The 57,282-nt window shown below is 39.3% G+C and carries 58 protein-coding genes and 1 tRNA gene; 2 read left to right on the plus strand and 57 right to left on the minus strand.

Annotation, left to right across the window (positions count from 1 at the left end; genetic code table 11):
* Positions 1-375 precede the first annotated feature (375 nt).
* From lysS to spoIIE, 16 genes are all read right to left on the minus strand, one after another.
* Positions 376-1,875 carry a lysine--tRNA ligase gene (gene lysS, locus AKG34_RS25525; protein ID WP_289710036.1) on the minus strand — a complete coding sequence of 500 codons (1,500 nt, stop codon included), beginning with the start codon at positions 1,873-1,875 and terminating at the stop codon, positions 376-378.
* 188 nt (positions 1,876-2,063) lie between these two features.
* Positions 2,064-3,062 (minus strand): tRNA dihydrouridine synthase DusB, encoded by a 999-nt coding sequence (gene dusB, locus AKG34_RS25530; protein ID WP_053348971.1) that lies wholly within the window; start codon positions 3,060-3,062, stop codon positions 2,064-2,066.
* Between the two features lie 24 nt (positions 3,063-3,086).
* Complete coding sequence (locus AKG34_RS25535) at positions 3,087-3,299, minus strand: helix-turn-helix domain-containing protein (protein WP_053348972.1); 213 nt, start codon at positions 3,297-3,299, stop codon at positions 3,087-3,089.
* Positions 3,251-3,778 carry a 2-amino-4-hydroxy-6-hydroxymethyldihydropteridine diphosphokinase gene (gene folK / locus AKG34_RS25540; RefSeq protein ID WP_053348973.1) on the minus strand — a complete coding sequence of 176 codons (528 nt, stop codon included), beginning with the start codon at positions 3,776-3,778 and terminating at the stop codon, positions 3,251-3,253. The genes AKG34_RS25535 and folK overlap by 49 nt, the downstream gene beginning before the upstream one ends.
* 2 nt (positions 3,779-3,780) lie before the next feature.
* Entirely contained in the window at positions 3,781-4,140 is a 360-nt protein-coding gene (gene folB / locus AKG34_RS25545; protein ID WP_053348974.1) for a dihydroneopterin aldolase, read from the minus strand.
* Positions 4,133-4,978, minus strand: coding sequence for a dihydropteroate synthase (folP, locus tag AKG34_RS25550; protein ID WP_053348975.1), 846 nt, complete (start codon positions 4,976-4,978; stop codon positions 4,133-4,135). The genes folB and folP overlap by 8 nt, the downstream gene beginning before the upstream one ends.
* Positions 4,979-5,139: 161 nt before the next feature.
* On the minus strand, positions 5,140-6,066 hold the full coding sequence (cysK, locus tag AKG34_RS25555) for a cysteine synthase A (protein WP_053348976.1): 927 nt from the start codon (positions 6,064-6,066) through the stop codon (positions 5,140-5,142).
* 129 nt (positions 6,067-6,195) lie between these two features.
* Positions 6,196-7,092 carry a peptidyl-prolyl cis-trans isomerase gene (locus tag AKG34_RS25560; protein ID WP_053348977.1) on the minus strand — a complete coding sequence of 299 codons (897 nt, stop codon included), beginning with the start codon at positions 7,090-7,092 and terminating at the stop codon, positions 6,196-6,198.
* Positions 7,093-7,111: 19 nt separating this feature from the next.
* On the minus strand, positions 7,112-7,993 hold the full coding sequence (gene hslO / locus AKG34_RS25565) for an Hsp33 family molecular chaperone HslO (RefSeq protein ID WP_053349018.1): 882 nt from the start codon (positions 7,991-7,993) through the stop codon (positions 7,112-7,114).
* A gap of 33 nt (positions 7,994-8,026) precedes the next feature.
* Complete coding sequence (locus AKG34_RS25570) at positions 8,027-8,806, minus strand: type III pantothenate kinase (RefSeq protein ID WP_053348978.1); 780 nt, start codon at positions 8,804-8,806, stop codon at positions 8,027-8,029.
* Between the two features lie 182 nt (positions 8,807-8,988).
* Positions 8,989-11,049: an ATP-dependent zinc metalloprotease FtsH gene (ftsH, locus tag AKG34_RS25575; protein ID WP_083450978.1), complete on the minus strand. Its 2,061-nt coding sequence runs from the start codon at positions 11,047-11,049 to the stop codon at positions 8,989-8,991.
* A 117-nt stretch (positions 11,050-11,166) separates the two neighbouring features.
* Positions 11,167-11,706 carry a hypoxanthine phosphoribosyltransferase gene (hpt, locus tag AKG34_RS25580; protein WP_053349019.1) on the minus strand — a complete coding sequence of 180 codons (540 nt, stop codon included), beginning with the start codon at positions 11,704-11,706 and terminating at the stop codon, positions 11,167-11,169.
* Between the two features lie 32 nt (positions 11,707-11,738).
* Entirely contained in the window at positions 11,739-13,133 is a 1,395-nt protein-coding gene (gene tilS, locus AKG34_RS25585) for a tRNA lysidine(34) synthetase TilS (RefSeq protein WP_053348979.1), read from the minus strand.
* Positions 13,134-13,226: 93 nt separating this feature from the next.
* Positions 13,227-14,210: a serine/threonine protein kinase PrkT gene (locus AKG34_RS25590; RefSeq protein ID WP_376108462.1), complete on the minus strand. Its 984-nt coding sequence runs from the start codon at positions 14,208-14,210 to the stop codon at positions 13,227-13,229.
* The gene (locus AKG34_RS25595) at positions 14,176-14,913 is read right to left on the minus strand and encodes a VWA domain-containing protein (RefSeq protein WP_053348980.1); all 738 of its coding nucleotides are present in this window, start codon (positions 14,911-14,913) and stop codon (positions 14,176-14,178) included. The genes AKG34_RS25590 and AKG34_RS25595 overlap by 35 nt, the downstream gene beginning before the upstream one ends.
* A 208-nt stretch (positions 14,914-15,121) precedes the next feature.
* Positions 15,122-17,596, minus strand: a complete 2,475-nt coding sequence (gene spoIIE, locus AKG34_RS25600; protein WP_053348981.1) for a stage II sporulation protein E — start codon at positions 17,594-17,596, stop codon at positions 15,122-15,124.
* 327 nt (positions 17,597-17,923) lie between these two features.
* Here spoIIE and AKG34_RS25605 point away from each other — a divergent pair.
* Positions 17,924-17,997, plus strand: a tRNA-Met gene (locus AKG34_RS25605).
* A 248-nt stretch (positions 17,998-18,245) separates the two neighbouring features.
* Here AKG34_RS25605 and AKG34_RS25610 read toward each other — a convergent pair.
* From AKG34_RS25610 to metG, 30 genes are all read right to left on the minus strand, one after another.
* Positions 18,246-18,704, minus strand: coding sequence for a S1 domain-containing RNA-binding protein (locus AKG34_RS25610; RefSeq protein WP_053348982.1), 459 nt, complete (start codon positions 18,702-18,704; stop codon positions 18,246-18,248).
* 79 nt (positions 18,705-18,783) lie between these two features.
* On the minus strand, positions 18,784-19,146 hold the full coding sequence (locus AKG34_RS25615; protein ID WP_309446321.1) for an FtsB family cell division protein: 363 nt from the start codon (positions 19,144-19,146) through the stop codon (positions 18,784-18,786).
* A gap of 37 nt (positions 19,147-19,183) precedes the next feature.
* Positions 19,184-19,816 carry a spore cortex biosynthesis protein YabQ gene (gene yabQ, locus AKG34_RS25620; protein WP_053348984.1) on the minus strand — a complete coding sequence of 211 codons (633 nt, stop codon included), beginning with the start codon at positions 19,814-19,816 and terminating at the stop codon, positions 19,184-19,186.
* On the minus strand, positions 19,813-20,121 hold the full coding sequence (gene yabP / locus AKG34_RS25625) for a sporulation protein YabP (RefSeq protein ID WP_053348985.1): 309 nt from the start codon (positions 20,119-20,121) through the stop codon (positions 19,813-19,815). The genes yabQ and yabP overlap by 4 nt, the downstream gene beginning before the upstream one ends.
* Positions 20,122-20,197: 76 nt before the next feature.
* A complete protein-coding gene (locus AKG34_RS25630) occupies positions 20,198-20,461 on the minus strand; it encodes an RNA-binding S4 domain-containing protein (RefSeq protein WP_034316386.1) in 264 nt (87 codons plus the stop codon).
* A 23-nt stretch (positions 20,462-20,484) separates the two neighbouring features.
* Positions 20,485-21,957 (minus strand): bifunctional methyltransferase/pyrophosphohydrolase YabN, encoded by a 1,473-nt coding sequence (gene yabN, locus AKG34_RS25635; protein WP_053348986.1) that lies wholly within the window; start codon positions 21,955-21,957, stop codon positions 20,485-20,487.
* Positions 21,958-21,961: 4 nt separating this feature from the next.
* Positions 21,962-23,572, minus strand: coding sequence for a putative polysaccharide biosynthesis protein (locus tag AKG34_RS25640; protein WP_053348987.1), 1,611 nt, complete (start codon positions 23,570-23,572; stop codon positions 21,962-21,964).
* A gap of 221 nt (positions 23,573-23,793) precedes the next feature.
* Complete coding sequence (gene spoVT, locus AKG34_RS25645) at positions 23,794-24,330, minus strand: stage V sporulation protein T (RefSeq protein WP_053348988.1); 537 nt, start codon at positions 24,328-24,330, stop codon at positions 23,794-23,796.
* A gap of 190 nt (positions 24,331-24,520) precedes the next feature.
* The gene (mfd, locus tag AKG34_RS25650) at positions 24,521-28,057 is read right to left on the minus strand and encodes a transcription-repair coupling factor (protein ID WP_053348989.1); all 3,537 of its coding nucleotides are present in this window, start codon (positions 28,055-28,057) and stop codon (positions 24,521-24,523) included.
* Between the two features lie 170 nt (positions 28,058-28,227).
* Positions 28,228-28,458: an anti-sigma-F factor Fin gene (locus AKG34_RS25655; protein WP_053348990.1), complete on the minus strand. Its 231-nt coding sequence runs from the start codon at positions 28,456-28,458 to the stop codon at positions 28,228-28,230.
* Between the two features lie 98 nt (positions 28,459-28,556).
* A complete protein-coding gene (pth, locus tag AKG34_RS25660; protein WP_053348991.1) occupies positions 28,557-29,117 on the minus strand; it encodes an aminoacyl-tRNA hydrolase in 561 nt (186 codons plus the stop codon).
* Positions 29,118-29,377: 260 nt separating this feature from the next.
* Complete coding sequence (locus AKG34_RS25665) at positions 29,378-30,016, minus strand: 50S ribosomal protein L25/general stress protein Ctc (protein ID WP_053348992.1); 639 nt, start codon at positions 30,014-30,016, stop codon at positions 29,378-29,380.
* A gap of 201 nt (positions 30,017-30,217) precedes the next feature.
* On the minus strand, positions 30,218-30,970 hold the full coding sequence (locus tag AKG34_RS25670; protein WP_053348993.1) for an ATP-binding cassette domain-containing protein: 753 nt from the start codon (positions 30,968-30,970) through the stop codon (positions 30,218-30,220).
* Between the two features lie 13 nt (positions 30,971-30,983).
* The gene (gene ssuC / locus AKG34_RS25675; RefSeq protein WP_053348994.1) at positions 30,984-31,760 is read right to left on the minus strand and encodes an aliphatic sulfonate ABC transporter permease SsuC; all 777 of its coding nucleotides are present in this window, start codon (positions 31,758-31,760) and stop codon (positions 30,984-30,986) included.
* Complete coding sequence (ssuD, locus tag AKG34_RS25680) at positions 31,732-32,901, minus strand: FMNH2-dependent alkanesulfonate monooxygenase (protein ID WP_053348995.1); 1,170 nt, start codon at positions 32,899-32,901, stop codon at positions 31,732-31,734. Before ssuD ends, ssuC begins: the two co-directional genes overlap by 29 nt.
* 13 nt (positions 32,902-32,914) lie before the next feature.
* A complete protein-coding gene (locus tag AKG34_RS25685; RefSeq protein WP_053348996.1) occupies positions 32,915-33,895 on the minus strand; it encodes a sulfonate ABC transporter substrate-binding protein in 981 nt (326 codons plus the stop codon).
* 338 nt (positions 33,896-34,233) lie between these two features.
* Entirely contained in the window at positions 34,234-35,187 is a 954-nt protein-coding gene (locus AKG34_RS25690) for a ribose-phosphate diphosphokinase (protein WP_053348997.1), read from the minus strand.
* A gap of 15 nt (positions 35,188-35,202) precedes the next feature.
* A complete protein-coding gene (gene glmU / locus AKG34_RS25695; RefSeq protein ID WP_053348998.1) occupies positions 35,203-36,576 on the minus strand; it encodes a bifunctional UDP-N-acetylglucosamine diphosphorylase/glucosamine-1-phosphate N-acetyltransferase GlmU in 1,374 nt (457 codons plus the stop codon).
* Between the two features lie 686 nt (positions 36,577-37,262).
* Complete coding sequence (spoVG, locus tag AKG34_RS25700; protein WP_034316332.1) at positions 37,263-37,559, minus strand: septation regulator SpoVG; 297 nt, start codon at positions 37,557-37,559, stop codon at positions 37,263-37,265.
* 198 nt (positions 37,560-37,757) lie between these two features.
* On the minus strand, positions 37,758-38,132 hold the full coding sequence (locus AKG34_RS25705; protein WP_053348999.1) for a RidA family protein: 375 nt from the start codon (positions 38,130-38,132) through the stop codon (positions 37,758-37,760).
* Between the two features lie 12 nt (positions 38,133-38,144).
* The gene (gene purR, locus AKG34_RS25710) at positions 38,145-38,969 is read right to left on the minus strand and encodes a pur operon repressor (protein WP_053349000.1); all 825 of its coding nucleotides are present in this window, start codon (positions 38,967-38,969) and stop codon (positions 38,145-38,147) included.
* Between the two features lie 61 nt (positions 38,970-39,030).
* Positions 39,031-39,900: a 4-(cytidine 5'-diphospho)-2-C-methyl-D-erythritol kinase gene (ispE, locus tag AKG34_RS25715; protein ID WP_053349001.1), complete on the minus strand. Its 870-nt coding sequence runs from the start codon at positions 39,898-39,900 to the stop codon at positions 39,031-39,033.
* 324 nt (positions 39,901-40,224) lie between these two features.
* Complete coding sequence (locus AKG34_RS25720) at positions 40,225-40,401, minus strand: small, acid-soluble spore protein, alpha/beta type (RefSeq protein ID WP_053349002.1); 177 nt, start codon at positions 40,399-40,401, stop codon at positions 40,225-40,227.
* 151 nt (positions 40,402-40,552) lie between these two features.
* Positions 40,553-40,804 carry a biofilm formation stimulator Veg gene (veg, locus tag AKG34_RS25725; RefSeq protein WP_034316343.1) on the minus strand — a complete coding sequence of 84 codons (252 nt, stop codon included), beginning with the start codon at positions 40,802-40,804 and terminating at the stop codon, positions 40,553-40,555.
* A gap of 312 nt (positions 40,805-41,116) precedes the next feature.
* Positions 41,117-41,995: a sporulation peptidase YabG gene (gene yabG / locus AKG34_RS25730; protein ID WP_053349003.1), complete on the minus strand. Its 879-nt coding sequence runs from the start codon at positions 41,993-41,995 to the stop codon at positions 41,117-41,119.
* A gap of 210 nt (positions 41,996-42,205) precedes the next feature.
* Positions 42,206-43,084 carry a 16S rRNA (adenine(1518)-N(6)/adenine(1519)-N(6))-dimethyltransferase RsmA gene (gene rsmA / locus AKG34_RS25735; protein ID WP_053349004.1) on the minus strand — a complete coding sequence of 293 codons (879 nt, stop codon included), beginning with the start codon at positions 43,082-43,084 and terminating at the stop codon, positions 42,206-42,208.
* Positions 43,077-43,640: a ribonuclease M5 gene (gene rnmV, locus AKG34_RS25740; RefSeq protein WP_053349021.1), complete on the minus strand. Its 564-nt coding sequence runs from the start codon at positions 43,638-43,640 to the stop codon at positions 43,077-43,079. Before rnmV ends, rsmA begins: the two co-directional genes overlap by 8 nt.
* Positions 43,641-43,922: 282 nt before the next feature.
* On the minus strand, positions 43,923-45,077 hold the full coding sequence (locus AKG34_RS25745) for a resuscitation-promoting factor (protein ID WP_236695056.1): 1,155 nt from the start codon (positions 45,075-45,077) through the stop codon (positions 43,923-43,925).
* A 275-nt stretch (positions 45,078-45,352) separates the two neighbouring features.
* On the minus strand, positions 45,353-46,120 hold the full coding sequence (locus AKG34_RS25750; RefSeq protein WP_053349006.1) for a TatD family hydrolase: 768 nt from the start codon (positions 46,118-46,120) through the stop codon (positions 45,353-45,355).
* A 207-nt stretch (positions 46,121-46,327) separates the two neighbouring features.
* On the minus strand, positions 46,328-48,289 hold the full coding sequence (gene metG, locus AKG34_RS25755; protein ID WP_053349007.1) for a methionine--tRNA ligase: 1,962 nt from the start codon (positions 48,287-48,289) through the stop codon (positions 46,328-46,330).
* Positions 48,290-48,933: 644 nt separating this feature from the next.
* Here metG and AKG34_RS25760 point away from each other — a divergent pair.
* A complete protein-coding gene (locus AKG34_RS25760; protein WP_053349008.1) occupies positions 48,934-49,218 on the plus strand; it encodes a transition state genes transcriptional regulator AbrB in 285 nt (94 codons plus the stop codon).
* 61 nt (positions 49,219-49,279) lie between these two features.
* Here AKG34_RS25760 and rsmI read toward each other — a convergent pair whose 3' ends face one another.
* The 11 genes from rsmI to AKG34_RS25815 form a co-directional block, all read right to left on the minus strand.
* A complete protein-coding gene (gene rsmI / locus AKG34_RS25765) occupies positions 49,280-50,161 on the minus strand; it encodes a 16S rRNA (cytidine(1402)-2'-O)-methyltransferase (RefSeq protein WP_053349009.1) in 882 nt (293 codons plus the stop codon).
* Between the two features lie 3 nt (positions 50,162-50,164).
* Entirely contained in the window at positions 50,165-50,425 is a 261-nt protein-coding gene (locus tag AKG34_RS25770; RefSeq protein ID WP_053349010.1) for a GIY-YIG nuclease family protein, read from the minus strand.
* Positions 50,412-51,155, minus strand: a complete 744-nt coding sequence (locus AKG34_RS25775) for a tRNA1(Val) (adenine(37)-N6)-methyltransferase (protein WP_053349011.1) — start codon at positions 51,153-51,155, stop codon at positions 50,412-50,414. The genes AKG34_RS25770 and AKG34_RS25775 overlap by 14 nt, the downstream gene beginning before the upstream one ends.
* A 178-nt stretch (positions 51,156-51,333) precedes the next feature.
* Complete coding sequence (gene yabA, locus AKG34_RS25780) at positions 51,334-51,672, minus strand: DNA replication initiation control protein YabA (RefSeq protein WP_207196469.1); 339 nt, start codon at positions 51,670-51,672, stop codon at positions 51,334-51,336.
* Positions 51,673-51,722: 50 nt separating this feature from the next.
* The gene (locus tag AKG34_RS25785; protein ID WP_053349013.1) at positions 51,723-52,553 is read right to left on the minus strand and encodes a PSP1 domain-containing protein; all 831 of its coding nucleotides are present in this window, start codon (positions 52,551-52,553) and stop codon (positions 51,723-51,725) included.
* 1 nt (position 52,554) lies between these two features.
* Positions 52,555-53,553 (minus strand): DNA polymerase III subunit delta', encoded by a 999-nt coding sequence (gene holB / locus AKG34_RS25790; protein WP_053349022.1) that lies wholly within the window; start codon positions 53,551-53,553, stop codon positions 52,555-52,557.
* A gap of 14 nt (positions 53,554-53,567) precedes the next feature.
* On the minus strand, positions 53,568-54,008 hold the full coding sequence (locus tag AKG34_RS25795; RefSeq protein ID WP_053349014.1) for a YaaR family protein: 441 nt from the start codon (positions 54,006-54,008) through the stop codon (positions 53,568-53,570).
* A 24-nt stretch (positions 54,009-54,032) separates the two neighbouring features.
* On the minus strand, positions 54,033-54,362 hold the full coding sequence (locus AKG34_RS25800) for a cyclic di-AMP receptor DarA (protein WP_053349015.1): 330 nt from the start codon (positions 54,360-54,362) through the stop codon (positions 54,033-54,035).
* A gap of 110 nt (positions 54,363-54,472) precedes the next feature.
* Positions 54,473-55,114 (minus strand): dTMP kinase, encoded by a 642-nt coding sequence (gene tmk, locus AKG34_RS25805; RefSeq protein ID WP_053349016.1) that lies wholly within the window; start codon positions 55,112-55,114, stop codon positions 54,473-54,475.
* Between the two features lie 39 nt (positions 55,115-55,153).
* Positions 55,154-56,608, minus strand: a complete 1,455-nt coding sequence (locus AKG34_RS25810) for an aminotransferase class I/II-fold pyridoxal phosphate-dependent enzyme (protein WP_053349017.1) — start codon at positions 56,606-56,608, stop codon at positions 55,154-55,156.
* 236 nt (positions 56,609-56,844) lie between these two features.
* A complete protein-coding gene (locus tag AKG34_RS25815; protein ID WP_082527567.1) occupies positions 56,845-57,063 on the minus strand; it encodes a sigma factor G inhibitor Gin in 219 nt (72 codons plus the stop codon).
* Positions 57,064-57,282 lie beyond the last annotated feature (219 nt).

Raw genomic sequence — 57,282 nt, forward strand, 5'->3', positions numbered from 1 at the left:
AATTTAACGTTGGCGCTTTGTTTTGTTCAGTTTTCAAAGAGCAATGTCTTTCGGAACAGCTTATTTATAATAACACATTTCATTACTTGGAGTCAACAACTTTTTAAAAATTTTTTTAAAAGTTTGTAATCCGTTTGAAACTCGTTCGTAACAACAGATATAAATATAACATCATTACGTTAACTGCGCAATACCTTTTATAAAGTTTTTTTGAGATAATATTGTTTTTCTTTCATGCCTTAGAATTCAATCAATAAATAGCTGTTAAATTATTATTAAAAAACAAAAACCGAACTGGACTGCCCGAGGACCAAGAGCTATGCTCTATGGATTCTCAGGCCCAACTCGGTTTCCTTTTTTACTCTTCATATATTATTAGCGATGTCTCATTAACGGGAATAACAGGACGTCACGGATTGAAGGTGAATTGGTTAACAGCATAACTAGTCGGTCAACACCAATTCCCAATCCACCAGTTGGTGGCATGCCGTATTCTAAGGCTTCCAAGAAATCCTCATCCATTTCATGAGCTTCATCATTACCTTGCTCACGCTCTTTTAATTGAGCTTCAAAGCGTTGACGTTGATCAATAGGATCATTAAGTTCCGTGAAAGCATTTGCATGCTCTCTACCCACAATGAATAGTTCAAAACGATCAGTAAAACGGGAATCTTCCGGATTTTTCTTAGCTAATGGAGAAATTTCTACCGGATGTCCATAAATGAACGTAGGTTGAATTAATTTGTCTTCTACCCTCTGTTCAAAGAATTCATTTACAATATGTCCAAACTCCATGGATTCCTTCACTTCAATGCCATTGTCTTTAGCAAGCTGTTGTGCCTCTTCCTTACTCATGTGAGTCCAGAAGTCTACACCTGTGTATTCTTTTACAGCGTCAACCATGTGAAGTCGTTTCCATTCTGGTTTTAATTCTATCTCATATTCCCCATATTGAATGGTTGTTGTACCCAGAACCTCTTGAGCAATATGAGCAACCAGGTTTTCTGTCAGACTCATAATATCCTTATAATCCGCATAGGCCTCATATAATTCAATTAGAGTGAATTCTGGATTATGTCTTGTAGATACACCTTCATTTCTGAATACACGGCCGATTTCATAAACTTTCTCTAACCCACCGACAATCAGGCGTTTTAGATGAAGTTCAATAGCAATCCTCAAGTTCAATGGCATATCAAGCGCATTATGATGAGTAAGGAAAGGGCGCGCAGCAGCTCCACCTGCAACAGAGTGTAATAGCGGCGTTTCCACTTCCAGATATCCATGATCGTCTAAATAACGTCTCATAGCCTGAACAATTCGACTGCGCATGATTAAGGTGTTTTTGCTTTCCTCATTTGTAATTAAATCCACATAACGTTTCCGATAACGTTCTTCGACATCCTTTAGACCATGAAATTTATCAGGTAGCGGGCGAAGCGCTTTGGCAAGGAACACAAAGTCATTAGCTTTAATAGAAAGTTCTCCAACTTTTGTTTTAAAGATAACACCAGTGATCCCTACGATATCACCAAGATCTGTTTGGTTGAATAACTTGTATGAATCTTCACCAATTTTATCTAAACGAACGTAGATTTGGATTTGACCGCTGATATCCTGAATATGAGCAAATCCTGCTTTCCCTTTCCCACGTTTAGTCATTACACGACCTGCAATCGTAACCTCGATCTCTTTTTCCTCTAGTTCTTCTTTCTCTAGTTCACCATATGCACTCACAATCTCTTGAGCGTTATGGGTACGTTCGAACCTGCTCCCAAAAGGGTCTTGTCCATTATCAATCATGGCCTGCATTTTATCGCGTCTTACCTGCAGTTGGTCATTTAATTCTTCATGACTCACGAAAATCATCTCCATCTCTATTAATAAAAAACTTATATAATTATTGAGGATTTCTTTTGCATACGTATTTATTCTTACATAAAGTAAAGGAATTCAACAGCTTTTTATCTTAAAATCTTGTTTATGTACATATAAAAACTGCCAGGATTACTGGCAGTTTTAGATAAGCGTATTATAGGAAAACAGGAAGGTAATGTCAAACATCAGACCATTTGAATATTCTGTTGCTTCGCTTCAATATCATCAACAAGTCCATAAAGAAGGCTTACAACATCTTCTCTTGTCTCACAATCATTAATGCCTTTACGAGCATTAGCATTCCCTTTAACACCCTTTAGGTACCAAGAAGCATGCTTGCGCATTTCACGGACAGCAACATTTTCATTTTTCAATGCAATTAGTCGATCCATGTGAAGAACGCAAACATCCATTTTTTCACGAACTGTAGGCTCATCCATCAGTTGTCCTGTTTCTAAATATTTAACAGTACGGTAAATCATCCAAGGATTACCTAGAGCTGCACGGCCAATCATGACTCCATCGACACCAGTCTCTTTTAACATTCTCTCCGCTTCCTGAGGTGTTTCCACATCACCGTTCCCGATAAGGGGAATATTAATGGATTTTTTCACTTCACGAATGATATCCCAGTTAGCTTTTCCTTCATACATTTGAACTCGAGTTCTACCATGGAGAGAAACTGCTTTACCACCTGCACGTTCCACAGCTTGAGCATTTTGAATAGCAAAGATATGTTCCTCGTCCCAGCCCATACGCATTTTAACAGTAACTGGCTTTTCAACAGCATCAACAACCGCTGAAACCATCTCATAAATTTTATTCGGGTCTAGTAACCATTTTGCACCAGCATCACATTTGGTGATCTTCGGAACAGGGCAACCCATATTTATATCAATGATGTCGGCATTTGTATTTTTATCTACAAACTGTGCAGCTTCTACCAATGATTTCTTTTCACCACCAAAGATTTGCAAGCTTAGCGGCTTCTCTCTTTCATCTATATAAAGCATATTCATCGTTCTTGCATTTTGAAGAACGATTCCCTTATCACTGACCATCTCCGCGCAGACTAATCCAGCACCAAATTCTTTGACCGTCAAACGGAATGCTGAGTTACATACTCCAGCCATCGGCGCAAGCACTACTGGATTCTTCATTTCAATATCGCCTATTTTTAACACGGTGTGGCCTCCTATAACATTCTTTCATTTATCCTCAGGCGGTCTAAGCTCCTCAATGGAAACACGGAGCACACCCGCCACTTCTATTAAAAACGACTCTGAAGGATTGCGGTTCCCTCTTTCGACTTCTCCTAGTAAGGAAACAGAAACGCCAATTTCTTTTGCAAACCCTTCTTGGGTAAATCCCTTTAATTTTCGAAAAGCGCGAATACGCCTTCCCCATTTTTCGCCTTCCATAATCGAACTCCTTCTTTATCCGGAATCTGTTCAAGCAGGCCGCTCAAAGGTATATACATTTGCGGAAGTTTAATATCAGGGTCCACTTCCATTAAAGGCACGAGCACAAATGCTCTTTCTTGCATCCGAGGATGTGGGACTGAAAGAATCTCTGTCTCAATATTTTCATGATTATATAACAAAATGTCAAGGTCTAAAGTACGGGGCCCCCACCTAACTTCCCTTTTTCTTCCTAATTCTTGTTCAATCTGCATACAAGTTCGCAGTAACTCCTCTGGTTTTAAATCCGTTTTCACTTTAAAAACAGCGTTTAAAAAACAATCCTGATCAGCGTATCCGACTGGGTCTGTTTCGTATAAAGACGAGCAGGCAACCAACTCGATGCGTGAATTTTCAGCTAATAATTGGAAAGCGCTTTGGATGGTGACTAGGCGATCTCCTAGATTCGATCCAATTGAAAGGTACGAAATATTTACCACCGTCAGCGCCCTCTTACAATTTCTACAGCAACCGATTCATAGTGCCCTGCTATAGGTGGATCTGGTTTATAGACTTTCACGGTGCACTTCTCAATTGAAGAAAACTTATTAAGTAATTCTGAGGCAATCTCTTCGGCAACGGCTTCCACTAACTTAAACGGCTTCCCTTCAACAACGCCTTTACAAACTTCATATAACTCTCCATAATTTATTGAGTCCTCTAGTTCATCACTCTTCCCCGCCTTGGCTAAATCGGCCTCTACAGTCAAATCCACTTTAAACCGCTGCCCAAGCTTCGTTTCTTCCGGAAACACACCGTGATAACCATAAAACTCCATTTTATTCACAAAAATTTTATCCATTGAAATCACCTTTTCCTAAAAGAGCATCCATCATCTTAGCAGTGCGTGCCATTTCCTTAACGTCATGCACACGTACCATTTGACAGCCTTGTTGAATTCCATTACAGATTGTGGCAGCCGTACCTTCCACTCGCTCACTAGGCGGCAAATCGAGAACATGTCCAATCATGGACTTTCTTGATGTCGCAAGAAGCATAGGATAACCTAATGATACCAGCTTATCAAGATTCCTCATCATTTCCAAATTTAACTTTAAGTCTTTCGCAAACCCTATGCCGGGGTCAAGAATGATGTTTTCATCCTGAACTCCCGCTTTCTTTACAATCGTGATGCTTTCAAACAAATCTTGAAGGACATCCCGGACAAAATGACGATAATCCATTTTTTCCCGGTTATGCATTAAAATAATCGGCACCTGATACTTTGCTGCAACACTTGCCATCATGGTATCGGCCTTTGCCCCCCAGATATCATTTAATATATGCGCTCCTGCTTTCACTGCTTCCTCTGCAACCCGAGACTTATATGTATCGATTGAGATTGGAACTTGAATATTACGGGAGATAGCCTCAATGATAGGGGCTACTCTCTCTATCTCTTCCTCATCCGAAATCCGCTCATAATTAGGACGGGTGGACTCTCCGCCAATGTCCAAAACATCAGCTCCGTCCTTAACCATCTGTTCAGCATGCTTCAAAGCAGCATCTACCCGATTATATTTCCCGCCATCCGAAAAGGAATCTGGCGTAACATTTAAAATCCCCATAATTAAGGTCTTCTTGCTGTAATCCAATTCAAATGAACCACATGTAATCTTTAAAGTATCAGATAATGACATCCAGCGTTCTCCTTCATCAAAAAAATCTATATATACGAGTTTACCTATTTACATAGGTAAAGTGCAAGCACCTTAGAAAATAGAAAAAATCTGTTGGTCTTTACTACAAAAAAGAAAGCAAAGCCCCTATAGGAACTTTGCTTCTCGTTTAATGGTTAATCTTACTCAAAGTTATATAACGGTGTACTTAAGTAACGTTCACCATTACTTGGTATGATAGCAAGGACCTTTTTGCCTTTTCCAAGTTTATCAGCTACTTTAATAGCCGCAGCGATGGCACCACCAGAAGAAATTCCACCAAGGATCCCTTCCTCTTTGGCTGCACGACGTGCGTAATCAAACGATTCCTCTGTATCGACTTGTATGATTTCATCGTAAAGATCAGTATTTAAAATACTTGGGATGAAGCCTGCGCCGATTCCTTGAATTTTATGTGGCCCCGGTTTCCCGCCAGATAATACAGGAGAATCTGCAGGCTCAACAGCGTAGATTTTAATGTCAGGGTATTTTTCACGCAGCACTTCTCCCGCACCTGTAATTGTTCCGCCAGTACCGATTCCTGCAATAAATGCATCCAGACCATCGTCACCAAAAGCTTCTACAATTTCAGGACCAGTAGTGTTACGGTGCACTTCAGGATTTGCTTTGTTTTCGAATTGCTGTGGAATAAAGTATCCTTTTTCTTTAGATAGCTCCGTTGCCTTAGCAATTGCGCCTTTCATTCCTTCTGGTCCAGGTGTAAGAACTAACTCTGCTCCATAAGCACGAAGCAGGTTACGACGTTCCAAGCTCATTGTTTCTGGCATAACAAGGATAGATTTATATCCTTTTGCTGCAGCTACCATTGCAAGCCCTATTCCAGTGTTTCCGCTTGTAGGTTCAATGATCGTATCACCTTGTTTAAGGTCTCCGCTTTTTTCTGCCGCTTCAATCATCGCAAGAGCGATTCGGTCTTTTACACTACTGCCCGGGTTAAAATACTCAAGTTTCAAATAAATATCTGCACTGTTTTCATTTTGAAGCTTGTTTAATTTTACAATAGGTGTTTGTCCAATTAAATCTATTACAGAATTAGCTATACGTGCCATGTTCTCCACTCCTTATCATCCAAATGCCGAGTATGTTTATTGGTTTTATTAATTTAAAGTTACCAGTTTTAATAGTTCATTGTCAATGATTATCTACTATATTCTAAATTTTCTTTCGCAACTATTGACCTATTTCTGTTCTTTCAATCCATAAAACCATTCTACATCTAATTCGTCCCAAAAAATCTTTCCGGAAACCGGTGACTGAATCTGTTCAAGAGCTATTTGGCGGTGAATTTGGTCTTTAACTTCATCATACGTATATTGATTGCCCTCTATTTTTTCATGCAAATAGAGAACAGCCCACCCTTCATCTGTTTCTACAGGACCACTCCACTTATTTACCTTTAATTTCTCTGCAGCTGTAATATATTCCTTAGAAACTTGCTCGTTATCTTGCGATATATATCCCAAGTCGCCCCCTTGATTGGCAGTAAATTCATCAAGGGACTTTTCCATTGCTAAAACAGCAAACGAAACGCCTTTCTCCAACTCATTAATGATTTGATCTGCTTGCTTTTTTGTAGACGAGGTAATATGAGAAATATGATACGTAGTAGGGATTCGGTATATATCCTTATTGTTATCATAATATTTCTGCATCGCCGTTTCGGAAACCGAAACGTCCTTGGTAAGCAGCTTCTCAAGCAGGAGGCTCGATTGAATCTCCTGCCTCAATTGATCTGTACTTTTATTAAGAGTCTGACCGGCGGTTCCATACATCGTTTTCATCATTTTAAGTTCCCGATCAACCTCTTCATCCGAAGTTTTCACTTTGTATTTTTCTGCAGCTTGTTTCACTACCTCTTTATCAACCATTTCCTCAAGAACATCTTCCCCGTATCTCTTTTCGAGTTCATTAATCCATGCTTCCCGGGAAATATCTGTAGATCCAATCTTTGCAACCGTTTCTTCTCCAATAACGGATTTTGAGATGATTAATGGTTTTATGACAAAGATAACGATAGTCAATAGGTTCAACAAGGCAAGGCCGGCAATAATTGCCCGAAGCTTTTGTTTAGGCAAAACCCTTTTCCCCCGTCAATTATTTTTTGGTTTCTGCTTCTAATTCCTCAAGGTCTTCTTTCGAGAACTGGTAGGTCTCATTACAAAAATGGCATTGTGCCTCTGCATGTCCCTCTGTCTCAATAATATCCCGAATCTCATTTTGTCCAAGACTAATCAATGCATTGGCAATTCTCTCCCTTGAACATTGACAGGAGAACTCGACATCCATTTTTTCTAAGATTTTCACATTACCCTCACCTAAAATCTCCGTTAGGATTTCCTCTGGAGTCAGGCCATTTTGAATCATTTTAGAGACAGGGGTTATCGTGCTTAGTCGACTCTCGATTTTAGAAATCGTATCATCGGATGTACCAGGCATTAGTTGAATGATAAATCCACCTGCTGCAAGTATCGAATTATCCGGATTCACCAGAACCCCAACCCCCACTGAAGAAGGCACCTGTTCGGAAGTTACAAAATAATAAGTGAAGTCTTCTCCTAATTCTCCCGATACAAGCGGTACTTGTCCTGAAAAGTGATCACGTAGACCAATATCTTTCACAATGGTCAACAATCCATCAGTACCAACCGCTCTACTGACATCTAATTTTCCTTGTTTATTCAGGTCAAAGTGGGTTTGAGGATTTGTCACATATCCCCGAACTTCGCCCTTTGCGTTACTGTCGACAAGAATTGATCCAATTGGACCTCCGCCTTCGATTTTAATCGTCAGCTTTTCTTCACCTTTTAACATGCCGCCCATCATCACTCCTGCCGTCATTGCACGCCCAAGGGCTGCGGAAGCAGTAGGCCATGTATAATGGCGTCGCTGAGCTTCTCCTACGGTATCCGTTGTTGAAACAGCATATGCCCGAACCTGTCCTTCATAGCCTAACGCCTTTATTAGATAATCCTTCATTTGTTGTGCTCCTTCCATGCTGTGATTCCTTCTTTATTTCTTCACTTGCTCACGATTACGTTTATAAATCAGCTGCAATCCTTTTAAGGTCAAAAATGGTTCAACAACGTCAATCACAGTAGACTCATTAGCAATTAAGGTCGCTAGTCCGCCAGTAGCTATTACCGTTGGCTCTAGATTACTTTGTGCTTTAATTCGGTTTACGATTCCTTCTACCTGACCGACATACCCATACAAAATGCCTGCCTGCATAGCGGATACTGTATTTTTCCCAATAATCCCATCAGGACGATTAATTTCTATTCTTGGAAGCTTGGCTGCTTTTGAATAAAGTGCTTCTGTAGAAATGTTAATACCCGGGGCAATGGCTCCACCCATGTATTGTTTATCCTCATTTATATAGCAATATGTCGTTGCCGTGCCAAAATCCACGATAATGAGAGGGCTTCCATATTCCTGAATGCCTGCAACAGCATTAACAATTCGGTCCGCTCCCACCTCACGGGGATTTTCGTATTTAATATTCAATCCAGTTTTTATTCCAGGTCCCACTATAAGCGGTTTTATACCAAAGTATTTTTTACACATGCGTTCAAGTGCAAACATAATTGGTGGTACAACTGAAGAAATGATGATGCCATCGAATTGATCAAACGAAAGACCTTCATGTTGTAGCAAAGACTTTATGACCATTCCATACTCATCTTCTGTCTTATTACGGCTCGTCTCAATTCGCCAATGATATTTTAAAATATCTTCATCGTATACGCCCAATACAGTATTCGTATTCCCAACATCCAATACAAAAATCATCGTTATCATCACTCCGGTAAATTATTCTCCCACATCATACCACACTGTTATTTCCCACGCTATTAGTCAAACTTTTCGATAGGTAAAAAAATCCAACTCTATTTTTCTTAGCCCCACATATTTATTTAAGGGTTAAGAAAAGGGTATTTCCGAGGCGGAAATACCCTTTTGAATTAGTCAACTTAAGACTTTTTATTGTCATCTTCGTTCGGGAAGGAAAGCGGCTGATCTTGAGGTGTTCCTTCTTTGATTGGAGGAGTATTCAATCCTTCCTCCGTTACTTCAAGGTCCTCAGGTCCTCTCTTATCCAATGGATCTAAAAGAGCTTCTTTTTCTTCCTTCTTCGTATTGATGTTTACCTTGACATTCTCATCAGTAGTTAAATTCCCATTCAGAGCGGTATAATCCCGTTCTGGCAATTTACCGTTATGGAATAAACCTTTGATTTGTTCAGCATCAAGTGTTTCTACTTCAAGCAAGGTTTTGGCAACCAAATCAAGTTTTTCACGATTTTCAGTAAGAATTTTCTTACATCTTTCGTATGCTTCTCTAATGATACGTTGAATTTCAAGATCAATTTCATATGCTATTGCATCTGAATAATTTTGATCATTATTGAAATCGCGGCCTAAGAAGACCTGACCTTGTGAATTACCGAATTGAAGAGGTCCAAGCTTACTCATACCATATTCCATAACCATGCTACGAGCTATGCCTGTTGCACGTTGGAAGTCATTATGAGCTCCGGTACTCACTTCACCGAATGTAACTTCTTCGGAAACCCGGCCACCTAAAAGACCAACAATCTTATCTTTTAGTTCAGGCTCCGTCATGAAGAAACGATCTTCTTTAGGAAGCATTACTGCATATCCACCAGCTTGACCACGAGGGACAATCGTAACTTTATGAACCACTTCGGCATCATCAAGAACCAATCCGATAATAGTATGGCCTGCTTCATGCCATGCTACAATATTCCGTTCTTTTTTAGAAATAACACGGTTTTTCTTAGCAGGTCCGGCAATAACGCGATCCGAGGCTTCATCCAAATCGGACATGTCGATCTTCTTCTTATCTTGACGGGCTGCTACAAGAGCTGCTTCATTTAGTAAGTTTTCAAGATCGGCACCAGAAAATCCTGGTGTACGCTGAGCTATTGCTTTTAAATCAACAGTCTCTGCTAAAGGCTTGTTACGTGCATGGACCTTCAGTACTTCTTCACGGCCTTTAACATCCGGGCGGCCAACCGTAATTTGACGGTCAAAACGTCCAGGGCGCAATAGTGCCGGATCTAATACATCAGCTCGGTTTGTCGCGGCGATAATAATGATACCTTCATTTCCACCGAAACCGTCCATTTCTACAAGTAATTGGTTTAGTGTTTGTTCACGTTCATCGTGTCCGCCACCAAGACCAGCGCCACGTTGACGTCCTACTGCATCAATTTCATCAATAAAGATGATACATGGTGCATTTTTCTTAGCATTTTCAAACAAATCACGAACACGTGATGCACCGACCCCTACAAACATTTCAACGAAATCAGAACCACTGATTGAGAAGAAAGGAGTACCGGCTTCACCAGCTACTGCCCGGGCAAGTAAAGTTTTACCTGTACCAGGAGGTCCCACTAAAAGTACTCCTTTTGGAATACGGGCACCGAGCTCGGCATATTTGCGAGGATCTTTTAAAAATTCAACGACCTCTACAAGTTCCTGCTTTTCTTCGTCCGCTCCAGCAACATCATTGAAGCGTACTTTTTTCTTATCATCATTATACAATTTCGCCTTACTTTTCCCGAAGTTCATGACGCGACCACCGCCGCCACCTTGAGCTTGGTTAAGTAAAAAGAAGAAGAGGATAAAAATGATTACAAATGGAATAATGGAAGTGAAAAATGTCACCCAGCCACTTGTCTTTTCTGGAGGTACAACAGTGATGATGTCTTTACCTAACTTAGTTACGGCATCATTAATTCGACTCTGCGAATATTCACTGAATGGCACGTACGTCACAAAGTATTTGTTTTCCTCATAACCTTTGAGCTTCCCTGTGATTTCAAACACACTGCTTTCGGGCTGCATCGTTAGTGATGTAACGTCCCCACTCTCCAAATGCTTATAGAATTCATCTTGGGTCATTTTCTGTGTTGGTTCATTGTTATTATTAAAGATGCTTACAATCCCAATGATGACCAAAAAGATCAGTAAATAAAATATGGTATTACGGAAGATCCGATTCATCCCTTACCTCCTCCCACGGGTAAACAAACTATAGTAAATACTATCATAAAAAATTAATGAATTACAATAATTTAACACCGCTGTTTTTATCTGGTCTTCTCTTACAAACAGGTACTATTAATTCGAGTAAATTTCAGGCTTTAATATGCCAATATACGGGAGATTACGATATTTTTCTGCAAAATCAAGACCGTATCCGACAACAAATGCGTCTGGTACGATAAATCCAAAATAGTCCGGAGTAATATCTGCTTTCCTGCCTGTTGGCTTATCTAATAAGGTAACAATTTTAATTGATTTTGCTTTTCTATAACGGAAAAGTTCAGCAAGGTAGCTCAGGGTCAAACCGCTGTCGATAATGTCTTCAATAATTAAAATATCACGGCCTTCTACTGATGTATCAAGATCTTTAATGATTTTCACTTCACCAGAAGATACAGTGGAGTTGCCGTAGCTTGAAACATCCATGAAGTCCATTTCAAGGTGTGTATCCACACGTTTTAGTAAATCTGACATAAATGGCATGGCGCCTTTTAGCACACCGATAGCCAACGGAAACTTACCTTGGTAATCAGCTTCAAGCTGTGCTCCAAGTTCCCTGATTTTTTTTTGAAGTTCTTCCTCAGTTATTAAAACTTTTTCAATGTCATTTTGCATGGTCATTGTAATTAATTGCCCCCTATGAAGAATTAAACTTTTTTATATTCTAAGTAGATTAAAGATGTTTCATCAGAAATTATATCCGGTTCAACATTCGATTTTTTCAAGCCAGGAAGCCAAATAACTGTTCCTGCCTGATCGATGATAACCGGCCATACATTTCTTTCTAGCAACGGGATTTTTTCATTAATAAAAATCTCCTTCAACTTTTTACTTCCACCCAATCCCTTAACTGCCATCCGTTCGCCTTCATTCCTAGTTCGGACTGTAAGCGGAAACTGGACCGCAGATTCGGGAAGAATAAAAGAATAGTTTCCTCTAAGAACGGGAATTTCTTCTTTTATATAGTGCGCTTTAATCTTATATCCATTCGGAAGAATAGTCTCACCGGGAATTTGTAATTTAAGGGAATATTTTAGGCTTTCTTGCCGAAAAAATCTAAAGGTACAAGTTTTATATGATTTTTCCGCAATAAGGCCCTCCGGAAGATGCAATTCTGCAGATGGTTGAGGATTTAAAAACAAAGCTAAAAGTTGGTCAATATGTAATGCTGAAAGCGATGAAGGTCTCTCCAAATAAAGATAGTTTAATATTAGTTGAATCGCTCTTCTTTGTAAAGGTTTAGGCATCGCCAGAACCCTATCAATCTGAATTACTGCATAATCTTTTTCCTGTTGAGCCCAAACCTCAGGCATTTTGCTTGAGACAAGGTTCAGAAAAAACTCTTCATCTTCATAAAGTTCTTCACTAAAGCGTTGAAAATGTTCGTGAACCTTTCTATTTTCTTTCTTTAAAAACGGAAGAACTTCATGTCTAAAACGGTTTCTTACATAGTCATCTTTTTCGTTGCTCGGGTCATACCTTGGCTCAAGTTTATGAATACCCGCATATTCAATTATTTCGTCTTTGGTAAGTTCAAGAAAGGGCCTTATAAGATAACCGGTATGAAAAGGTCTCTTTAGAGGAATACCCGCTCTGGCCTTACCTGTCGCCCCTCTTGTTAAACGCATGAGCACCGTTTCAATTTGATCATCTCCATGATGCCCTAAAACAAGAGTGGAGGTTTGGTGTTTAGCCATCATTTCTTCATAGAAAGCAAAACGTAACTTTCTTGAAGTTAATTGGGAGCTTTCTCCTGTCTGTTCTATATAGGCTGGTACGTCGATCCTTCTACCTTCAAAAACGATGCCCCACTGTTCACATATTTGTTCGACATACTTATAATCTTCGTAGGATTCCTCGCCACGGAACATATGGTCAACACTCGCTACAGTTAACTCGTAATGAAAAAGAGGTTGAACTTGCTTTAGAAAATGGAGAAGAACCAATGAGTCAGGACCCCCAGAAACACCTACGAGCAACTTCGACTTTTCCTGAATTAATTCGTTTCTATAAATAGTCTTAAGAACTTTTTCCTTTAACATACAATCTTCCTTCTTTATGGACAGGTATTATTTTATACGATTCAAACATGAAATGGTTTCAAATATTCCATGTTGGTAACGTATTTAACTATATCATAACAACTGTTCATATATGTAAAGAACATAGAGTATCGATATTATGGCAACCAGCAAAAAAGTTTCAAAAAAACCTCCCCTCATTTTTTTAGAATGACTCTGAGACCTTCTTGCTTGTCTCGTTGTAGCTTGCCTTGTCGCAGCTTGACTCGAGGGCTTTTTCTTTAAATGATTTTGATTACTTAGCATAGTAACTAGGTCCTCCCGCATTTGTAATGCTGAATCATACTTCCCGAGTAGTGCTTTATCTAGCATCTTTCTATATGGGTGTAATTCCTTTTTCTGCTTAATCAAGTCGATAAGCTGCCTATACCCCTCCCCTTTCTTGTGAAAACGTGCAGGATAGGCAGAATTGATGATTATCATCGCTACCGCGAACAAATCATATTGTGGATCAGCCTTTCTTGACCCAAGTCCCCAATAACCTCTGTCGAAGAACTCGGTGAACTCTTTAACAGATCTACCAATCAAGGTTGTCCCACCTACATCTACACATCGGACTTTGTAGGCTGGAGAGGTCACTATTAAATTCTCAGGTTTTAAATCACCGAATACCCAGCCATTTGTATGCAAAGCTGACAAACTAGTTAATAACTGAAGCATTAAGACACCAATCCACGATGATCCTTTTTTTTCAATAAAACGCAAAAAATCGTGTCCATGGATATATTCCATAACATAAAAAGGTAGCTGCTTTCCTGTTTCCATAAAGTCGTCCGCTTCCAAAAAGGAAGGCCCAAGGGTAGACCCCTGGACCTTGGAAAAGGATTTTAGGATATTCATCTCTGAAATAATAGACGTCCCATTATCACTGAGCTTAAGCGCATAATGACGATTTTCACTTTCCACCAAATAGACAATCCCGTTAGCGCCACACCCCAATTCCTTGATAATTTTGTACCGGTTTTTATTCCACTTTCCAGTGATTAAGCTGCCAGGCAGGAGTTTACATTGATTCCTCAAAGTATTGTTCATCATCATGTGATAACAATCCCCTCAATGAACGTTTTTTATTAAAATAAGATAGAGCTTCACGAATTGCTGGCCCTGTTGGAGTGAGCCCACCTGTACTAAGCTTAGGGAAAGTTGCCGTCAAAGCTTCAAGGTTCGGGGTCCAATCAAGCAACTTTTCCACATCATTTCTTTTCCCAGGAAATACGAATACGGAAAATCGGCTGTCACCCATTCTTGCATTCATACTTAGGGAAAGATCTAATAAGGATTCTTTTACAGTTGGCAGCTTATGTTTCATACTCGCACTTGTATCGACAAGAATTAACACTTCAAGCTTGCTAGTTTCTCCAAGCTCATCAACCACCTCCATCACTTCTCCCCGTTTATCCGGAGGGAGATCTTCCATTGTTCTTGAATCACCTAATATTTGTTGAAGTTCACGATTAATAACTCCCTGTATGGTTTGAGTCATTGCCTTTTGGGTAACCATTTGGACGGTTTGTGACAACTGCTGTGCATAGACAATTTGGCTTACACCACCCCCGGAACCAGCAATCTTCTCAATTTCTTTAAGTCCCTTTTCATCTATCACATCATTTTCCATGACACCTATGACATTGATGGTTATGCCTTGCTCCCGTGCTAAAGCAGCCATAGCAGCCGGCTCCTCACCATGATTTGAACAGCCGTCGGTAATAAGCAAAACCTGTCTTAATGTTCCTGCTTTCATGTTTGGCTCTCCCTTCCATTCAATCTATTACCATAATTGACTAAAAGGGGATAATTTATACACCAAAAACACGCACTACCAAGTCACATTTCTTATACACTTTTGCAGGGGATCCATAGAGTTATCCAACTATTTCTTTACATAGCTGCCAACATAACACCTCGTTTGTAGAAGACCTCCTTATCTTAATTTATGGAAAGATTTCTCGTTACTGAGCCTTTTTCCGTTTTGGTGAAACAGGGATGGATGCCCATTTCGGTGTATTATGTTTAATTTTTGAGGTTACCACTGTCATATCATCATCTATGATCCCTTTTGTTCGAATGACCTCTTCTAATATTAAATCAGATATTTCCTGTGGGTCGTCTGTCTCCATTTCCTTGATTTTTCGTTTAAGCCAGAACTCGATATTTTCCACATGTGAGGGACCATCGAATACCCCATCACTCATCATTATTAAAATATCCCCTGCCTTTAGCTCCTCGGATACGACATCAACATCGAAATCCTGGATGATACCCATCGGCAGGTTACTTGATTCAATTTTAATGATTTTATCCCCCCTTTTAATGAAACTTGGTATCGAACATATTTTTAAAAACTTAGCCTTTGCATCCTGAAGATCAATCATTGCCAGATCAAGAGTTGAAAATATTTCATCGGTCGTGCGAAGGGATAATACGGAGTTTACGGATTTAATGGCTATTTTTTCTTCTATTCCCGATTGTAAAAATTTTTGTAGCAGCTTCAAAGTCTCGGTGCTTTCAAAATGGGCCCTTTCCCCATTACCCATCCCATCACTAATGGCTATTGCAAATTTGCCGCAACCAATTTCCATGGTCGTATAACTATCTCCTGAAACAAGCCCTCCCCCCTTGGCAGCATGAGCCACACCCGTTTCGACCGTGAATTTTTTTGCTGACCTAAATATCACCTCACATTGCCCGTTTGGATAAGTTGCACACTCTTCGGAATGGACAACAATCGTTTCTCCTAAAATGTCGGAAAGCATAGGTGCAATCAACTTCTCACATTCCCCTCTGCCTTGGCAGTATGGGACACTCATCTCTATATCAACACTTCCCTGTTCAAGGCTGTATATTTCCACATAACCGATATGCAGGCCAAAATCCTGAATGGCCTCCATAATGGATTCCTCGTGTAAATGATGATTCTTCCTTTCCCTTTGAATTTCTTTCGCGAAATCATCCATCACTGCAGAAACTCCACGCAGTTGGTCCGCCACTAGCTTCCTGCTTTCTTTCACCTGCCTTTTTAACTTTTGGTTTGCTTCAAAGTAAGTAAGTTCCTGAGAAATTGCCCCAATGACCTGCGGCCCACGACTACAGTATTTCCCCCATTCTTTTGAAGTTTTTTGGGGGAGCTGTCCATTATTTTCACTTAATTGAAGCATAATCTCCTGCATACCGTCATAGGTTGTATTAAAGTTTTTAGCCCAGCATTGTTCCTTTTTAAAGCAGATTTGGCACGTTTTTTCAGTTACATTACTTAAAAAATAATCGAACTCTTTCTCATCTTCCTCCAATCTTCCTCGTTCATCTATTTGGGAAAAGCTATTTGAGAGCGCCTCAAATACATGAGAGAATTGTTCCACTCTTTGGGCGGTAACGTCCCTCACTTTCCGGGCATACTGTTGCTGTTCATCCGAGTTCTCTACGGTCCCGGGTATATGCTTTGCTATTTTATTGATTATTGAAGATGGTGTTAAAATAAATAACACCACAGCTATAAGTGATTCATAGAGGGTAACCATAATATTATTAGTTCCCTCTCCGTATAGCCCTATTAGTAACGTAGCAATTAACAGGCCTGCCGCAACCCCTATCTTCCTACCCTCCTTCAACAAACCACCGAGCAGGCCTGAAAAAGCGAGAAGGCTCATTTGATAAAGGCTGGCTATACTCGCTAAGCTGAATATTAATCCGGTAACGACACCTACAGTGGAGCCTATGGCGGCCCCTCCCGCCAGCCCGAATAGGAGGACAAGGTATCGTGAAAATATATGATCGAGTGACAGGTCATATATCATCCACCCAATTGTTCCGGTCATCACCGACGCGAGTAGAATGATAATGCTGACGATCTCTTCTGTCTTTAATGATTGTGACTTTGTCCGTATTGATAGCAGCGGGATGGACTGTATGAAAATTAAGGTTAAAATCATGGCGAGCCCCGCCTCTACTCCTATCATCATCAGGTCGTACAGCTGAATCGTTCGAAACACAAGATATTGCTCGGCCAGGTTTACCAGGAAGAGTGAAGCAAAGACGTACATCGACATCGTCTTAAATTGCCCTTCTACGGCCGGCTTCTTGATTTTATGAAATAAGAGAAGCAGGAACGCCGATGTAAAGATGACTAAACTATTAGAATAGTGAACGGTGAGCCCCCCAGCGATTAAGCCAAACAGTGCGAGTGGAGCTCGGTCACGTCTCATGAGAAAAACGGCTGCGAAAAACGGAAGCCCAAATGGTGCTAACTGTGAAAGAATTAATGCTCGTCCTAATAAAAAACCGATAATGGCTAAAGAGATACCTTTCTTTATAAAGATATCATCTGTTTTCGTTTGCAGCTGTTGGATCCAATTGATGGCTCCCTCCTTTGCTTCTTTTAACTGAACATCCCCAAGCGGTTCCATCATAGGTCTTTCTACTTTTTCCATTTCAACACCCCATTCATATTAGTGATTTTTATTATATAGAGGGCTTAACCATTTTTTTGTCAGAATTTTAAAAGCGCAAATGAAAAACGTTCGACGTAATTCTCCTTGAACAATCATTTGTATACAGGTTTTTATACCTTTTTTTAAAATACAGAAACAGGCGTTCTTTTTTTTTTAAGGAAAAGCAAAGTTTTTAGGTTATTTTTGTGGAAAATAACACGAATATATCTTTAAAAGATGGAAACCGACAATCTTTCTTTTTTTTGTTGACAATCTTCCCTCACGAATGTAAGATATAACTTGTGCTTCAGTAGCACTTACCATTATGGCGGCGTAGCTCAGCTGGCTAGAGCGTACGGTTCATACCCGTGAGGTCGGGGGTTCGATCCCCTCTGCCGCTATCTTTTAATANCTTTCACGGCCACGGGTTCGAATCCCGTACGGGTCATCTCATATAAAAAAAGCGCCTCAGTACACTCAATCGAGAAAGTGTACATGAGGCGCTTTTTTTTATTGGTATTGAAGGCGAATCTAATAAGAGAAACACCTATATATATATAAAAGAAGACAAGCCAGCAAGCTTGCCTTTATCTACACTATGAATAATTTCACAGGAAAAGTTGCTAATCTATTATTTTCAGCAGCAGTTTTATCCGCGTCTTCCTCCTCGACCTCCCCGTTTTGTTTCAGTGCTACGTTTAAGGGTTGTTAAGCGGTCTTCGCTATCTTTTAAGAATTTAGCCATTTTTTGCTCAAAGTTTTCCTTGGGTTGGAAACTACTACCTTTTGAGCGGAAGTCTTTGGAACGGTTGTCATTCCCTCTTCCTTGGCGCGGACGTGGTGTGTATGCAGGTTTTTGCTCGCCTTCAGGACGGTCTATTGCTTTTTTAATGGACAAGCCAATTTTGCCATCTTTCTCTACATTGATGACTTTCACTTCAACTGTATCGCCCACTTTTAAGTGATCATTAATATCTTTAACATAGTTATCTGCTACTTCACTGATATGGACAAGACCTGTTGAACCTTGAGGGAGCTCTACAAATGCACCAAAATTAGTTATGCCTGTTACTTTACCTTGTAACTTGCTGCCTACTTCGATTGACATAAAAAAAATGTTCCTCCTTAGAAATGTTAAAAATCTCTTCACACTATATTATAACGAAAGTAAAAAAACAGTGTCAATATTAGTCGCTATCTTCCTTTGCTTTTGGAAGATTAAAAATGATTTCACCATTGTCCGATAAGAAATAATCTCGTCTTGCGATTTTAGCAATATAGTCATCATCATTGAGTTTTACAATTTCTTCTTTAAGAAGGGTTTCACCTTTTTCCAATTTAGCTAACTTTACTTCTAATTTTTCTTTCTGCTGTACTTTTTCATCTAGTGCAACATTTTGCGTAATGAGGGTGGAAACAGCCAAAATCAAAAAGATAGCGGCGAAAACTGAATACAGTGTTAATCTACGCATAAGACCACGCTTCTTTTTTTCAACAGTTTGTACTTTTTTCTCTTGTAGAGCGACGTAGGGATTTTCTATTTTTGCCACTTTCCTCTTCCGAAGGCTACTCATGTTTTATCACTCCTCATTTCTTTTTAGTTCTCCATCTAATTACCATGCTAACTATAGAATTCTTTATTTTCAATAAAATCCCTTTTCCTTTATTATAAAACTTCCCGACGTTTTTTGTAACAAAAACCGGCAATAAATTCCATATCCTTGTCAGTATCCATTTTAAAGGTTTCCAGAAAACATTTAAAATAAAGAGAATTATTTTCCCTATCCATTTTAAAAGGACTAAAACAAATCTGCCCATACCTATGATGATGGAAATTGCAGTAACTATTACCCATTTTATCGGAAGAAATATCAGCATTTGAACCGATTTAGTTAAAAATCTGACCACCTTTATTACCAGTAAAATCAAAAACTCTAAAAAACGTTGATAGACTCCTTTAAAAAGTGCTTGATATGCTGAAAAACCGCATAATAAGGCCAAAAACAAATATAGGCGAAACTCTCCTTCATTCACTAAAAACAAAACATAAAAAATAAGGAGACCCTGAATAATCCAGAAAAGAAAATCATGGAGGAAGACAATCCACCTCTTCCTTACTGAACGCTTCAGAAACCGGTTATACGTATCGAGGGCAGCTCCAAAACAACTGCCCATGCCTATCATCGCAAGCAACGTATAAAATTGGATCGTTAAGGTCATTTGAACAGCTTGCCAAAGAAGCCTTTAGCTTTCTCCCCGGATTGCTCATCTAAATATACAAGGTCAAAAATCTTCCCCTTGATTGAAACAATCCCTTTATCGACGTCTAAATTCTTCATTTGCAAGTTCTGACCACGTATAGATAAGAAGCCCATTGACGTTTCAAGCAAAAATTCTTCATTATCAAAGCTTTCCACTTGTTTTACTCCGGTAATATCCAATAAACGGCGGCCTTTCATCGTTACATCATGCTCTTGGATTGTTCCCTTTGTGTAACCAGCATTCGGATCAATATATTGGCTCATTTTTTCATCCCTCACAGTACCACTGATTTTGTACAAGTGTATGTCCGTAAGAGAGAAATTAGAACAAAGCCTGTCCTTACTCCTCTGCTAGCTTTTCTTCTTTTACGATTGTATACATATCGGCAGCAGCTTCTTTTTTCGTTGTTTCTTGAATTTTGTCAACGCGTACCGTGACTAGCTTTTGACCAAAACGTACGGTTAATTCATCACCATCTTTTACATTCGAGCTTGCTTTAGCCTGTTGGCCGTTAATTGTAATTCTCCCTTTATCCGCTACTTCTTTAGCAAGAGTGCGGCGCTTAATCAACCTTGATACTTTTAAGAATTTATCTAATCTCATCGACATACAATTCTCTCCTTTAATTAAAGTCCTTTAGCTTTTGCCTCATCCCAATATGAATCCAGTTCTTCTAATGTATAATCAGAAAACTTCTTGTCTTCCCTTTGAATACGCTCTTCGATATATGTAAAACGCTGGTGAAACTTCTGGTTTGCTTTATAGACAGCTTCTTCTGCTTGTATGTCATAATAGCGCGAAATGTTGACAATCGCAAAAAAGAGGTCTCCCAATTCGGATTTGATCCGGTTGATATCCGGATTCGGATTCAGTATCTCATCTTCAAGTTCCTGCACTTCTTCTTTAACCTTTTTCCACGCTTCGGAAACCTCATCCCAGTCAAATCCGACCTTCGCAGCCCTTTTTTGATACTCCTCAGCACGAAGTAAGTTTGGCAGCGATTTTTCTATACCATCTAGAATGGATTGTGGAACACTTTTCTCGCTTCCTTTTTCTTCTTCCTTGATTTTCTGCCAGTTCACTAAAACATCTTCTTCACCGGTCACTTCTATATCTCCGAACACATGAGGGTGGCGTCGAACCATTTTTGCTGTAATTCCTTCGATCACATCATCTATTGTGAACATGCCCTCATCCTCTCCGATTTGCGCATGAAGCATCACTTGAAGGAGTACGTCCCCTAGTTCACCAATCATGCCCTCATCGTCCTCGGCATCAATGGAATCAATAAGTTCGTATGCCTCTTCTATTAGATATTTCTTCAAGCTTTGATGAGTTTGTTTCTTATCCCAAGGACATCCGTCAGGTCCCCTCAGTTCCGCGATAATCTGTCGCAACTTAGAAAATTCACGATACTGTAATGCATCTTCTTTAACGGGTGGCACATAGACACTCGTTAAGTTACTTAACTCCATTTGGCGGTCCAGTTCATAAAGTGCACATTTTGTTACTTTTTCCTGGCTACTGCCTGCCGCTGTAACGATATATACCTCGTAGTCATCTGGAAGCTTTTCCATCAAAGTCAACTTCACATTGGACGCACTGAACGCGTCATACACCTGCCCGATTATCATATGCTGTCTAATATGCAGGTCATCTGGTGAAAGAGCAGTTCCATCTAGAAGCTGAAATCCTTCAATTGGGTCAATTTGAACGGCCTGAAATAACGGGTCAAGAAAACTTTGTCCTCCCTCTAGCTTAATAGCAATGCCTCTAGCTGGACCTTTCTCTAGCAAGAGTTGGACTGTTTTTTCTGCAACCATTGGATGCCCTGGAACCGCGTACAGAACAGAACGATTTACAGCTTCTTGTAATAATGCTTCTGAAATTTCTTCGTATACCTCTTCAAATTGATCGTGTTTTTCATATACCTTGTCAAAAGCAGTGAACTTAATTCCTTCAATTGTTAAATCTCGGATCACCGGATGATCTATCGTCCGGACGAAGCATTCTTTTGTCTTTGTTAATTTTTTATAAATCCCAAATGGAAGCTGGTCTAAATCGCCTGCCCCGAGTCCTATTATAGTAATCTCATTCATGATTTCATTTACTCCTATTCGTTATGATAAATCGTTTAAACTTTGACCCTACAGGTATAAAGGAAAGTTCTTCCTGACTAAATAAACCTGCCCGAATGACTGCCATAACAAAAACAACTGCACCAATTCCCACACCAATCAATGCCTGAATTGTAGCTAACAGTCGGCTTTCATCTGGCAACACCACTTGAAATACGGTGTTGAATAGCAGAACTGATGTGCCCATGTAGACCGTACTCTTTAAAATTATATACAGCTGCTTCTTTTCAATTAAAGGTTTTTTTATATGTACTTTCAATACTATATAAAACAATACAGTCATGATTATAAAGGCAAGTACTGTTGCTGAGGCTGCCCCTGCAATTTTATAACGGGGCACAAGAACAAGGTTCAACGCCCATTTGCTGCATACCCCTACAATCGTAATGATCACCGGGGCAATCGAATACCCTAAACTTTGAATAACTGCCGCTTTCGCCATAATGAGCGATGTAAATAATATCGATAAGGAGAAAATTGCTAAAGTAATTGTCCCCTTATCGTCAGTAAACAGCATATAATTGACCGGTTTCATTGTTACTACCAACCCGATAGCTGCCGCCATTCCGATAGTCGCACTTACACGCAGTGCTAATTTTATCTTATTAAGTAATTCCTGTTTATTTCTCCTCTGAACGAATCCAGCAATAACTGGTACAAGTGCCAAAGCAAAAGAGTTCGCCACGACTGTCCCTAGCTGAAGTAAGGGCTGTCCACGGTCATAAACCCCTTTCCATTCTTTTGCTTCTATTTCTCCCATCCCCGTTTCCCTTAAAAGAGAATACAGGTGCAGTGAATCAACGAACTGAAACAAGATTAGAATAAGGCCCGTGATGCAAAAAGCCAAACCTTGAAAGATCAAAGCTTTGGAAATCCTGATGAAAATTGCCGGTTTGATTTTCATTTGGGGAAAAAGCTTCCGTTCTTCTCTTAAGAAAACGAAAACAAAAAGCAGTACCAGTCCTGTTATGCCACCCGTAATCGAACCAAAGACTGCTCCCTTACCGACATCATAATCAGAGTAATCCCAATACACCAATAGAGTAGACAACACCAGTATTGTTAAAACCCGGATACATTGTTCAGCGACCTGCGAACTTGCTGTAGGGATCATGTCGTTTATTCCTTGGAAGTAGCCCCTTAAAACAGAAGAAAACGGCATTAATAAATAGGAAAAAGCAATGATTTTCAGCAGACCTGATAGTTGAGGATCTTTCATCATCCCGGCAATCCATTCTGCCCCTAGGAACAGTGCAATAAACATCATAATCCCTATCGAACATAAGACGACAAACGAGGTCAATAAAATATCTTTAACCGCAAAACTATTTTTAGAAGACTCCCGTTCTGCAATTAGTTTAGATATGACAACCGGGAAGCCTAGTGTAGAGAGCGTTAAAGCAACCCCATAAAACGGATATACCTGCTGATAGATATAAAACCCGATATCCCCAGCTATGTTTTGATAAGGAATGCGATAGGCCGCACTCAAAATCTTTACGATAATCGCGGCTGCACTTAGGATTAACGCACCCCTGAAAAGTTCTTTTGAAGTTTTGTAAGGCTTTGCAGCCATTTTTTTTCCCCTTTTCACTCATATGTGGTAGTAATTATAGCATAATTGAGTGGTTGTTTTTCATAGGTTAACCATACTGTTAATGATTTTCCAATGTCCACAAAGAGGCTTGGACCTCCCTGCTTTAAATGTTCCTCTATATTTTTTGTCTTTATTAAAAGACAAAAAGGACAGCGATTGCTGCCCTTTTTACATCCAAAAATATAATGGCATGTCCTAACCTATTGTTCCATTTGTCTAGCTAGGAAACTTGCTGCTGTTTCAACCGATTTCTGTTCCACTTCACCTAATGTTCCTTCTTTAGAGAAAATCAAGACGGCACCAATCGGGTCACCACTCGCAATGATTGGAGCTGCTGTATATGATTGAATCTCTTCATCATTCGAATCCACGAAGGAAATCTGTCCATTTGGAGATTCCAGTACGGGATTTCTTTCTTCCATAATTTTTTCTACTAGTTCACTAACACTTTTATTTAAGTATTCTTTTTTAGATCCACCTGCCACTGCAATGTAAGTATCCCGGTCACAGATCATAACTGGGTTTCCAAGGCTATCATAAAGTGCTTCTGCATATTCTCTTGCAAAATCGCCTAATTCACTAATAGGAGAGTATTTCTTTAAGATGACTTCTCCATCTCTGTCCACAAAAATCTCTAATGGATCACCTTCACGAATGCGGAGAGTCCTTCGAATTTCTTTCGGGATGACAACTCTTCCTAAATCATCAATTCGGCGAACGATACCAGTTGCTTTCATCTAATGTTGCCTCACTTTCCTCTAATTGATTTGATAAATCCTCTTTTCGTAGCAAAATCAACACCAGCTATTGTACTTAGTATTTTTCTAATGGTAAGTTCTATGCACTTTGAAAAAATTTTTCTTTTTGATACACTTTTTTACCAAAACATCTTAAAAACAGACAACTTCAAAAAGACAATCATTTTCTTTAATTTTTTGTTGCTTGAATTTCTTTTTTTACATGTTGTAAGCCTTTAGCCATCTCAAAGAGGATGTCTAACCACTTGCTTTGTTCTACACCTTTAATGTGTAAGACAAGCTTCATTCGATTGCCATCCATACCAAAGCCAACCATACGGCCGTACTTTGATCCTAGCTCAAATACCTTTTGTCCATCTACGCCGCTACTTACTTTTTCCCTGAGAAGAATGCTGATTTCCTGCTTCAATTGCTTAATGCTTTCAATTCCAGCTTTTTCAGCATACACCTTCATTTCAGCAATTAGAAATAAATAGGCGACTTCATCAGGGTATTCACCGAACCGATCGAGCATTTCATCTTGTAATTCTTCCACTTCTTCTAGAGAAGTAATGCCTCTGAATCTTTTATACATTTCGATTTTCTGATGTCCATCCGCTATATAGGCATCAGGGATATACGCATCTACTTCAACGTCAATTTCAAGTGAGGACTTTTCTTCAACTGGTTGATCATTACGTTTCGCCTCTACAGCTTCTTTCAGCATTTGAGAGTACAAATCAAAACCGACTGAATCGATGAAGCCATGTTGTTGAGCTCCTAGTATATTCCCAGCTCCCCTGATGGATAAATCACGCATCGCAATTTTGAACCCTGATCCCAATTCTGTAAATTCCTTAATGGATTGGAGACGTTTTTCTGCTACTTCCGTCAAAACTTTATCTTTTCTGTAAGTAAAGAATGCATATGCTACCCGATTGGATCGCCCCACACGACCACGCAGTTGATAAAGCTGGGAAAGTCCCATTCTATCTGCTTCATTCACAATAAGCGTATTGACATTTGGGATATCCACACCGGTCTCTATAATGGTTGTACTTACTAAAACATCGTATTCGCCTTCTAAAAATCCAAACATAACAGCTTCTAGTTCCTGCTCAGACATTTGCCCATGTGCATATGTGACGCGGGCATCTGGCACCAACATAGAAATTTCTTCTGCTTTTCTTGCTATATCTTCTACCCGATTATAAAGAAAATAAACCTGACCATCCCTTGCCAATTCTCGCTCAATCGCTTCTGTTACCAGCGAGCCATTATACTCCATTACATACGTTTGGATTGGGAAACGGTTCTCTGGAGGTGTTTCGATGACAGACAAATCCCGCACGCCAAGCATAGACATATGGAGAGTCCTTGGAATTGGCGTCGCTGTCAAAGTCAATACATCGACATTGGTTTTTAAGCGTTTGATTTTTTCCTTATGCGTTACGCCAAACCGCTGTTCTTCATCAATAATAAGCAAACCTAAGTCTCGATACACAATATCTTTGGATAAAATTCTGTGCGTACCCACAACGATATCCACCGTTCCAGCTTTTAATCCCTTTATCGTTTCCGTTTGCTGCTTTTTCGTCCGAAAACGACTCATAAGCCCAATCGAAATGGGATAGTCCTGAAAACGCTCTCTCAATGTTTCAAAATGCTGTTGGGCAAGAATAGTGGTTGGAACGAGAAAAGCAACCTGCTTGCCATCCATAATAGCTTTAAAAGCAGCGCGAATAGCTACCTCTGTCTTCCCATAACCGACATCACCACATAATAAACGATCCATTGGCCTTTCACGTTCCATATCTTTTTTAATCTCTACAATAGAACGCAGTTGATCTTCTGTTTCGTTATAAGCGAATGATGTTTCAAATTCCCTCTGCATATCCCCATCAGGTGAAAAGGCATAACCCTTTGCCGCTTCCCTTTCTGCATACAGCTTGATTAAATCATCCGCAATATTCTCAACAGATGATTGAACCTTGCTTTTAACACGTTTCCATTCCGTCCCGCCTAATTTGTAAAGCTTCGGCTCCTTGCCTTCGGAACCGACATATTTTTGGACAAGATCAATTTGGTCAACTGGTACATACAGCTTGTCATCCGCCTGATACCGGATATGTAGATAATCCTTATGAACTCCATTGATGGTTAGCGTTTCAATCCCCAAATATTTCCCGATACCATGGTTAACATGAACGACATGGTCACCGATTTTCAGTTCGGAATAACTCTTTATTCGTTCCGCATTCGATAGTTTCTGCCTGCGAATTGATTTTTTAGATTTCTTATTAAATAATTCCGTTTCCGTAATAATACTAAATTTTTGCATAGGTAATTCAAAGCCACTGTTAAGGCTGCCGCGTAAAATCTGTACTTTCCCCGGAAGAATACTGTTCGCATCAAAAAGCTCTGCTGCTTCAATATCATAATCCGCTAAAATCGAATGCAGCTTTTTCACCCGTTCATCATCCTGGCCTAGTATAACGACTGTATACTTTCCTTTTTTCCAACGTTCCAGTTCAGTTTTAAACACGTTCATCTGCCCGTGGAAATTTTGCATCTGTTTACTGGCAAAATTCAGGATATTCTGAGGATTTGTATGCGGTACATGCCGTAAAAATAATGAAAGATACACAAACGGCCTGTTTGATTTCATAATTAATTCATGCATGGGATGAGCCAATTTAATATCATGGATAATCTGCCCCTGACTTAAAAGTTCGGTATACCATCCTGCCTCTTCCTTTTCCAAAGAATCATTGATTTCCTGGATTCTACTGATTTCATCTAAGAAAACTAAGCCATTTACAGGTAAATAGTCTATTAAACTAGCGGGTTTCTCATAAGCTAAACTTAAGTATTTAAAGATTTGGTCGGGCTTATTCCCCATTTTCAGCTGTTCAAGTTCAGAGCTGATCGTTTGAACCAATTGTTCCTTTGTTTTTTCATCTTTAAGCTTTTTCAAACTTTTACTTAATCCGCTCTCGAGTTTCGATATAATTCTTTCAATGTGCCTTTCTTCTAGCAAGGCCTCACTAACCGGACCGATTGTCACTTTTTGGAGCTTCTCAATTGATCGCTGATCTTCCGTAGAAAAGGTTCTAATGGAATCTATTTCCGTATCAAATAACTCAATTCGCATTGGATTAGGTTCCGTAATCGGATATATATCGATGATACCGCCCCGAATGCTGAATTCTCCTGGAGAGGCAACCATTTCCGCCCGGTTATAGCCCATTGCAATAAATTTATTAAGCGTTGGGTCAAGTTCAATTTCTTCCCCTATTTTAAAAGTAAGCTGATGCCTCTTCCAAATATCCTTTGGAGGAAGCACACGGCGAACCCCAGGAATAGGCGCAATGACAATCCCTTTCTTGCCCTCCGTCCAAAAATTCAATGCCTCTACACGTTGGGCTCTTAATTCAGGACTGGCCACACTCAAATCAGCAGCAATTAACTCATTGGCGGGATAAATATATAGTTCATCCTCTGGGATAAAACTGGATAAATCCTCATGGAATTTTTGTGCTTGTAATAAATTATGGGTTACTAATAAAATCGGCCTGTTCGTCTTTTCATATACGGCCGCCAGCAGAAGTGATCTCGAAGAACCTGTTAGACCAGATACTATTTGTTCCTTAAGTCCCTCATCAATGCCGGCTATTAACGAATGAACATCATCTTGTTTGGAGAATAAGTTTTGCAATCCATTCACAATCTGTCCCTCCTCTCTTAACGTGCGAAAACTGTTTCAAGTCCTTGTATTTTTAACCTGGCATATTCAGCCAAGGTCTCTCTTTATTAACTGGCTCATTCTCTATCTTCATATCTTTAAAACAAAACAAACGGAAAAATGCTTTGGATTTTGTCCAAAGCCCTCTCCCGCTAATGAATAATATAATCGCTTTCATATAATTCAGGGTTTCTTTGCAGCGATTCATGACAATCTTCACATATCGCCCTCACATGCATATCTCCCTCAGAATCATAAACGATCATCTCTTGACGCTCTTCATCAGTAAGTTTATTAAAACCTAACTGCTCCGTACTCAGTGCGTGTGCCTCGATAGAACCCAGCTTAGTTCCACAATGTCGGCAACGATAATGGAGAGCCATTTGGTAACCCCCTATTTTGTAATAGTGTTAGTATGTACAAAAGTAAGGGGGATTTATTCAGCGAAAGATTTTATTCTTTACTTATATCTACTCTTAGCTTATTGGTTATATTCGTTCATGACCTGTATAAATGGTTTTTCCAACCATGCTTCACAAGAAGCGGCGCTTTTTTCAATCGTAGCCCCGACATGATTCCATTCTTCTTGGGAGAAACGCCCCAATACATAGTCAGGTACCGGAACATGGCCGATCGGGCGACCGATACCTATTCTAATTCGGTTAAAATCTTGTGTACCCAAATGAGAAATTGTAGATTTTATTCCATTATGACCGCCTGCACTTCCTTTTTGACGAAGACGGATTCTTCCTGGCGGTAAATCGAGGTCATCATATATAATAACCACATCCGCTATTTCCACCTTAAAGAAATGCATAACAGCCGAAATCGATTCACCTGATAAATTCATGTAGGTTAGCGGCTTAAGTAATAAAATCTTTTCTCCCCGTACCATTCCTACACCATAGATTCCCTTATGCTTGGCTTGGTCGAGTGAGATCGACCACTTTTTAGATAACTCATCTATTACTTCAAAACCGACGTTATGCCGTGTTTTTTCATATTGTTTACCTGGGTTCCCTAACCCTACAATAATTTTCATGATTCACACTCCGTCATTACCGATATTTAGGGAGTTACGTGTGGACGAAAATTCTAAGATCAGAATGACCTTAGAAAAATAGTACCTCAATTTCAAGCTTACCTGCAAGCGACCGGAGAACTAATTAGAAATAAACTCTATTTAAAGAAATCAATCCCTAATAGTTACCAGATGTAAATGGACGCATCCAGAAGTAGAAAAGACGTAACTCATTAAGAGCTACGCCTATTATACCATGACTTACTTGTTTAATCCCGGCATCATGACTCTGGTGAAGCCTTAGTCTCCCTGCCTTCTTCATTTAGAGGAATACCGCCATCTTGCTGTTCACCTGTACTAATTTCCTCTTCCTGACGAGGCGCCAATACGGAGGCAACGACTTCTTCACCATCGTTGTTAATTGTAACTTGCTGATTTGTTTGAATGTCAGATATGTAGATTGTATCGCCGACCTGAAGCTCAGTAACATCAACATTAATGGATTCAGGAATATCATTAGGCTTAGCCGTAACCGTTACTTCATGAAGAGACTGCTGTAGAACACCACCGTCTTTCACCCCTTTACAGACACCGGTAAGGTTGATGCGTACTTGTGCCTGTAATTGAGCAGACATATCTACAATTAAAAAGTCAGCATGATAAATGAAATTCTTTATCGGATCCTTTTGATAATCAGAGAGCATAACTTTAAATTCAGTTCCATTCAAGTCAAGAGAAATAATACCATTTCGTCCTATTTCTTTCATTGTTTTTTGAAGTTCAATATTATTGACTGAGATGGCCGTATTGCCGTTTTGATTACCATATACAATAGCCGGGATTTCTCCGCTTTCTCTCAAGTTCCTTAAATTAGAGTGTTTTAAATCCGTACGTTCTTTTGCAGCTAATAAATTACTCATACATCCTCCGCCTTCCTAAAATATTAATTACAGGTTCACTATAATTAACAGTTCCCTAAATAGCGGTGTATTAAACATGAAAGGAATGACAGAAAGCTCTAATATGAACTTAAACGTATGATAAACAAAGAAAAGTATCGAATGGAATTCTTTTTTCCTCACTCCTTTCAGTATTTATCACAGGTTTTTCAATTACAGACTTTATGCATGAATCGCCTTTTTTTCTACCTGATCCTCAACTTGCATGACTCTATTAAGAATTTGGCCAGCCAAGGATGAGTAAAGAATATTGTCCTTTTTCCGTGGCCTCGGTAGATTAATTTCCTTATTCATAACCACTTTGCCTTCTTCAATTAATATGACCCGGTCAGCCAGCGTAACCGCTTCTTCCACATCATGTGTAACGAGTAAGGCAGTAAAGTCTCTTTTTCTCCATAATTCTTCAATTAACCTTTGCATCTCGATTCTTGTCAAAGCGTCCAGCGCCCCTAATGGTTCATCCAAAAGAAGAATGTCAGGTTCGTTCACCAATGCCCTAGCTAAGGCAACCCTTTGCCTCTGCCCTCCCGATAGAACCGATGGCCATTCATATGCTCGGTCTGCCAGCCCCACCTGCTCTAGTAGCTCCATAGCTTTTGGCTTCCAATCCCCTTTTAAACCAACACCAACATTTTTGAGAATTTTTTTCCAAGGGAAAAGCCTCCCATCCTGAAACATCGTGCGGGATGATCGATTCAGTCCGTTTAATAATTCGCCATCCACCAGTACCTTCCCGTCCGTTGGTTCATCCAGGCCTGCCGCAAGACGTAGTAAGGTACTTTTCCCGCATCCACTCTTGCCGACAATAGCTACGAATTCCCCTTTTTTAAAAGTAAGGTCTATTCCCTTTAAAACTTCAAAGCCTCCAAAATCCTTCCTAATATTCTGCAGCTCCAATGAACTTCCACTTTTCATATAAAAGGCCTCCTCATTGGTATGATGGATGCCATTTCAAGCATCTTTTTTCTATTACCTTGGCAAAAACATCTGATATTTTCCCTAATAGAGCATATAAGAGAATACTGAGTACAACGATATCCATTCTCATGAATTCCCTGGCATTCATAGCCATATACCCAATTCCAGAATTGGCGGATATCGTTTCCGCGACTATTAATGTGACCCACATAATTCCAAGCGAAAAGCGGATGCCCACTAAAATGGATGGAAAAGCTGCAGGGAGAATCACGTTCCAGAATAAAGAAAAACCACTTAACCCATAAACCTTCGCCGCTTCAATTAAACCTTTATCGACCGACTTCACACCATGAAACGTATTTAAATAGATCGGGAATAGAACTCCTAAGGCAACTAGGAATATTTTTGCTTCTTCCTCAATACCAAACCAAAGAATTACGAGCGGAATCAAGGCTAAATGTGGGATGTTTCGCAACATCTGAAGCGAAGTATCGAATAATGTTTCTGCAATGGATGAAAGCCCATTTAACATACCAAGTACAAAACCAATAATCCCACCAATCAAAAAGCCAATAAAGGCACGCTGGGCACTGATGCCGATATAGCCTATAAGTTCTCCTGTTTTCAATAAAGCAATGCCTGCTTTAAGTACTTCAGTCGGGGCAGGTAATATCTGATCCGACAGAATGCCCCACAATGACAGCAACTGCCAAGCTACCAGTAGAAAAACAGGTACAAGCCACGTTATGAAAGGGAACTTATTGAACTTGTTTAACTTTTTCTTCATGTTTATTTTCACTTCCTTTTGTAGGGTAGTGGTTGTTGGCTAATATTTCTCCAAATGGACTCGTAGCTTTTGACACGGGACCTTGCAGCTGTTCAACAGGGAGTATAGGGAATAGCAGTTCCGCCACTCGGTATGCTTCTTCTAAATGAGGATAGCCAGATAAAACAAAGGATTCTACCCCAATTTCCTCATACTCTTTCATTCGTGCAGCAACGTTCTCTGCGCTTCCGACTAATGCTGTACCGGCGCCACCACGCACAAGACCTACACCTGCCCATAGGTTAGGGCTGATTTCAAGGGAATCCCTACTGCCGTTATGAAGTTGGGACATTCTCTTCTGACCAACTGAATCAAACCGTTCGAAAATCTTTTGTGAATTTTCAATCATTTCATCATCTACATATTTAATGAGTTCATCTGCTGCCTGCCAAGCCTCTTCTTCTGTTTCCCTTACAATGACATGCATACGGATACCAAATTGAACTTCGCGGCCGTACTCTGCTGCCTTTTTACGAACTTTTTCAATTTTTTCAGCCACTTGTGCTGGTGGTTCACCCCAAGTTAAATACACATCAATATGCTTTCCTGAAATATCAATGGCCGGGTCAGATGAACCTCCAAAGTATAGTGGAGGGTAAGGTTTTTGTACCGGAGGCAACAGAATATTCCCACCTTCAACCTTCAAGTGCTCCCCTTCAAAATCTACCTGCTCTCCAGACATTTCCGCTCTCCAAATATCCAAAAATTCATCTGTTAACCTATAACGATCCGTATGGTTCAGAAATACACCATCACCAGCCAATTCGACAGGATCTCCTCCAGTTACTACATTGATTAGAAGGCGACCACCCGACAACCGGTCAAAGGAAGCAGCCATCCGGGCTGCCAAAGTCGGTGACATTAAACCTGGACGAATGGCTACTAAAAATTTCATTCTTTCCGTTGCAGATATTAATGAAGATCCCACTACCCAGGCATCTTCACAAGACCGTCCAGTTGGAAGTAATGCTCCCTCAAACCCAAGATGGTCAACTGCCTGAGCAATTTGCTTCAAGTAAGGAAGTGTAATAGGTCTCCCACCCTTAGTTGACCCTAAATAACGACTTTCTCCATGTGACGGAATAAACCAAAATACTTTCATTTTTATTTCCCCCTTAATTTTTTTTAACATCTATTGATGCATCGAAAACATTTACTTCGGTTGGAATTAATTTAAGATTGTAAAATGTATCAGCAATTTTTTGTTGGTCGTTCAGAGCCGTTTTTGAAATTTCCTCAAGTCCATATTCTTTTCTTTTTAATGTTTTATCTAATGCCTCAACACTCATCCCAATCTCTGGAGCTAAGAACTCTGCAACATCCTTTGGGTTTTCTTCAATCCACTTATCTACTTTTTTCAATTCCTCTTTAATAATCTTCAAGACTTCTTTATTCTCTGCGAATGTATTAGTTGCCAAAAAGAATTCGCGATTCGCCACTAATCCTTCTCCATCCTGAATCGTTTTTGTTTCAAGTTCTAGTTCCGCTGCAGATAAAAACGGGTCCCATATTACCCAAGCATCAATCTGATTTCCTTCAAAAGCAGCTCTCGCATCAGCCGGTGGTAAGTAGACGGGCTGAATATCGTCAAGAGTAAGATCCGCCTTCTCTAATGCTTTAACTAATAAATAATGAACATTGGACCCTTTATTCAAGCCTACTTTCTTGCCTTTTAAATCTTCCACTCTCTTTATAGGCGAATCCTTTTGCACGACTATGGCTTCTCCTGAGGGGTTTGCTGGCTGATTAGCCACATAGACAAGTGGGGCCTTAGCAGCCTGCGCAAATATCGGTGGTGCCTCTCCTGTGTGCCCAAAATCAAGGCTTCCAACATTCAAAGCCTCAAGTAGCTGAGGCCCAGCAGGAAATTCAGTCCACTTAACGGTATAACCCACTTCTTTTAAACGTGTTTCCAGCTCTCCTTTTGATTTTAAAATATTTAATGTCCCGAATTTTTGATAGCCGATTCTGATAGTCTTATCACTTTCTTTTGCGTCAGCACTCTTTGTACTGCTTTTTTCCTGCCCACATGCTCCTAATACCAGCATAATGATGCTAAGAATACTCAGTATCCACACATTGCGTTTTTTTTCCATACTCTACACCCCTCATTAAACTGATTTGTATAAAATAAAAAGCTCCTTTTCTTCACCAAAAGTACAATAGGTCAAAAAGATGCCTAATGTGAGATGGTAAGTGAAAAGGAGCCTTCGGTAGCCCGATCGGCCATTTAATTTGTGAGCTTTTTTCTTACTCAGAACCAGAAAGAGAGTTTTTTCTTTAGATTCATAAAATGAAAATTGATTATGTATACATATTAATATCAGTATTCGCACCTGTCAACTAAGAATTAATTTATTTTCGGAATAATTCAAATATTTTATATAAAAAAACATGGTGGAAACTAGGCCCACCATGTTTTCTTTATTTTTTATCAATCAAATAATGTGCTAACAGATTGTTCTTCATGAACACGAATAATTGCTTCCGCAATCAAAGGAGCTACAGAAAGCCCAACAATTTTATCGATTTTCTTGTCTTCAGATAGAACAATCGAATTTGTTACGACCAGTTCCTTGATAGTTGAATTTTGAATCCGTTCGATAGCAGGGCCCGATAGGACTGGGTGTGTACAACAAGCATAGACTGCTTTCGCACCATTCTCTACAAGTGCATTAGCTGCAAGTGTAATAGTACCTGCTGTATCGATGATGTCATCAATCAGGATTGCCGTTTTTCCTTCAATATTACCGATGATGTTCATGACTTCAGCCACATTCGGTCTTGGACGACGCTTATCGATAATAGCAATCGGTGCTTTTAAGCGATCTGCCATTTTACGGGCACGCGTTACTCCACCGTGATCCGGAGAAACGATGACAATGTCACTTAGATCTTTTTCTTTGAAGAAATCAGCTAAAATTGGAACTGCAACAAGGTGATCAATTAGAATATCAAAGAAACCTTGGATTTGTGGCGCGTGTAGATCCAATGTGATGACACGATGGGCACCAGCTGTTTCTAAAAGATTCGCTACAAGTTTAGCTGTAATTGGTTCACGAGCACGTGCTTTACGGTCTTGTCGAGCATAACCGTAATAAGGCATTACTATATTGATTGTTTTAGCTGAAGCACGTTTTAGAGCATCGATCATAATTAAAAGTTCCATTAAATTTTCATTGACTGGTTGGCTTGTTGATTGGATTACGTAAACGTCACAACCACGAATACTTTCTTCAATATTAATCTGAACTTCACCGTCACTGAAACTTGTTACGCTACATTTTCCAAGTTCAACACCGATTGCAGCAGCAATTTCTTGAGCTAAATCAAAGTTTGAATTTAAAGAGAATACTTTTAAATTAGGATCTAAATACTGATTTGACATGATGACCTCCGTGGGTTAATTATTAAATTTTAACTTTTTCACATAATCTTCTTTGTTTACTTGACGAGCACGAGCAACAGATAAAGCTTCCTGCGGTACATCTTGAGTGATGGTTGACCCGGCAGCTACATATGCCCCTTTTCCTATCGTTACAGGTGCAACAAGATTAGAATTACAGCCTATAAAAACATCGTCTTCAATCTTCGTCAAATGTTTATTTGTACCGTCATAATTCACGGTAATAGATCCGCAGCCAATATTAACATTCTCTCCAACCTCTGCATCTCCAATATAACTCAAATGAGAGGCTTTGCTTCCTTTACCAAAAACGGTTTTTTTAATTTCGACAAAATTACCGATTTTAACAGAATCCTGAATATCGGATTGAGGTCGAACATGTGCAAAAGGACCGATTTTAACTGAACTTCCAATACTGCTTTCGTGTACAACCGATTGGTGAATTTCAGTTCCATCACCAATTTCACAATCACTGATCTCCGAATTAGGACCAATCAGGCAATCCTGCCCGATAATACTTTTCCCTTTAATCAATGACCCAGGATAAATAACCGTATCCTGCCCAATTTTCACATCAGCTTCAATAAACGTTGTAAGTGGATCGATAATCGTTACACCATTTCTCATATGTGATTCATTGATACGACTCCGTAGAGTTTGCTCAGCCTGCGATAAAGCCACTCGGTCGTTTACACCCAATGTCTCATCAAAATCACTTGATTGAAAGGCTGTCACCGATTCGCCTTCTTCTTTTAAAATTTCAATAACATCCGGCAAATAATATTCACCTTGGACATTATCATTTGAAACTTTTTTCAGCGCGCTAAATAATGCCTGGTTATCGAAACAATATGTACCGGTATTTATTTCCTTAACATATCTTTCTTCATCTGAGGCATCCTTATGCTCGACGATTTTTTCAACCAGGCCGTTCTCACTGCGAAGAACTCTTCCATAGCCATCCGGATTATCCGCATATGCTGTCAGAATCGTTGCTTTCGCCTTACTTTGCTCATGCAATGTTATAAGCGCTTCCATCGTCTCTGCTTTGATTAACGGTGTATCTCCGCAAATAACAAGGGTAATTCCGCTCTTATCGGATAAAACGTCTCCCGCTTGCATTACAGCATGTGCCGTGCCTAATTGCTGCTCTTGTAATGCATACTTGCAAGAATCACCAAGCTGTTCTTGAACTTTTTCAGCTCCATGACCGATAACTGTTACAATATCTTCTATCTGAAGTTGATTGACTTGATCGATAACATGTTGTACCATTGGTTTTCCGCAAACAGGGTGTAAAACCTTGTAAAGCTTAGATTTCATCCTAGTGCCTTGCCCAGCGGCCAAAATTATTGCATAGCGATTACTCATAACAGGCCTCCATTTTCACCTTTTTATCCACTAAAAATATTATCTCAAATAGTGATTCATTTCAAGGTAACAATTAAAAGTACATATTATTGTCAACAGCTAATTCAAGAAAAAGTTCAATTTTCTACCTACTCGTGAGCTTTATTTTTGATGTTTTAGTATTTATTAAATCCTTTAAATATTAATTATTTGCCTACAAAAATGAGATTTTTTCATTATCCCCTTAATGGCTAGAAGTACACAAATGATATCTTCTCACCCTTTTTGATCCGTTCCACTCCTTATGTTAAAGCATTGCTACAATTGCATTTTGCCCTATGTAAACATCATTTAGAAGCACAACCACTGTTGTAAACTTCCATTCCGAATCCGAGTTACCTAGTCATTTCACATTCAGACTTTCACAGGTTACGTTAACATTTTCACAAAATAGTTAACATGCCTTTTAACTAAAAATAATAAAAAATTAGTGTGTCCAAAAATGTTTAAAAAATAAAAAGAGAGGGTATTTGATTTTTTGAAGATATTAACATAAAAAATATAAAATAAGACAATATTGGAACAAAAAGCAATTAAAGTTGCTAAGACAAAAAATATTCTGTTTTGAAACAATAAAAAAGAGCACTACTTATGAAGTAGGCTCTAGATGCACGAATTTTAAATTTAAAGTTCAAAATTAAGAGTGATTAAGAAGCTCCAGCTCCCGCTTCCTCTAATTCAGTTTCAAGTTCTCCTAATCGATGATATTCTGTCAAGACAGCTTCTTGAATTTTCCCGCGTGTAGAGGAATTGATTGGATGTGCGATATCTCGGAATTCTCCATCTGGAGTTCGTTTACTTGGCATTGCTACAAATAAACCATTGTTTCCGTCGATTACACGAATATCATGAACCACAAATTCATTATCCAGTGTAATTGATGCGATAGCTCTCATACGACCATCCGTATTCACACGGCGTAATCTTACGTCAGTTACTTCCATTTAAGCTCACCATCCCTTTTTGTTGTTGTTAAAACTTAAAGTACATATTCAACAAAAAAACGTGAACTCCTTCTATTATCTGTAAGTTTTTTAGAAAATTCAGCCTAGTTTTCAAAAAAAATAAAAATCCCCCTTAAATTCCAGGGAAAATGCCCATGACGAATTCCCCCTAAAAAAGACAAAATAAAAAACGCCCGTTTATTTAACGAGCGCAACCACTTCTATTTCCACTAGTGCATCTTTAGGAAGACGTGCAACCTCTACACAAGAGCGTGCAGGCTTATGACTTGAAAAATATTCCCCGTATACTTCATTAATTGAACTAAAATCGTTCATACTTTTAATAAATACTGTAGCTTTAATGACTGTTTCTAAAGAGGCGCCTGCTTCTTTCAATACAGCCTGAAGATTTTTAAACACTTGATGTGTTTGTTCTTTAACATCTCCTGTTACCATTTCACCAGAAGCAGTAAGAGGAATTTGACCTGAACTGAAAAATAACTTATCTACGATCACGCCTTGTGAATATGGACCAATTGCAGCTGGTGCTTCATTCGTATGTATCGTTTTCATGAAAAATTCCCCCTAATTCTTTTTCGTAAGATAATTGCCACGACTGACATTTATTTTCTTATCTCTTTCAACTACCTGCGTCAATTTAATTAATGAAACATAGTCCTCTACGAGACATTCTTCTGTATGTTCGGATTCCACTAGCACGGCAATTCCGGCAACGGTAGCCTTAAATTCATCCAGCAAGCTGACCATACCATTAATCGTACCTCCAGCTTTCATGAAATCATCAACAATCAATACATTCGAACCCTCTACCAGACTTCTTTTTGAGAGCACCATTGTCTGAATTCTCTTTGATGAGCCAGAAACATAATTAATACTCACTGTAGAACCTTCTGTTACTTTATTATTTCTTCTTACTATGACAACAGGAACATTCAAATAATTTGCCACTGCGTATGCTAATGATATCCCTTTGGTTGCCATTGTCATGATGACTGAGACATTTTTTTTAGCATACATGGAAGCGATTATTCTGCCAACCTTATTCACCGTTTGCGGATGTCCTAATATGTCGGTCATATACAGATAGCCGCCCGGAAGTAGCCTTTCAGGACTAGCGATTGTATCGCATAGTTCATCTATAAAGGCATTGGCTTCATCTTCTTTGATGGAAACAATATATTTCACCCCACCCGCGGCACCTGGCACGGTCGTTAAAGACCCTATACCGCGTTGTTCAAAGGTATCTTTAATGATTGTTAAATCCTCACTTATCGAAGATTTGGCAGAACTATACCTTTCAGCAAAGTAGGTCAGCGAAACAAGTTCCCCTGGATGTTCTAATAAATAATTTGTCATATCGACTAGCCTCTCGCTGCGACGAAATTTCATTGAAACACCCCCTTTGTAAATTCCGAATATTATATTGCAACTATACCATTAATGTACGTATCTATTCAAGGTCGTTTCGATCACCTAACAAGCGCACTGCATAGACTTGATCACAAAATCCGCGAAGACCATTATAAATTCTTTGCATGCGGGAATCATGTTCCACCAAACCAAAAACGGTCGGACCGCTTCCGCTCATTAAGACAGAATCTGCTCCAAATGTCTTCATTTGATCTTTAATATTCGCAACCTCGGGATATAACTGCAACGTCACTTGCTCAAGTACATTCCCCAAACCTTGGCAAACATCTTGATAGCTGCTTTCCTTAATGGCTGAAATCATACTAGGGACATCAGGATGCTCCATTTTTGCAATTTGCAGCCTTTTGTATATATCAGCAGTCGATACACCGATTGTTGGTTTAGCTAAAATAACCCAGCATTTTGGCGGTGCAGGAAGATGCGTGATTTTTTCCCCACGGCCTCTAGCCAACGCCGTACCCCCATACACACAAAATGACACATCAGAGCCAATCTCAGCTCCAATTTCCGCAAGCTCATCCATAGAAAGACCAAGCTTCCACAGTCTATTCAAACCTCTTAATGTAGCAGCGGCGTCACTGCTTCCACCTGCAAGTCCTGCTGCTACAGGTATATTTTTCTCTATAGTAATAGAAACACCTTTATTAATTCCAAAACGTTCCTTTAGGATAAATGCAGCTTGATAAGCTAAATTCCGATGATCATCCGGAACAAATCGATTATGGGATAGAATCTGAATGTGATTTCCTTTTATTTCTTTTAGTTCAATTCTATCGGCAAGGTCGACTGTCGTCATGATCATTTCTACCTCATGATACCCATCAGGCCGTTTGAAAAGCACATCCAAAGCCAAATTAATCTTAGCCGGGGCTTTTTCCATAAGCTTCAATATGTCCACCTACTTTAACGTTCTTAAAAGTTCTTGTCCTATTTTATCATATTTGTTTATATTCTAAAGGTTTTTTCATCGTAATTTCAATGTATTGAAGTGGAGATTGAACTATAGAGGGGAATAGTCACCTATAGACACTTGAAAGAAGGGATCGCCCCTACTCCCCAAAAAGTGTGAATATGCAGCCGATTTGTATTAATCCATGAATAAAAAAAACCAGACTCCATATCTACAATGTAAGCATAAATGAATATGGCTATACATTGTAGAAAGAGTCTGGCCTTGTTTAAAAGGACAGCATGATTCCATTTAGTGTTTGTCTTACTCTTTATCCACCAATTGACGTTGTGCTTTTTCGACAGCTAGTTTTACCATGTTTCCTGCGTCCCGAGCTCGAATTCCTCCCCAGCCCTCTTTCTGGACAACATCGTAAAATCCAAGTTCTTTTGCCAATTCCTCTTTAAAACCTTCTGACATAATCCCTTTTTTTCTACTCAAGCGAAACAACCCCTTTCACATGCTGTCACATGCCTAGTGTTTGCATCATACGCTATTTCATAACAACCTTTTTCATCCTAAACTAGTTAGTATTAGATATTTAACACAAAACAAAAAGCAGCAAACATAATTGTTCGCTGCCTCCTCTAAGTTACATCTCTTGTTGTTTGTTTAAAAATGTTAGTTCCACGGTTTCCGTTAAAACATCCGCATAGCTGTAAGATACTCTTTCAAACGCATTTTCATCTTGGTCGAGCTCAATTACAAAAACAGCCGGATAAGTTTCCGCCAAAGTTCCAAAACGTTCTACAGTCTTTCTTCTTCCACCGTTTGCTTTTAAAAGCAATCTTTTACCTAGGTTTGAATCAAGTGCAGTTTTAATATCAGCTAGAGTTTTTGGCATTTTCGGTCCACCTCACTAAGTTTAGTATATCACAAATTGTAAATATACGCAAACAAAATAATAAATTATATCAGCACTTAAAAATGTAGTCAATATATTTTTACCTGAAATTCGGCAAAATCGCGAACATTTTTATTATATCCTGGTAAATGAGAAAATATGTAAACGAACTATTCATTATAAAATATGCCGAATTTTCGTAAATAAATCCACTTCTAGGCTCTTTTCATCTAGAAAAAGCAGACTATTTGTTATGATATCCGAATTCTAACATGATAAAAGCGAGCTGCATTCTTTCAAAATGCAGCTCTTTTATTCTTCCTGAAATGGCTTAAAGGGAAGCCCTGTCCGCAGCACCCCTTTTGTTTCAACTCCACCTAAACCTTTCTCTCCCGTTAACGTATTCCGAAGAACATCCCATACATGGATATGTTCTATAAAAGGCGTAAAGCTTACCTTCCCGACAATATATACTGGATCAAGAGCATGTATATTAACACGTGAAGGTGAGCTTGCGAAATTGGCCCCAGCTTGGATAAGGGATTCAAAATGGGATTGACAAGCTCCTGCAAATATAATCAATTGATCCAAATGAGATACCTTCTTCCTCGCCTCTCGTACGGTCTGTACAAAGTCCCTTGAGTGACGATAGGCATTGATATCGCTCATTGGTCCTTTTGATTTAGAATAGGCATCATGACCAGTGACAACAAGGATATCCGGCCTGTAATGGTCCAATAACCCCCCTATTCGCTGGGGCATTTCCTTTTCGTTGCAATAGACACCGTTAACTGGAATACCGAATTTCTGATATAAATCCAGGCATTTCCTAAGGTAGGAAGCGTCACCGTCCACATGAAGCACCCTGCCTGGTATCTGAAAATATTCGCCACTATAGCGGTAGCCATTACTGGATAGATAGCCGCTTTTTTGTTGCTGCAGCTCTAAATCCTGTGTTAATAAGCGGTCAGATTGTTCCTGAAGTACCTCATTGGACCTTTGTCGGACATTTCTCTCATTATCATTTATTTTCATTAAGTCTTGAAAAGGTGCATCTGCAATCAATCGGATATCTTCCCCATAAAGAATCGCTTCACGTCTTCCATCAATATCACGGATATCGATTACACGAAACAACACGTCGCATTTATAAGAAACCCGACCAACAATATCGTTTATTTGAATATTCATGGCCTCACCCCATGAGAAGACTTATTTTCAGCCCGCCCTAGATTATTTTCATTCTTAAGTTATGCGAACCATTCTTGAAAGGTGAAAGTAAAGGAGACTACATATATCTATAGGAAGAAGAAATCTATTCTCCTAAGGCTATGCTTAGATAAAAAAAAGCCGGAAGCTGGGAATAGACCCGTTCCGACTAAAACTTTTTTAACATGTACCTTATTTGAAATTCGGCAATAACGCATCACTCAAGCGGCCAAATTCCTTAATGCTTAGTGTTTCACCACGTCTTGTTGGATCCACGTCTGAGGCTTCGAGAGCGGCAAGGATAAGTTCTTTTTTCGATTTCCCATCTGGCAGTTGACTTGTTAAGTTATTTAAAATCGTTTTCCGACGTTGCGCGAAGCTAGCCCGGGTAACAATAAATAAGAAATCCTCATCTTGTACTTCAACAATCGGCTTAACCCGTTTAGTCAGACGTATTACCGCTGAATCGACATTAGGTTGCGGCATGAAAACCGTTTTCGGCACAATCATCACTGTTTCTGCTTCGGTATAATATTGGATGGCGATGGATAAAGAACCATATTCCTTTGTCCCAGGTTTAGCAGCAATTCGATCAGCCACTTCTTTTTGCAACATACACACAATGCCTCTTATGGGAAGGTTCTCAGACAAAAGCTTTAAAATAATAGGCGTTGTGACATAGTAAGGTAGATTTGCAACAACCATCAAGTCTGAGATATCAGCGAATTCCTCTTCAATGACCTTTTTTACATCCGCTTTTAGAATATCCTCATGAATGATGTTCACATTGTTATAAGGTGACAGTGTATCCGATAAAATCGGCAGCAAACGCTGATCAATCTCAAAGGCCGTGACTTTTTTGCTACTTTTCGCTAGTTGTTCCGTCAAGGCGCCTATTCCCGGCCCAATTTCAATGGCGCCGCTTTCCTCGGTCAACTCAGCATGGTCGACAATGCGTTTCAAAATATTCGTATCAATTAAGAAGTTTTGACCTAAGCTCTTTTTAAAAGAGAATCCGTGCTTCTTTAGTATTTCTTTCGTTCTGACAGGGGTTGCAATATCCTTATTCATGTTTTTCCTCCTGATTTATCTGTACAATTGCTTCATAAAAAGCCTCAGTTGATATTTGGAACATTTTTAATCTCTTATATAACTGTTTCCCATTTGTAAAACCAATCTTCAAGATAGAGCCAAGTCTTTCCCTTCGCTCTTTGGCACCTGATCCCCCGATTAAACCTGCATCTATTAAATCCTGCTGTGAAATTTCTTCTGAAGCCTCTTCATCCATTAATTGAGCGTCTTTCAAGGCATTACGAATCGCTTCAGGGGAAGCGTGCTCCACACCTATCCCTCTCCCAGACTTAGGAAGTGCTTCTTTTTTCGTTAAAAAGGCGTGTTTACAGCCTTTTACTTGTTCTGAAATTATATTCCTGATTTTTTGTCCAGGAAAGTCCGGATCTGTAAAAATGATAACTCCTCGTGTCTCTTGTGCAAGCCTTACCTGCTCAATGCAGGATTCATTCACCGCAGAACCATTCGTTTCTATTGTATCAGCATTAACAGCCCTTTTTATCGCTACCGTATCATCTTTACCTTCTACAACAATTATTTCTTTGATTTTTTTCATGTTTTCCTCCATACAGAAAAGCGCAAGCACTTTGATTAGCTCTTTAAAACGGACTTTACTCAGATAGACAATTACCTTTTGAGTCATCGTTTTTCCCATGAGTTAGAATCTAGAACTAGACACAATTGCTAAATAAAAATAATTTTACCGCTTATTGTGGAAACCCTATGACTTATTGAATCGTCTATCTTATTAAAACAGTTTTACACTGGGGTTTTCAACAAATGGAAAATAAAACGTCAAAAAACAGGAGACAATTTATCTCCTGCGAGAGAAACCTTATTAGTTCAATACGCGAATCTTTACTTTCTTTACACCCCAGCGATATGCATCATTTTTTGAGGAAAAGAAGACATCTATCCTATTTCCCTTTATCGCTCCGCCTTTGTCAGCAGCTACTGCATAACCATAACCTTCTACATATACTTTCGAACCCATTGGAATTACACTTGGATCGACCGCAATAATTTTGGCATCAGGATTACTCTTAAGATCCACACCCGTTGAAGTAACACCTGAACAGCCCTTACAACTTGCTGTATAAGCCGTTGATGAAACATAAATCTCTTTTCCACTTGTAGAATTAACGTTACTCGCTCCGCGTGATGCCTGAGCAACCGTCGTTTTTGTTCCGACCGTTATAACCTTATCCTGCTTTTTATTTACGACTTTTTCTGAAAGTAATTTTCTTTTGACCTCTTTGCCATTTTCCTTAATAACTTCATATTTCTTAGAAATGAGTCCGTCTTTTCCTTCTTTGACGATATTCTCTTTCCCTTTCGATAAGGAGTCATCTTTTTTAGTTATGACAGCAAAGTCCACTGGTTCTTCCACTACATCGGTGACTTTTTCAATTCGAATAACGTTTACCGTATTCTTAGCTTCAACTTTTTCTACTAATCCCGGCTCAACTCGATCCAAATCATTGAGCTTTACACCTTGTTGCTTTAAAAAGTCAGCGACAGTAGTCGAAGTTGACCATACCTGCTTTTCGTTTCCACCTACCACTAATTTTAGTGAAAAAGCCTTATCGATGGCAACTTCCATATTCGCTTCCATCTTCGTGTTTTTTGAAGGTGTAATTTTATCCTTCTCATTCACTTCAAGGTCTTGTTCCTTTAAAAATTCTTCCACCGTATCGGCTGTTGACCAAACCTCCTCAGTCTCTTCATCTTGTACCAAGGTAATTTTTTGAGCAGGCTTCCAGACAACTTCTAGATTATCCTCTACCTTACTGTCTCCTGAAGGGTGGACATAGTCCGCAGCTTGTACGGTAATCTCTAAATCTTTTAACATATCATTTACAGTAGCTGCGTGTGTCCGCACTACCTCTTTTTTTCCGTCCAGCATTATTGTAACAGTATGCTTTGTTCCTTGATGGATTAGTATTCCCAGTGCCGTAGAAACAAGAATCGCACTGCATATTGCAATTACCATTCTCTTCTTCCCTAGCTTGGGAATAAGGTTTTTCATAGTTTTTAATAGAATGAAAAACTCCTCCTTCCTCCCGGTGATTATATAGACATAGTTATCCAGCTGTCAACCCATTCACTTCTCATTCAGGAAATTACTACCTATTATGCATATTCTCTATTGAAAAGGAAAGGGCGAATTCTCGACATAATATGCCTATGTTAGGAGTGAGATTTGTAGAAACCTTAAAAAATGCGTTTTTAGTTAGCGGACCCCGGGAGATAGTGTCAAAAATGCTGTCAGTTAATGCCGAATAATTTCTTAGCATTGTCCGTCGTCGCTTGAGAAACTTCCTCTACTGAAAGTTGTTTAATTTCAGCGATTTGTTCAGCGACAAGCTTCACATAGGACGGTTCATTACGCTTTCCTCTATAAGGGTGTGGTGCTAAATAGGGGCAGTCTGTTTCGATTAGTAGACGATCTAAAGGTACTGCAGCTGCCACCTCTTTTGGCTTTTTCGCATTTTTAAAGGTTACAGGACCTCCCAATGAAATATAGAAGTTCATATCAATACATTCCATTGCCGTTTCAGCACTACCACTAAAGCAATGCATGATGCCTCCTACTTCTGATGCCTCTTCTTCCTTCAATATGTTCACGATATCCGCGGTCGCTTCTCGGTTATGGATGATAATGGGTAGACCTACCTTTTTAGCCAATCGGATTTGCTTCCTGAACACCTCCATTTGGATAGCTTTCGGTGATTTATCCCAATGATAGTCGAGTCCCATCTCTCCTATAGCCACAACCTTAGGATGAGAGGATAGTTCCTCAATCCATTTTAAGTCTTCTTCTGTCATATCTATCGCATCTACAGGATGCCAACCGACTGCTGCATACATAAAATCATAAGTTTCTATTAATTCCATCGCTCTAGTTATAGTTGGTCGGTCAAACCCGACGACAACCATATTATTCACTCCTGCTTCCTGTGCTCTTTCGATGACGTCTTCGAGGTCCTCGTTGAATTGCTCCGCATTTACATGCACATGTGTATCAAATAACATACTTTTCTTCCTTTCTAGCACTATTTTATAGAAAAATGAGAGTTTTATGTTTCACATTTAGGTAACAAAAAGATTACAAATATTCCCTTTATGTATCAACACCAAATGTATGACTAAAAACATAGACCCTATAATAAGTTATGTTTTCCAAAAGTATAAAGAAAAAACATAAAAGTGTTTCATATGAAACACTTTTATGTTTTGAGTTTATTTTACCTTCGAACCATTTGGAATGGAGGCATCTATTGTAGCAACAGAGAGAACTCCATCCTGGCTACCTGCCAAAATCATCCCCTGAGAAAGCTCGCCACGAAGCTTCACAGGTTTCAAATTCGTTACACAAATCACTTTTTTCCCTACTAAATCTTCAGGCTTATAGTGTTGGGCAATACCTGAGACAACCTGCCGCTTTTCATATCCTAAATCAAGCTGCAGTTTAAGAAGCTTATCTGTTTTCTTTACTGACTCTACTTCTATGACCTGAGCTACACGAAGCTCTACTTTTGTAAAGTCATCAATAGTAATTTCATCAACCTCTGGAATAGTCTCTTCTACTTTTTCTGCAACCTTAGGTGTTCCACCCTGCATTTGTTCTTTAATATATAAAACTTCCTCTTCCATGTCTAAACGAGGGAAGATTGGATCTCCCTTTAGCACTTTTGTTTCAGAAGGAATCTGACCGAAGTCCGCTAAGCTATCCCACGACTTTAAAATTTCATCCTGGATGTTAAGCTGAGCAAAGATTTTTTCCGGTGTTTGTGTCAAAAATGGTTTCAGAAGGATAGCCGTCCTGCGTAAAGATTCTGCCAAATGCACCATAACACTCGCAAGCTCTTCTTTTGTTGCTTCATCTTTTGCAAGCATCCATGGCTGAGTTTCATCGATGAACTTATTTGTTCTGCTGACAAGCTGCCAAATAGATGTTAAAGCAACTGAAAATTCCATGTTCTCCATGGCTTCCTCATACTTGCCCACAGTATCTTGATTCATTTCTAACAGTGCCTTTTCAAACTCATTATTCGAACCTTTGTAACTTGGAATTACACCGTCAAAATACTTATTGACCATTGCTACTGTTCGATTTAATAAGTTTCCTAAATCATTCGCCAGATCAAAATTGATTCTTTCTACAAATCCTTCCGGCGTAAATACTCCATCTGAACCAAATGGAACTTCGCGTAGAAGGTAATAGCGTAATGAATCCAAGCCATATCGATCAATTAATGTAACAGGGTTGACTACATTTCCCTTTGATTTCGACATCTTACCGTCTTTCATGAGCAGCCATCCGTGGGCAAAAACTTTCTTAGGAAGCGGTATGTCCAGAGCCATTAACATAATAGGCCAGTAAATCGTATGGAAACGAACAATTTCCTTTCCGACTAGATGCACATCCGCAGGCCAATAATTCAGGTATTTAGAATCATTATCCGTTCCATACCCTAAAGCTGTAATATAATTAGTCAACGCATCAATCCAGACATAAATAACATGCTTTGGATTTCCTGGTACTTTGATACCCCAATCGAACGTTGTACGGGAAACAGCCAAATCTTCCAATCCTGGTTTAATGAAGTTATTAATCATTTCATTTTTACGGGATTCTGGTTGTATGAACTCTGGGTTTTCCTCATAAAACTTTAGCAACCGATCTGCATACTTACTCATCTTGAAGAAATAAGACTCTTCTTTTACCTTTTCAACAGGTCTTCCGCAATCTGGACAGTTTCCATTGCTTTCTTCAACCTGACGTTCCGTGAAGAAAGATTCGCAAGGTGTACAGTATAATCCTTCATATTCGTCCAAGTAAATATCGCCCTGATCAAGTAACTTCTTGAAGATTTTGGCTACCACATCTTTATGACGATCTTCGGTTGTCCTAATGAAATCATCATAAGAGATATCAAGCTTTTGCCAAAGCTCTTTAATTCCTGATACGATATTATCTACATATTGCTGCGGAGTAATTCCCTCTTCCGCCGCTTTACGCTGGATTTTTTGACCGTGTTCATCTGTTCCTGTTAAGTACATCACATCAAAGCCACGCATCCTTTTATAACGAGCCATAGCATCCCCTGCCACTGTCGTATACGCATGCCCTATATGTAAATTACCACTAGGATAATATATGGGTGTTGTAATATAAAATGTTTTTAATTTATCCTGCACTTTATTCCCTCCTCAACTTTTAAAAAACTGGCTTTAGGACTTGGCCAAGCCAATGAGACTACTTTAAAACTATTATCTCTATTTTAACTCTATATACTATTCTACGCGACAAGAATCATTAATCAAATTATCTTGATAATAGAATAAAAAATATTATAAGTAGATACCCCAGTTAAACCTTCGATATCAGGACACACGCCCCCATATTATGTAAGCATTACCTCTTACCTCAACAAAATATACCTAATATTTATTTTTTGTGCAACAAATCACATAATTTAAAGTCTTTTCCAAGAAAATTATCCTTAATTCAGAACTTATACTTTGAAACTAAATTGGATTTAATCATATAATAGAAAAGCGTGTTCTTCATGCGTAGTTTGTCGAATCATGCTGAAGTAAGTAGTTCCTTGTTACTGATTTAATCTTCGCATAAAACGAAATTGCTGGATTTTTCTCTTTCCCAGCCTTTTTGCTTCCTTGGGAAGAAAAGCTATACTCTCTTCTTACAAAAAAATGAAAATAAATCATTGACGAATTTGGGAATGGCTGGTATTATAAATTTATAAAAAAATTTGTCGAATATTGGCGAATAAAATAGAAAATGGGTACTAGATTGTAAACTGAGAGGAGAATTTTCAAAAATGAAATCTACAGGAATCGTTCGTAAAGTTGATGAGTTAAGCCGGGTGGTTATTCCAATCGAGCTTCGCCGTACATTGGGAATCGCTGAGAAAGACGCTCTTGAAATCTATGTTGACGACGAGCGCATCATCTTGAAAAAATACAAACCAAACATGACTTGCCAAGTTACTGGTGAAGTTTCTGATAATAATCTTACACTTGCAAACGGTAAATTAATTCTTAGTCGTGAAGGCGCTGAATTACTTATCCAAGAAATTCAACAAAACTTTTCAACTTCTAAATAAATGATATAAATAAAAAAACTTCCGATCTTCGGAAGTTTTTTTTATTGCTTACTTAAACATATTATTGTTCATCAATGTGGTACGCCTGGTATACGTCGCGTTTTTGTATATTACGGTCTTTTGCGACCTGCTTGATAGCATCCTTGGAGGTAACCTGTTTGGTTTCTATATAATAATTGACATGACCAACAATGTCAAAGGCCATCCACCATGCTTCTTCAGGCTCTTCCTCCAACCATTGCGCCCCTTCTATTATCAAACAGAACTCACCGCGTATCTCGGATTCCACTGCCCACGCCAATGCCTCACTTACCGTCCCACGAATAAACTCTTCAAACTTCTTCGTTAATTCACGGCATAATACAATACGGCGGTCTCCTAGAATTTCATGCATATGTTTTAATGTTTCTTTTAAACGATGTGGCGATTCATAGACAATCCATGTCGCTTCCATTTTTTTTAACTTTTCTAGCTCTTGCTTTTTTTCTTTTGCTCCCCGCTGTAAAAAGCCATAAAAGTAAAAAGGCTGTGGCGCAAGACCCGAAGCAATCAACGCAGTTAATGCAGCATTAGCACCCGGCAATGGGATGACCTTAAACTGCTCAGCAATTGCATCTTTAACCAGTTCATATCCAGGGTCAGAAATTGTCGGCAGACCAGCATCACTGACTAAGGCTATTACTTCTCCTGAACGAAGCCTCTCAAGCATCTGCTTCCCGCTATATTCCTTATTATGTTCATGGTAACTAACGATAGGGGTCGAAATTTCAAAGTAATTACATAGTTTCTTCGTGTTTCGCGTGTCCTCAGCAGCAATAACATCCGCTTCCTTTAAAATTCTCAAAGCCCGGAAGCTCATATCCTCAAGATTTCCGATCGGTGTAGGGACTAGATATAGGGCCGGCTCCAATCCTTCTTTTTCAAAACTCTTTTGCTGCCACATAGGTTACTTATCCTCCTTTTCCATCCACTTTTGTTTTTGTTTTCTTGTTAATTGCTTAAACTGGTATTCTGCCTGCATGGCCAATGTCTGAGATTCAAACGTTTCATGATAAATCAGTTCAACCGGGGTACGTCCCCGTGTATACTTCGCCCCCTTGCCTTGATTATGCGTGTAGACCCTACGATCTAAGTTATTTGTATACCCTGCATAATAGCTACCATCCTTGCATTTCAACACATAAAAATAATGCCTATTCTTCTCCATATAAAATCCTTCTGATTTCCGGATTATATTCATTTTGTTCATTATACACAACAAGAGGTGGGAGAATCTTCAAATCAGGGCTTCCGTCCTTTATCCCTTCAATAAGAATCGTATTTGCTTCTTTTGTGCTTTTTGGATAAACAAATTGTAGTCGCTTTGGTTCAATCCTGTACACTCTCATTAAATGTAAAATATCCATTAAACGGCCAGGCCTATGAACGAATGCTGCTTTGCCACCCTGACGCAATAACTGACTTGAGACACGCATTACGTCCTCAAGGTTACACATAATTTCATGCCGTGCAATTGCAAAATGCTCATTTTTATTTATTTCCTCGATTGATGGAGTAGGAAAATAGGGTGGATTACATGTTACCACGTCATATTTACTATACCCTATCTGTTTTGGAATCTCTTTTATATCTCCATGAATCATCTCAATCTGGGAGGATACGTCATTATAATCTACGCTTCTCTGAGCCATGTCATATAACCGCTCTTGAATCTCGATACCTTTAATTGTTCCTTTCGTTCTTGTGCTCAACAGCAATGGTATAACCCCATTTCCTGAGCAAAGATCGACGAGTTTTCCTTTTTGAATCGGCACGTTTACGAACCTTGATAATAAAACGGCATCTAATGAAAAAGAAAACACCGATGGGCTTTGGATGATTCTTAAATTCTCAGCCAATAGATAATCGAGGCGTTCATCTCCTTTAAGTTCTACCAATGCTGTTACCCTCCTATATATGTATAGAAAAAGCATGTTTAGGACCCATGCTTTAACATATTTATCGTACAAAAAGGGTCTGACTCATAGTAAGCGTCAGACCCCGAATCACTATATATTGTAAACGGTCTATCTATCACGTAAAAGAGATGGAACATTCTTTTATATTATTCCATTTTCACTTCTTGTTTAAAAAAGATAAACAGAACAGGCAATCTCCTTCTTTTCGTAAACTCCCAAAATGCAGATTACAAATATGGAAGCCTTCTTGATAGATACGGGCTAGATTGTCATAGCCTTCCCCGATATCCATAACCTTTTCCGCACTCGCAGTACGATTTTTTACTTTTTGTTTAACCTTTACAGATGCAGGTGCACTCTCGACTTCCACAAGGCCTAATCGATGACGTAAGTGCTCGTTTTCCAACTTGAGCGACTGATTTTCCTCGAGAATTTCCGCTAGATTCTGCTTCAATTCACCAAGCTGTTTATATAATTGGCCTATCTGCGTTTCCATATTGGTCACCGACTCAAAAATATCTTTCTTATCCACGCTCTCCCACCACCTTAATAATCTGTGGCTTGAATAGAAACGGCTCCCTCTTTTAGAATCTCATCTAAAGTATACTCTAATACTCTTTCCTGCTCGATTAGTTCAATCTGAAGTACGCGTTCTAGAATATTAAGCCCCACTACCTTGCCTTTGCCACCAGGCGTATTAATCATTTCACCTAAATCAGGAAGCATTTCCTTCGCACTTTCATACTCATCATTTTCATATTTCAGACAGCACATCAATCGACCGCATAATCCTGAGATTTTTGTAGGGTTCAATGATAAATTTTGATCCTTCGCCATTTTGATTGAAACAGGTTCAAAATCACCAAGAAACGTTGAGCAACATAGCATTCTGCCACATGGCCCGATTCCTCCAAGCATTTTTGCCTCATCCCTGACCCCAATTTGGCGCAGTTCAATCCGTGTTCTGAATATGGCAGCTAAATCTTTGACTAAATCTCGGAAATCCACGCGACCATCCGCTGTAAAATAAAACACAACTTTATTTCTGTCGAACGTATATGACACATCTACAAGCTTCATATCCAGCTTATGCTCATCGACCTTTTGACAACATATAGAATAAGCCTCTTCTGCAGCTGCCTTGTTTTCGTCAACAATTAACTTATCTTTTGCATCAGCAACCCGAAGTACCTTTTTCAATGGCAGGACAACATCATTTTCATCTACTTGTTTACGGGCTGTAACAACTTTACCGAATTCAACACCGCGGACAGTCTCCACTATTACAAAATCGTCCTTAGGAATAGCGAATTCACCCGGATCAAAGTAGTATATTTTGCCCGCTTTTTTAAAACGGACACCTACAACATCATACAAATCATGATCCCTCCTGCAAATTCAGCACAAGCTGTTCCATTAACAGCTGTGGATTTGTGTTGGACATCAGCTTCCTTTTTGCTTCCAAAATATACCCCATATGTTCAGCGAGGCGTCTCGGAGAAAGATGAAGAGCGTGAGTTTCAAATTCCTTCAGTTTACTTTGAAATACAACAAGGTCCTTCTTGTCCAACTGAATGTATAATAAATCCTTATATATAAGAAGTAACAAATCAAGACCTCTATCAACCTGTTCTCTTTCTTTAAAGTGTGAAAACCAATCCGTCTGAAGGTATAACAAAGCCTTCAAGGAATTCTGTTTTAACACTTCATATAATTTTACCACTATTTTTTGAGCTTGTACAAACCATTCATCATGGCTAAGTTCGATTCCAGCTTCCACATTCTGTGTTAAATGTGAGATAACCGAGGCAAGCTGCGGATCTAAATCCTGTTCTATCAGCTTCCGCTTTACATTTTCCGGGGATAACGGCTTAAACGAAATCACTTGGCATCTTGATAATATAGTCGGAAGAATTCTCTGAAGCTGTTCGGTCATCAGAATGGCCACAGTATCAGCTGAAGGCTCTTCTAGAAATTTCAATAGGCTGTTTGCTGCCCCGACTGACATTTTATCCGCATCGGCAATCATATAAACTTTCCGATCTGCCTCTACACTTTTCTTCGAGAATTCTTCTTGAAGACTCTTAATTTGTTCCTTTTTGATCGACAGCCCATCCCGCTCAATCAAATGAACATCAGGGTGATTCCCACTTGAAATTCGTTTGCAATTCCGACATTGCTCGCATGGCTTGTAACCTGCTGTCAGGGCCTCACAAAGTAAGCTTTTAGCGAAGGTTTTACTTATATCTTGCTTACCTGACCCTTTTTCCCCTTCAAATATATACGCATGAGCCACTCTGTTTTTCGTTATGCTGTTTTGTAGCATCGTCATAACCTGTGGCTGAATTTGACTCATGTCTTGCCATGTTTTATCCAACACTATCAACTCACTTAAGTATATAAATTAATCAGAAGTCCTTTAATTTCACCAATCATTTCTACTATTTCGAGCGAGCTCTTCTCTTTATTCAGAATTTCCTCGCTTAATTCAACTAATCTCGCATCGATCGTTTCCACGGTTTTCAATGGTTGGCTTTGACCGTATTGGTTCCAGGTCGTAGATTGCTTCAATTCTAGACCATATTCAACAGCTTCTCGGACAAACCGCTTCACTAACGCTTTATATTTCGCCAATTCTCTAAAGGTACGTGACCGAACCAATCGCTGGCCCGCCCCTTCAATATCACCTATTAAACGGTTTAATGTTTGGATTTGCATCTTTTGATCCTGTGTTTGGACCATTTGTTGAAACCTTCCATTGCCTGTTTGAGCATGTTTGGTATCCTGCCGCGCTTTATCCAACTTAATTGGGATATCATGGTTGATTTTCATAATGAACCTCCATACAACTAACCGTTAAAATTGTAAAAAGTTTTCAACTGGCAGAACAAATATGGTTGCACCGCCTACTTGAATTTCCACTGGATAAGGTACATAGGATTCGGCATTTCCACCCATCGGTGAAACCGGTGACACTAACTGGGATCGTGATTGACAATTCTGTTTGATAATCTGAATGGCTTGGTCAACACGTGCATCCTCTGTTCCAATCATAAAGGTTGTATTTCCTGATTTTAAAAACCCGCCCGTACTGGCAAGCTTGGTTGTCCCGAAATTATTTTCTACTAATTCATTCAGCAGCCGATGACTATCCTTGTCTTGAACGACAGCAATGATCATTTTCATTCTCATCATCCTCCGGTTACTCTGAATTTTCCTAACTCTATTAACTCTATTATAGCAATTAGTCTTTGCTTGGAATAGTGTTCGGTTGAATAATATGGAAATTCAAGTAGTTACTGTTCTGTTTTTTCCAAAAACGTCAGTAAGCGGGCTTTCGTTTCCTCAAAAACATCCTCAATTGTCCGGCCCGCATCCACGATAATGAACCGATCTTTCCATCTATTTATTATTAACTGATACCCCTCACATACTTTTTTATGAAAATCTATGGCTTCCAGGTCTAGTCGGTTCACTTCCCGGTCGTCATTGGACTGAATACGTCTCAACCCTTCTTCTGGATCGATATCAAAAAAGAACGTAGCATCCGGCATCATATCTCCAATTGCGAATTTATTGATATTGTATACTTCTTCTATATCTAAGCCTCTTGCATACCCTTGATAGGCCAGAGAACTATCTATAAAACGGTCACACAGAACGATACCTCCTCGCTCTAGCTCCGGAATAACTATCTCAACTAAATGCTGACGCCTTGCAGCTGCATATAATAAAGCCTCTGTTCTTGGGTCCATAGCTGTATTGGCTTTATTCAGGATAACCTCCCTAATTTGCTCGGAAATGGGAACGCCTCCTGGTTCTCGTGTTAATAGGACTTGGTAACCTTCTTCTTGAAGAGCCTTACCGAGCATTTGGATAATTGTTGTTTTCCCAGCTCCCTCAGGTCCTTCCATTGTTATAAAAATACCACGGTTCATCGGTGTACCTCCAAGGTTCTTTGTTTGTAGTATATCATTTTAACCAACCTGCCCGCTTTCATAAACGATTAGCTCTCCGTTTGAAAGGGAGGAACCGCCATGAAATCTTGATCCCAGGTCAAGCAGTCTTTTTAAGTTGAATATATGCTTCGAGGTAATCATTTCCCCGGACATAATTAAAGGGATCCCCGGCGGATAAGGGATGACCATCTCAGCAGATACCTCTCCAACAGCTTGACTTAATACTACGTGTCTCGATTTCCTTTGACCCATTACAGAATATGGCAGCGCAAGGCTTGTCATTGAATTCTCAGCTTGCCAGCTCACTGCTTGATTGCCCTCCCGTCTTCCAGTTTTTTCTTCAGTTACATTTTTTATTTTTTGAACAATTTCATGAAAAGGAAAATAGTCATTTTTCTTTAATAATGGCAAAATCATTAACAAATTAAAGGGATCAGCTAATTCTGAATAAATACCTTCTGCTTCACACAACTGCTGTAACTCAAACCCACTTAAACCCTTTGTTGATTGAATGACTACTTTTAAAGGGTCTGCTGACGTTCCCGGTGGTGCTTCTAACACCCGTACCGATTGGAGACTAGCTAATTCCCTTCTGAAATCCGATATCCTTTTAATAAGGCAGTTTTGATCTTCTAATGTAAATGAGGCTAAATAAGACCTGGCTAAGTCTAGAGATCCCATAATCGGATAAGATGGACTGCTTGATTGGAGCATTTGCAAATAGAATGACACCTGATCTATATCTAATAAGGTTGTATTAATATGGAGATAGGAACCCATCGTCATTGCTGGCAGTGTTTTATGAGCCGAGTGAACAACGGCGTCCGCCCCAGCTAAAATTGCTGTCCTAGGAAAGGGACCTCCTAACTGAAAGTGAGCACCATGTGCCTCGTCTACCAGCACTGGAATTCCTCTTTGGTGTGCCAGCTTCACCATTTCAGAAAGATCTTCACCAAGACCATAATAATTTGGATACGTTACAATGATAGCTTTTACATCTGAATGAACTTCCAGGGCTTCTTCAAGTAGTTCCATTCTGACACCACCTGCAACCCCCCATTCCTCATAAAAAATCGGTTGTAAAAAAATCGGTTGTACATTCGCTAACATCAGTCCATGTAAAATTGATTTATGACAGTTCCTTTGGACAAGCACCTTATCTCCTTCCCGGCAGGTGGCAAGGATCATCGCAAGGTTCCCAACAGTTGAACCATTGACTAGAAAATAACTCTTCTGAACACCATATAAATCAGCGAGTAATTCCTCAGATCTCAAAATAGCACCTTCAGGGGCATGTAAGTCATCTAAACCGCTTAGTTCCGTAGCATCTATTCCCAGTAAGGAGTTATATACTGCTTGGCCTTTATTACTAAACACCCGTCCATTTTTATGCCCTGGGACATGCAGAGATATCGGATTCTTTTTATTAAATGCACTCATTGCATCGAACAATGGCGTCTGTAATTGATTCATTTCTCTCTTCCCTCAAATCATAGTATTTTTTCATTTTATCAAAAAAGTTCGATTTAATCTCTTATTGAGACGAGCGGGATTGCAATTATGTAGGACTACGCTGCTTATATTTGTAATTCTGAAACAAGCACCTGCTGTCTGCAACTATTCTTCTAAAGCAAAAAAAGAGTTAGAGAATAAGAAACATTCCATTTCTTTATTCTCTAACTCTTCAACTTTCTATAAACTACTATTGCTTAAGAACAAATTTCAGGATTGGTGATTTTTCTTAATTGTTTCAAGTAATATTTATACCTAGGATCGTTTGTATCCGTCCCAATCATATCCCTTTCGCATTCCTCACAAATAAAAGTCGTATATAAGTGTATCCCCATACCTTTTATCTGTTCACAAACCACGCACGATTCCCCTGCCGTTGTTTTGGTTGTTGTTGTCCCCAACATCTCCACCTCCATACCTGCATTCTCCCCAAAAACCATTGTTCGCATACATAACTTTAGATAGTTTAAGAGAACCGGGGCTGCTTTTAACAATGTATGATGAAGGTTTTCAATACGTGTATGTCTCTATAAAAGTTTCCATAATTGATAAACACTTTATTATTAATGACTTGTTTTTCATTAAACAAAAAAAAAAGATCAGCCAGGATGGCTGATCTTTTTAAAATGGCTTGG

This window comes from Peribacillus butanolivorans (assembly GCF_001273755.1).
GTDB lineage: Bacteria > Bacillota > Bacilli > Bacillales > DSM-1321 > Peribacillus > Peribacillus butanolivorans.

Bases quoted from the DNA above. Each gene is read 5' to 3' on its own strand.
- AKG34_RS25770 (WP_053349010.1), bottom strand. From the start codon at position 50,425: ATGGAGAAGAATAGGCATTATTTTTATGTGTTGAAATGCAAGGATGGT.
- AKG34_RS25800 (WP_053349015.1), bottom strand. From the start codon at position 54,362: ATGAAAATGATCATTGCTGTCGTTCAAGACAAGGATAGTCATCGGCTG.
- AKG34_RS25815 (WP_082527567.1), bottom strand. From the start codon at position 57,063: ATGGAGGTGGAGATGTTGGGGACAACAACAACCAAAACAACGGCAGGG.
- folP (WP_053348975.1), bottom strand. From the start codon at position 4,978: ATGTCATTATCTGATACTTTAAAGATTACATGTGGTTCATTTGAATTG.
- AKG34_RS25670 (WP_053348993.1), bottom strand. From the start codon at position 30,970: ATGAAAAGTGGAAGTTCATTGGAGCTGCAGAATATTAGGAAGGATTTT.
- yabA (WP_207196469.1), bottom strand. From the start codon at position 51,672: ATGGAAACGCAGATAGGCCAATTATATAAACAGCTTGGTGAATTGAAG.
- lysS (WP_289710036.1), bottom strand. From the start codon at position 1,875: ATGGAGATGATTTTCGTGAGTCATGAAGAATTAAATGACCAACTGCAG.
- AKG34_RS25795 (WP_053349014.1), bottom strand. From the start codon at position 54,008: ATGAAAATCAACCATGATATCCCAATTAAGTTGGATAAAGCGCGGCAG.
- rnmV (WP_053349021.1), bottom strand. From the start codon at position 43,640: ATGAAAAAAATCAAAGAAATAATTGTTGTAGAAGGTAAAGATGATACG.
- ssuC (WP_053348994.1), bottom strand. From the start codon at position 31,760: ATGAAGAAAAAGTTAAACAAGTTCAATAAGTTCCCTTTCATAACGTGG.
- veg (WP_034316343.1), bottom strand. From the start codon at position 40,804: ATGCCAAAAACTCTAGCTGATATTAAAACTGCACTTGATTCAAACCTA.
- yabP (WP_053348985.1), bottom strand. From the start codon at position 20,121: ATGAGCCAATATATTGATCCGAATGCTGGTTACACAAAGGGAACAATC.
- cysK (WP_053348976.1), bottom strand. From the start codon at position 6,066: ATGGCACGTATAGCTAATTCTGTAATAGATTTAATTGGACAAACACCT.
- yabN (WP_053348986.1), bottom strand. From the start codon at position 21,957: ATGAATGAGATTACTATAATAGGACTCGGGGCAGGCGATTTAGACCAG.
- AKG34_RS25665 (WP_053348992.1), bottom strand. From the start codon at position 30,016: ATGAGTAATTTATTAGCTGCAAAAGAACGTACGGATTTAAAACACTCT.
- AKG34_RS25690 (WP_053348997.1), bottom strand. From the start codon at position 35,187: ATGTCAAATCAGTATTTAGATCCTAATTTAAAAGTATTCTCTTTAAAT.
- tmk (WP_053349016.1), bottom strand. From the start codon at position 55,114: ATGAACCGTGGTATTTTTATAACAATGGAAGGACCTGAGGGAGCTGGG.
- spoVG (WP_034316332.1), bottom strand. From the start codon at position 37,559: ATGGAAGTAACTGACGTAAGATTACGCCGTGTGAATACGGATGGTCGT.
- rsmA (WP_053349004.1), bottom strand. From the start codon at position 43,084: ATGAATAAGGATATTGCAACCCCTGTCAGAACGAAAGAAATACTAAAG.
- folB (WP_053348974.1), bottom strand. From the start codon at position 4,140: ATGGATAAAATTTTTGTGAATAAAATGGAGTTTTATGGTTATCACGGT.
- AKG34_RS25655 (WP_053348990.1), bottom strand. From the start codon at position 28,458: ATGGCTCTCCATTATCGTTGCCGACATTGTGGAACTAAGCTGGGTTCT.
- AKG34_RS25535 (WP_053348972.1), bottom strand. From the start codon at position 3,299: ATGGAAGGCGAAAAATGGGGAAGGCGTATTCGCGCTTTTCGAAAATTA.
- hpt (WP_053349019.1), bottom strand. From the start codon at position 11,706: ATGCAAAATGACATTGAAAAAGTTTTAATAACTGAGGAAGAACTTCAA.
- glmU (WP_053348998.1), bottom strand. From the start codon at position 36,576: ATGAGTAATCGCTATGCAATAATTTTGGCCGCTGGGCAAGGCACTAGG.
- rsmI (WP_053349009.1), bottom strand. From the start codon at position 50,161: ATGTGGCAGCAAAAGAGTTTTGAAAAAGAAGGATTGGAGCCGGCCCTA.
- AKG34_RS25590 (WP_376108462.1), bottom strand. From the start codon at position 14,210: ATGATGATGAACAATACTTTGAGGAATCAATGTAAACTCCTGCCTGGC.
- AKG34_RS25685 (WP_053348996.1), bottom strand. From the start codon at position 33,895: ATGGAAAAAAAACGCAATGTGTGGATACTGAGTATTCTTAGCATCATT.
- ssuD (WP_053348995.1), bottom strand. From the start codon at position 32,901: ATGAAAGTATTTTGGTTTATTCCGTCACATGGAGAAAGTCGTTATTTA.
- yabQ (WP_053348984.1), bottom strand. From the start codon at position 19,816: ATGACCTTAACGATCCAATTTTATACGTTGCTTGCGATGATAGGCATG.
- AKG34_RS25630 (WP_034316386.1), bottom strand. From the start codon at position 20,461: ATGAGATTAGATAAATTCTTAAAAGTATCAAGGTTGATTAAGCGCCGC.
- AKG34_RS25705 (WP_053348999.1), bottom strand. From the start codon at position 38,132: ATGAAAACGATACATACGAATGAAGCACCAGCTGCAATTGGTCCATAT.
- AKG34_RS25610 (WP_053348982.1), bottom strand. From the start codon at position 18,704: ATGTCAATCGAAGTAGGCAGCAAGTTACAAGGTAAAGTAACAGGCATA.
- ftsH (WP_083450978.1), bottom strand. From the start codon at position 11,049: ATGAATCGGATCTTCCGTAATACCATATTTTATTTACTGATCTTTTTG.
- AKG34_RS25640 (WP_053348987.1), bottom strand. From the start codon at position 23,572: ATGGCTGCAAAGCCTTACAAAACTTCAAAAGAACTTTTCAGGGGTGCG.
- AKG34_RS25745 (WP_236695056.1), bottom strand. From the start codon at position 45,077: ATGGTAATTGCAATATGCAGTGCGATTCTTGTTTCTACGGCACTGGGA.
- purR (WP_053349000.1), bottom strand. From the start codon at position 38,969: ATGAAATTTCGTCGCAGCGAGAGGCTAGTCGATATGACAAATTATTTA.
- AKG34_RS25750 (WP_053349006.1), bottom strand. From the start codon at position 46,120: ATGTTATTTGATACACATGTGCATGTAAATGCGGAGCAATTCAACGAG.
- tilS (WP_053348979.1), bottom strand. From the start codon at position 13,133: ATGTTAAAGGAAAAAGTTCTTAAGACTATTTATAGAAACGAATTAATT.
- AKG34_RS25760 (WP_053349008.1), top strand. From the start codon at position 48,934: ATGAAATCTACAGGAATCGTTCGTAAAGTTGATGAGTTAAGCCGGGTG.
- AKG34_RS25810 (WP_053349017.1), bottom strand. From the start codon at position 56,608: ATGAATCAATTACAGACGCCATTGTTCGATGCAATGAGTGCATTTAAT.
- AKG34_RS25595 (WP_053348980.1), bottom strand. From the start codon at position 14,913: ATGAAAGCAGGAACATTAAGACAGGTTTTGCTTATTACCGACGGCTGT.
- spoVT (WP_053348988.1), bottom strand. From the start codon at position 24,330: ATGAAAGCAACTGGTATCGTTCGCCGAATTGATGATTTAGGAAGAGTT.
- pth (WP_053348991.1), bottom strand. From the start codon at position 29,117: ATGAAAATTATTGTAGGGTTAGGGAACCCAGGTAAACAATATGAAAAA.
- hslO (WP_053349018.1), bottom strand. From the start codon at position 7,993: ATGAAGGATTATCTAATAAAGGCGTTAGGCTATGAAGGACAGGTTCGG.
- AKG34_RS25570 (WP_053348978.1), bottom strand. From the start codon at position 8,806: ATGATTTTTGTATTGGATGTTGGGAATACGAATACTGTATTGGGCGTA.
- yabG (WP_053349003.1), bottom strand. From the start codon at position 41,995: ATGAATATTCAAATAAACGATATTGTTGGTCGGGTTTCTTATAAATGC.
- spoIIE (WP_053348981.1), bottom strand. From the start codon at position 17,596: ATGGAAAAAGTAGAAAGACCTATGATGGAACCGCTTGGGGATGTTCAG.